This window comes from Mycobacterium sp. (assembly GCF_035499775.1).
Lineage (GTDB): Bacteria > Actinomycetota > Actinomycetes > Mycobacteriales > Mycobacteriaceae > Mycobacterium.
The window spans coordinates 1-45,088 of sequence record NZ_DATJYB010000391.1 but is presented as its reverse complement, the minus strand read 5'-3'; the positions used below and the strand labels follow the sequence as shown (position 1 = coordinate 45,088).

At 65.3% G+C, this 45,088-nt stretch carries 41 protein-coding genes and 1 pseudogene; 17 read left to right on the top strand and 25 right to left on the bottom strand.

The features are described 5' to 3' along the window. Nucleotides 1-206: 206 nt before the first annotated feature. The 3 genes from VML93_RS24270 to mdlC all read right to left on the bottom strand — a co-directional run bounded on the left by VML93_RS24270 (nt 207) and on the right by mdlC (nt 3,920). Nucleotides 207-1,721 carry an FAD-dependent monooxygenase gene (locus VML93_RS24270; RefSeq protein WP_325614824.1) on the bottom strand — a complete coding sequence of 505 codons (1,515 nt, stop codon included), beginning with the start codon at nt 1,719-1,721 and terminating at the stop codon, nt 207-209. 171 nt (nt 1,722-1,892) lie between these two features. Further along, a complete protein-coding gene (locus tag VML93_RS24265) occupies nt 1,893-2,288 on the bottom strand; it encodes a tautomerase family protein (RefSeq protein ID WP_325614822.1) in 396 nt (131 codons plus the stop codon). Between the two features lie 18 nt (nt 2,289-2,306). Next, entirely contained in the window at nt 2,307-3,920 is a 1,614-nt protein-coding gene (gene mdlC, locus VML93_RS24260) for a benzoylformate decarboxylase (protein ID WP_325614821.1), read from the bottom strand. 264 nt (nt 3,921-4,184) lie between these two features. Between mdlC and VML93_RS24255 the strand changes: the two genes are divergently transcribed. Further along, nucleotides 4,185-5,159 carry a quinone oxidoreductase gene (locus VML93_RS24255; RefSeq protein WP_325614820.1) on the top strand — a complete coding sequence of 325 codons (975 nt, stop codon included), beginning with the start codon at nt 4,185-4,187 and terminating at the stop codon, nt 5,157-5,159. Nucleotides 5,160-5,175: 16 nt separating this feature from the next. Here VML93_RS24255 and VML93_RS24250 read toward each other — a convergent pair whose 3' ends face one another. Then, on the bottom strand, nt 5,176-5,628 hold the full coding sequence (locus VML93_RS24250; RefSeq protein WP_325614819.1) for a MaoC family dehydratase: 453 nt from the start codon (nt 5,626-5,628) through the stop codon (nt 5,176-5,178). A 244-nt stretch (nt 5,629-5,872) separates the two neighbouring features. Continuing rightward, nucleotides 5,873-7,087 carry a helix-turn-helix domain-containing protein gene (locus VML93_RS24245; RefSeq protein WP_325614818.1) on the bottom strand — a complete coding sequence of 405 codons (1,215 nt, stop codon included), beginning with the start codon at nt 7,085-7,087 and terminating at the stop codon, nt 5,873-5,875. Nucleotides 7,088-7,259: 172 nt separating this feature from the next. Between VML93_RS24245 and VML93_RS24240 the strand changes: the two genes are divergently transcribed. Genes VML93_RS24240 through VML93_RS24230 form a run of 3 tightly spaced genes read left to right on the top strand, consistent with a single transcriptional unit; the run spans nt 7,260 to nt 10,099 of the window. Further along, nucleotides 7,260-8,714, top strand: coding sequence for a wax ester/triacylglycerol synthase family O-acyltransferase (locus VML93_RS24240; protein ID WP_325614817.1), 1,455 nt, complete (start codon nt 7,260-7,262; stop codon nt 8,712-8,714). Between the two features lie 50 nt (nt 8,715-8,764). After that, complete coding sequence (locus tag VML93_RS24235) at nt 8,765-9,658, top strand: SCO6745 family protein (RefSeq protein ID WP_325614816.1); 894 nt, start codon at nt 8,765-8,767, stop codon at nt 9,656-9,658. Nucleotides 9,659-9,670: 12 nt separating this feature from the next. Further along, nucleotides 9,671-10,099, top strand: a complete 429-nt coding sequence (locus tag VML93_RS24230; RefSeq protein WP_325614815.1) for a hypothetical protein — start codon at nt 9,671-9,673, stop codon at nt 10,097-10,099. Nucleotides 10,100-10,111: 12 nt separating this feature from the next. On the opposite strand, the gene VML93_RS24225 is transcribed toward VML93_RS24230, so the two are convergent. Together VML93_RS24225 and VML93_RS24220 are read right to left on the bottom strand one after the other, a co-directional pair. Continuing rightward, nucleotides 10,112-10,828, bottom strand: a complete 717-nt coding sequence (locus VML93_RS24225; protein ID WP_325614814.1) for a CoA pyrophosphatase — start codon at nt 10,826-10,828, stop codon at nt 10,112-10,114. 20 nt (nt 10,829-10,848) lie between these two features. Continuing rightward, nucleotides 10,849-12,247 (bottom strand): annotated as a pseudogene (locus tag VML93_RS24220) (DNA polymerase); the annotation flags it as partial. A gap of 189 nt (nt 12,248-12,436) precedes the next feature. Between VML93_RS24220 and VML93_RS24215 the strand changes: the two are divergent. Together VML93_RS24215 and VML93_RS24210 are read left to right on the top strand one after the other, a co-directional pair. Beyond that, a complete protein-coding gene (locus tag VML93_RS24215; protein WP_325614813.1) occupies nt 12,437-15,532 on the top strand; it encodes a hypothetical protein in 3,096 nt (1,031 codons plus the stop codon). Between the two features lie 59 nt (nt 15,533-15,591). Next, entirely contained in the window at nt 15,592-15,891 is a 300-nt protein-coding gene (locus VML93_RS24210) for a hypothetical protein (protein WP_325614812.1), read from the top strand. Nucleotides 15,892-15,910: 19 nt separating this feature from the next. Here VML93_RS24210 and VML93_RS24205 read toward each other — a convergent pair whose 3' ends face one another. The 3 genes from VML93_RS24205 to VML93_RS24195 all read right to left on the bottom strand — a co-directional run bounded on the left by VML93_RS24205 (nt 15,911) and on the right by VML93_RS24195 (nt 19,373). Further along, nucleotides 15,911-16,573: a DUF5995 family protein gene (locus VML93_RS24205; RefSeq protein ID WP_325614811.1), complete on the bottom strand. Its 663-nt coding sequence runs from the start codon at nt 16,571-16,573 to the stop codon at nt 15,911-15,913. 180 nt (nt 16,574-16,753) lie between these two features. Then, nucleotides 16,754-17,749 carry a peptidoglycan-binding domain-containing protein gene (locus VML93_RS24200; RefSeq protein ID WP_325614810.1) on the bottom strand — a complete coding sequence of 332 codons (996 nt, stop codon included), beginning with the start codon at nt 17,747-17,749 and terminating at the stop codon, nt 16,754-16,756. A 184-nt stretch (nt 17,750-17,933) separates the two neighbouring features. Beyond that, on the bottom strand, nt 17,934-19,373 hold the full coding sequence (locus VML93_RS24195) for a hypothetical protein (RefSeq protein WP_325614809.1): 1,440 nt from the start codon (nt 19,371-19,373) through the stop codon (nt 17,934-17,936). A 695-nt stretch (nt 19,374-20,068) separates the two neighbouring features. Here VML93_RS24195 and VML93_RS38695 point away from each other — a divergent pair. The 4 genes from VML93_RS38695 to VML93_RS24175 all read left to right on the top strand — a co-directional run bounded on the left by VML93_RS38695 (nt 20,069) and on the right by VML93_RS24175 (nt 22,843). Beyond that, a complete protein-coding gene (locus VML93_RS38695) occupies nt 20,069-20,287 on the top strand; it encodes a hypothetical protein (RefSeq protein ID WP_414686428.1) in 219 nt (72 codons plus the stop codon). Nucleotides 20,288-20,601: 314 nt separating this feature from the next. Continuing rightward, entirely contained in the window at nt 20,602-20,853 is a 252-nt protein-coding gene (locus tag VML93_RS24185) for a hypothetical protein (RefSeq protein WP_325614808.1), read from the top strand. A 338-nt stretch (nt 20,854-21,191) separates the two neighbouring features. Continuing rightward, nucleotides 21,192-21,590: a Zn-ribbon domain-containing OB-fold protein gene (locus tag VML93_RS24180; protein ID WP_325614807.1), complete on the top strand. Its 399-nt coding sequence runs from the start codon at nt 21,192-21,194 to the stop codon at nt 21,588-21,590. 41 nt (nt 21,591-21,631) lie between these two features. Beyond that, nucleotides 21,632-22,843 carry a thiolase family protein gene (locus tag VML93_RS24175; protein WP_325614806.1) on the top strand — a complete coding sequence of 404 codons (1,212 nt, stop codon included), beginning with the start codon at nt 21,632-21,634 and terminating at the stop codon, nt 22,841-22,843. A gap of 18 nt (nt 22,844-22,861) precedes the next feature. Here VML93_RS24175 and VML93_RS24170 read toward each other — a convergent pair whose 3' ends face one another. The 4 genes from VML93_RS24170 to VML93_RS24155 form a co-directional block, all read right to left on the bottom strand. Beyond that, nucleotides 22,862-23,749, bottom strand: a complete 888-nt coding sequence (locus tag VML93_RS24170; protein ID WP_325614805.1) for a fructose bisphosphate aldolase — start codon at nt 23,747-23,749, stop codon at nt 22,862-22,864. A 181-nt stretch (nt 23,750-23,930) separates the two neighbouring features. Continuing rightward, complete coding sequence (locus tag VML93_RS24165; protein ID WP_325614804.1) at nt 23,931-24,863, bottom strand: TIGR03564 family F420-dependent LLM class oxidoreductase; 933 nt, start codon at nt 24,861-24,863, stop codon at nt 23,931-23,933. Nucleotides 24,864-25,003: 140 nt separating this feature from the next. Next, a complete protein-coding gene (locus tag VML93_RS24160; protein ID WP_325614803.1) occupies nt 25,004-25,762 on the bottom strand; it encodes an SCO6745 family protein in 759 nt (252 codons plus the stop codon). Nucleotides 25,763-25,799: 37 nt separating this feature from the next. After that, entirely contained in the window at nt 25,800-27,269 is a 1,470-nt protein-coding gene (locus tag VML93_RS24155) for an amidase (RefSeq protein ID WP_325614802.1), read from the bottom strand. Between the two features lie 136 nt (nt 27,270-27,405). On the opposite strand from VML93_RS24155, the gene VML93_RS24150 reads away from it, so the two are divergent. Beyond that, nucleotides 27,406-27,573 carry a hypothetical protein gene (locus VML93_RS24150; protein ID WP_325614801.1) on the top strand — a complete coding sequence of 56 codons (168 nt, stop codon included), beginning with the start codon at nt 27,406-27,408 and terminating at the stop codon, nt 27,571-27,573. 49 nt (nt 27,574-27,622) lie between these two features. Here VML93_RS24150 and VML93_RS24145 read toward each other — a convergent pair whose 3' ends face one another. Further along, the gene (locus tag VML93_RS24145; RefSeq protein ID WP_325614800.1) at nt 27,623-29,020 is read right to left on the bottom strand and encodes a protein kinase domain-containing protein; all 1,398 of its coding nucleotides are present in this window, start codon (nt 29,018-29,020) and stop codon (nt 27,623-27,625) included. 566 nt (nt 29,021-29,586) lie between these two features. Between VML93_RS24145 and VML93_RS24140 the strand changes: the two genes are divergently transcribed. Further along, nucleotides 29,587-29,733: a hypothetical protein gene (locus VML93_RS24140; protein ID WP_325614799.1), complete on the top strand. Its 147-nt coding sequence runs from the start codon at nt 29,587-29,589 to the stop codon at nt 29,731-29,733. Nucleotides 29,734-30,010: 277 nt separating this feature from the next. On the opposite strand, the gene VML93_RS24135 is transcribed toward VML93_RS24140, so the two are convergent. From VML93_RS24135 to VML93_RS24105, 7 genes are read right to left on the bottom strand one after another with little or no spacing between them, the layout of a single operon-like run. Then, nucleotides 30,011-30,658: a CoA transferase subunit B gene (locus VML93_RS24135; protein ID WP_325614798.1), complete on the bottom strand. Its 648-nt coding sequence runs from the start codon at nt 30,656-30,658 to the stop codon at nt 30,011-30,013. Continuing rightward, entirely contained in the window at nt 30,655-31,446 is a 792-nt protein-coding gene (locus tag VML93_RS24130; protein ID WP_325614797.1) for a CoA transferase subunit A, read from the bottom strand. The genes VML93_RS24135 and VML93_RS24130 overlap by 4 nt, the downstream gene beginning before the upstream one ends. Continuing rightward, nucleotides 31,443-32,213, bottom strand: a complete 771-nt coding sequence (gene pcaD / locus VML93_RS24125; RefSeq protein ID WP_325614796.1) for a 3-oxoadipate enol-lactonase — start codon at nt 32,211-32,213, stop codon at nt 31,443-31,445. The genes VML93_RS24130 and pcaD overlap by 4 nt, the downstream gene beginning before the upstream one ends. A gap of 9 nt (nt 32,214-32,222) precedes the next feature. Beyond that, entirely contained in the window at nt 32,223-32,501 is a 279-nt protein-coding gene (catC, locus tag VML93_RS24120) for a muconolactone Delta-isomerase (RefSeq protein ID WP_325614795.1), read from the bottom strand. Next, nucleotides 32,501-33,355, bottom strand: coding sequence for a catechol 1,2-dioxygenase (catA, locus tag VML93_RS24115; protein WP_325614794.1), 855 nt, complete (start codon nt 33,353-33,355; stop codon nt 32,501-32,503). Before catA ends, catC begins: the two co-directional genes overlap by 1 nt. A gap of 45 nt (nt 33,356-33,400) precedes the next feature. After that, nucleotides 33,401-34,504, bottom strand: coding sequence for a mandelate racemase/muconate lactonizing enzyme family protein (locus VML93_RS24110; RefSeq protein ID WP_325614793.1), 1,104 nt, complete (start codon nt 34,502-34,504; stop codon nt 33,401-33,403). Next, entirely contained in the window at nt 34,501-35,412 is a 912-nt protein-coding gene (locus VML93_RS24105; protein ID WP_325614792.1) for a LysR family transcriptional regulator, read from the bottom strand. The genes VML93_RS24110 and VML93_RS24105 overlap by 4 nt, the downstream gene beginning before the upstream one ends. A 230-nt stretch (nt 35,413-35,642) precedes the next feature. Between VML93_RS24105 and benA the strand changes: the two genes are divergently transcribed. From benA to VML93_RS24080, 5 genes are read left to right on the top strand one after another with little or no spacing between them, the layout of a single operon-like run. Further along, the gene (benA, locus tag VML93_RS24100) at nt 35,643-37,013 is read left to right on the top strand and encodes a benzoate 1,2-dioxygenase large subunit (RefSeq protein WP_325614791.1); all 1,371 of its coding nucleotides are present in this window, start codon (nt 35,643-35,645) and stop codon (nt 37,011-37,013) included. A 2-nt stretch (nt 37,014-37,015) separates the two neighbouring features. Beyond that, entirely contained in the window at nt 37,016-37,531 is a 516-nt protein-coding gene (benB, locus tag VML93_RS24095; RefSeq protein WP_325614790.1) for a benzoate 1,2-dioxygenase small subunit, read from the top strand. A gap of 20 nt (nt 37,532-37,551) precedes the next feature. Beyond that, complete coding sequence (gene benC, locus VML93_RS24090; RefSeq protein WP_325614789.1) at nt 37,552-40,173, top strand: benzoate 1,2-dioxygenase electron transfer component BenC; 2,622 nt, start codon at nt 37,552-37,554, stop codon at nt 40,171-40,173. A 13-nt stretch (nt 40,174-40,186) separates the two neighbouring features. Next, entirely contained in the window at nt 40,187-40,588 is a 402-nt protein-coding gene (locus VML93_RS24085; RefSeq protein WP_325614788.1) for a YchJ family protein, read from the top strand. 2 nt (nt 40,589-40,590) lie between these two features. Further along, nucleotides 40,591-43,209 carry a helix-turn-helix transcriptional regulator gene (locus VML93_RS24080; protein ID WP_414686427.1) on the top strand — a complete coding sequence of 873 codons (2,619 nt, stop codon included), beginning with the start codon at nt 40,591-40,593 and terminating at the stop codon, nt 43,207-43,209. A 10-nt stretch (nt 43,210-43,219) separates the two neighbouring features. Here the strand turns inward: VML93_RS24080 and VML93_RS24075 are convergent, their stop codons facing one another. The 3 genes from VML93_RS24075 to VML93_RS24065 form a co-directional block, all read right to left on the bottom strand. Then, nucleotides 43,220-44,065, bottom strand: coding sequence for a TauD/TfdA family dioxygenase (locus VML93_RS24075; RefSeq protein ID WP_325614787.1), 846 nt, complete (start codon nt 44,063-44,065; stop codon nt 43,220-43,222). Nucleotides 44,066-44,097: 32 nt separating this feature from the next. Beyond that, complete coding sequence (locus VML93_RS24070; RefSeq protein ID WP_414686426.1) at nt 44,098-44,433, bottom strand: hypothetical protein; 336 nt, start codon at nt 44,431-44,433, stop codon at nt 44,098-44,100. Nucleotides 44,434-44,435: 2 nt separating this feature from the next. Continuing rightward, on the bottom strand, nt 44,436-45,088 hold a 653-nt coding region (locus VML93_RS24065), incomplete at its 5' end, for an RHO alpha subunit C-terminal catalytic domain-containing protein (RefSeq protein WP_325614785.1).

Here is a 45,088-nt window from a genome sequence, read left to right as displayed (position 1 = left end):
TGAGGTACCATAATTAGAGATCGACATGAATCACCGTGTGATTGACCGGGGCTCGGCCGGGCTTTGCTCTCCGCATCGTGGCCACAACGTATTTCGTCTCGACCGCCCGGAACAGGCCGGTGTGGGCTGAACAGCCGGTCGCACCGGTTTGGCCGATGACTTATCGAGTTCATGTCATATATGACATGCATATGTTTGATCGCGTTTCAGCTCACCATGTCGCAGCAGCCGGTCGACGGCCCGAACCAGTTGGTGAGGGCGTCAGCGAGCCCACGGTGGGAACCGTCTCCCACCCAGGCGACATATCCATCCGGCCGTATCAAGACGGCGGCGGGCGCCGTGACCGCGCCGAGTACCGGAAGATCCCAAGCGCCAACAAATTCCGCGTCGACCCGTCGAACGCGATCGGCCCATTCAGCGAGGTCGATACCGTCGGGCGCACCGAGGTTGACCAGCACCGGCCGGGCGTCGTGCAGCAGGGTGAATATTCGGCGCGGCCCGTCGGCGGTGAGCAGGTCAAGATCGGGCATGCGGCGCCCGACCAGCGGGTGTTCCTCCCCGAGTCCGTAATTGATGTCCAGGCCAGACATCATGGCGGCGAACCGTTTGCGCGGGTCGTCCATGCTGAGGAGTTCGGATACGACCTCACGCATTGCCTTGGTGCGGTCGTCGGCGCGAAGAAGGGCCATCTGCGCCATCGCGTTGCGCAGTACGCGCGCACCGACCGGGTACCGTTCGGCATGGTAGGTGTCGAGAAGGCTGTCGGGCGATATCTGTTTGACCACCTGCGCCAGCTTCCAGCCCAGATTCACCGCGTCCTGCATACCGGTGTTGAGGCCCTGCCCGCCGATCGGGTGATGCACATGCGCGGCGTCGCCGGCCAGCAGGACCCGGCGGTCGCGGTAGGACGCGGCCTGCCGTGCGGCATCGGTGAACCTGGAGATCCAAGTGGGACTGTGGATCCCGTAGTCGGTGCCAAATACGGCGATCACTGCGTCGCGCAGGTCCTGCAAGGTGGGCTCGACGCTGGGGCCGACGCGCTGCTCGGTCACCATGACGCGCATCGGACCCCCATCCTCGAGCATGCTGAGCGAATGGACGCCCAAGGTGTCGTGGCGGATGCCCCATTGCGGCGGCTCCGCCGCTGTCGCGTCCATCTCAACCTCGGCGAGCAGGTAGCTCGTGGTCGGATCCCACCCCGGGAAGTCGATGCCGGTCGCCTTGCGGACCACGCTGCGTCCTCCGTCGCACCCGACCAGATACTGCGCCCGCAGCGCCTGACCGTCGGTCAACTCGACGTCGACCCCGTCGTGGTCCTGAGCGATGGTCACCACCTCGCGCCCGCGATAGACCGGTACCGCCAACTCGGCGACCCAGCCCGCCATGATGCGCTCGATGTCGTTCTGCCACAGCGCAAGCCCGTAGGGGTGCCGGGTGGGAAAGTCACTTATGTCCAGGCGAATCTGGGAGAACCCGGCGACCTGCGCCGTCTGACCCTGCGACAGAAACCGTTCGGCGATGCCACGCTGATCGAGTACCTCGATCGTGCGTGCATGCAGGCCACCCGCCCGCGCGCCGATCAGGACCTGGCTGACCCGCCGTTCGACGATGGCGACGTCGACTCCTGCCAAGGCCAACTCGCCTGCCAACATCAGGCCCGTCGGGCCGCCTCCCACAACTAGCACCGCATGGCTCGATATCTGATCGACGTCTTCGCGCATCCTGTCCGCGGCCAACTCAGCACGCACTCGGCAACCCCCGCTTCAGTGAGTTCTGGCTCCGGCCAGCGATTGTGCGCCATGACCCCGGCCTTGCCGCAAGCCCCCAGGTCAGATATATGTTGAAAGTGACGGCGCAAATACCCTGAATTCGATGGCTGTGGCAGCCAGCACTCAGCTGCCGGCGATCCAGGCGGCTTCCTCGCCGGGCTCGGGCAGGACCCGCCCGCCTTCAATAGCGAAACTCGCCGGACTGGTCACAAAGACGACGAGTACCCGCTCAGCCGGGACGCCCGCAACTCGCGTTACGGCAGAGGCGATTTCGACAGCCAGACGGGTGACCTCGGTTTTCGGGTGACCCTCGCGTATCCAGCCGTTGACGAGGACCGGGTTGGCCGGCACGCCGTCGGTGTAGACACTGTCCGCAGGCAGTTCGTGGTAGACGACGTTGACGTAGGTGCTCGGCACGTGATTGATCTCCGAATGGATGCTCGCGATCTCACGCGCCAGCGCTTTCTTGTTGTCGACTGACAGCGTCGACTCGGTCGTTGTGCAGGTATAGACGGGCACGTCTGCTCCTTGAGGCGGTCAACCCAGATGCGCGGCCTGCACTTTAGTCGGCACAACGATCACGGTGGGCCCGTCGGACTTCAGCGCGGCATTGAATTCGTGCGCGAGCTTTTCGCAGCTGTCCACATTGACCGCGCGGCACCCGAAACCCGTTGCAATGGAGGCGATATCGAGGCCTGGCAAGTCCAGTGCCGGCACGCCGGGGGTCTTTTCCAGTAGCGCGAACGACTTCAGGATCGAGTATTCGCCGTTGCGCATCGCGACGAACACGATCGGTAGCCGGTGTTGGGCGGCAGTGTAGAGGGCCTGCACCGAGTATTGGAACGACCCGTCGCCGATGGTGGCAAGCACGTGGCGCTTGACGCCACGGGCGCGGTCTCCCAGGGCGACGCCCACCGCCGCGGGCAACCCCCAGCCGATGCCGCCGCTGGCCGTGGCGAAAAATGACCCCGGCCGGGTGCTGGGCAGGAATCGCAGTTGCTGGGCCATCGTCGACGTCGATTCGGTGACCAACGGCGAATCGGCTGGCGTGACGGTTCTCAACGTCTCCCACACCGCATCCGGCTCCAGCGGTGCCGACCCGGTCACGTCGACTGCGGAGGTGGGCGCCTGCCTAGCTGGTACCTCCCGGTCGCTGTGATCATCGACCATGCCCACGAGCTGCTCCAACGCCAGCAGCGTGTCCCCCAGCACGCTGTCGCCTACCGGCGCCGCACCAGCGAGTCCCGGATCGGCGGTGATCTGCAGCAGTTCGGTGCCCTCGGGCAGGTACTCACCAGCCACGTATGGGTAGTACCGGAAGACCTGCGCCCCGATCACCACAACCAAGTCATGACCACGCAGCACCTCGGTGACACCGGCGATGGTCATCGGCAGCTGTCCCTGGAACAGCCGGTGATCCTCGGGGAAGGATGCCCGGTCGGGCAGCGGGCCGCTATATACCGGCGCGCCAACCTTTTCGGCGAACGCCACGCCGGCGTCCCAGGCACCGGCGCGATCGACCTCGGGGCCGAAAACCAGCAGTGGCCGCTGCGCTGCACTGATGCGCTCGGCGAATCCGCACAGCCGCTCGGCATCCGGGCTGACCCGGTGACTCACTGTGCGGATCACGGCGGCACCCAGCGCGGGCTTCTCCCAGTCATCGAGCGGGATCGACACAAACACCGGGCCGGCCGGTGGCTGTAAAGCCACCGCGTAGGCACGCATGATCGCCGCCGGTACGTCCTCGGCGCGCTTGGGCTCATACGCCCACTTCACCCACGGCTGCGGAAAGACAGTTTCGTCCTTGTTGGTCAGATATGGCTCGCACAAAACCATTTCGCGGGTCTGCTGACCGGCCGTGACGATCAGCGGCGTGTTGCCCTTAGCCGCCGCCACCAGGTTGCCCATCGCGTTGCCCATCCCCGCAGCGGTGTGCACATTGACCAAGGCGGGCTTGCCGGTGGACTGGGCGAATCCGTCAGCCATGGCCACCACCGATGCCTCCTGCAATCCCAGGACATAAGTGAAGTCGTCTGGGAAGTTCTTCAAGAAGGTCTCCTCGGTGGAGCCCGGGTTGCCGAATACCGTCGTCAGACCGAGCCCACGAAGCAGATCGTAGGTCACCTCGTGCACGGTTCTCGCGTACGTCATAGTCCTGACCGTCCTTCCGCCGTCGTCTAGTTACCAGACTTGCCATCACGACTGAAGGTGTCGATGTCTCGGGTAACAACGCTGTCGGCCGCTCGCTGTCAACGCGGACAATCCCGTGAGTGTTGCCAGCTATTTCCCAGCGCTCAAACAGGATTCACTATCCAGCGGTCTGGCGTCCCCCGTTGTACCGCGTCCCATCGTGAACCCGCAGCCGTTGTCAGCGAGACCATCGACAGCGATCCCTACCCGTTGGAATGTTTGAAGATGCACGCGATAGAAGTCGAGCACACCGGCGGACCGGAAGTCCTTTCTTTCGTCGAGAAGCCGCAACCCTCCCCGGGCGCCGGTGAAGTGTTGATCAAGGCCGAGGCGATCGGCTTGAATTTCGTCGACACCTACTTCCGGGCGGGGCTGTATCCCCATCAGCTGCCGTTCGTCCTCGGGGAGGAAGTCGCCGGAACCGTTGCGGCCGTGGGCGAGGGCGTGACCGCACTGCGCCCGGGTGACCGGGTCGCGACCGCCGACGCGATCGGCGCCTACGCCGAGTACTGTGTGGCACCGGCCGATGTCGTTGCGCCGGTGCCGGATACGGTGACATCCGAGGTCGCCGCGGCCGCGATCCTCAAGGGCATGACCGCCCACCTGCTCATCAAGTCGGTGTATCCCGTGCAGCGCGGCGACAGCGTCCTGCTGCACGCCGGAGCCGGTGGGGTGAGCCTGATCCTGACGCAGTGGGCTACCAGCCTCGGCGCCCGGGTCATCACGACGGCCTCCACAGCACAAAAGGCGGAGCTGTCCCGCCAAGCCGGCGCCGTGGAAGTGCTCGACTACCCGACCGACCCTCAGCAGTTCGCGGCCGGGGTTCGACAGCTCACCGGGGGTGCGGGCGTCGCCGCTGTGTACGACGGCGTGGGTAAGTCGACGTTCGACGCCAGCCTCGCCGGCCTGGCGGTGCGCGGCATGCTGGTGCTGTTCGGCGCGGCGAGCGGGCCGGTGCCTCCGCTCGACCCGCGGCGGCTCAACGCCGCCGGCTCGGTGTATCTGACCCGGCCGTCTCGGCCCCATTTCATGCGCACACGCGACGAATTCACTTGGCGTACAGGAGAATTATTCGATGCCATCGCGGCGGGCACCATCACGGTGACGGTGCGTGGTCGTTACCCACTCAAGGACGCGCCCCAAGCGCACCGCGATCTGCAAGCGCGTAAGACCGTCGGCTCGGTCGTGCTGGTGCCGTAGTTCCGCTGCGCGCACGTTATGGGTACAGCACGATGACGTCGGCCACACAGGCTGGGCGGGGCCCGCCCGCTATCTCGTAGACGATGGTGAACACGGCTTCCACGCCCGACGTCTTCTGACGCGCACGCATCACCGTCACGGTGGCGCGTACCTGCGATCCGACTCGCAGCGGCGCGGGGAAGCGCACTTTGTCGATGCCGTAGTTCAGCGCAGCGGTCAGCTCTCGGATCTCCAGAACCTTCGAAATCACCACCGGTGCAAGTGACAAGGTGAGGTAGCCGTGCACGACGGTGCCCTTGAACGGGCCGTTGCTCGCCCGCGACGTGTCGGTGTGGATCCACTGATGATCCCCGGTGGCATCGGCGAACAAGTTCACCTGCTCCTGCGTGATCTCCATCCAGTCTGTGCTGCCAAGGGGCCGCCCGACGAGGCTGAGCAGATCGTCCGGCTGGTCGACTACGGTGTTCATCGAAGCCCTTTCACCGCGGCGTGGTTAACGCGGCAGTCGCTGATCGAGCGCAAGATTGGACACGTCTGCTCCGTTTCAACCGCTCCCTTGGTTGCGTCAATCGTCGCGCCGGTCCAACTCGTTGTCGTTGTAATAGGAAACAATGTCGAGTGTCCCGTGGTGTGCCGGGGCACACCTGCCCGATGAGTCGCACTGGCTACGCTACCGGGTGAGGAACGGCTAAACCTTTGTCAGGCAACCAGACTCAGCTGGCTGGTGTTTGGCGGCCCTGCTCCATGAGGCGACGGTGCACTTCGAAGGCGAGGCACAACTCCGCAACGTCACGCGGCTTGGACAACGAGCGTCCGGTGCGCTGCTCGATGCGGTGCAGCCGGTAGCGCACGGTATTGGGATGGCAGAACAACAAATCCCCTACGGTGCGCATCGACCCATCGTTGTCCACCCAGGCCTGAAATGTCTCGAACAGGACGTCACGCTCCTGGTCAGGAAGCCCGGCGAAGCAATCGATTGTCGGTTCGACGAGCTTGACGAGGACCTCCGGTGCGCTCACCGCCGCGCTGGTCAGTATCGAGCCGTCGAACAGCGCCACCAGCAACCCGGGATCCAGGCGGCCTCGCAGCGACACCCGGGCAAAGCGCAACGCCTGAGCGGTGTCGCGCAAGTCGTCGAAGCGTGCGCTCACCCCGACTCGCGCGGTGGCAACCCGGGAGACCAACGCCAGCGCATCACCGAAGTGCTTGTCATTCCTGATATGCACGATGCCTACGTGGAGGTCGGGAAGCATCCACCACGCCGAGAAGATGTCCAGGCTGCGCAGCTTCGACTCGATCTGCGGCAACCCTTGCCCACCCACCGGATCCACCTCGGCGGCGACCACGACGTACGGCCCGGCCGTGGGGAGCCGAAGGGAGTCGGCGGCTTCCCAAAGGCTGCATTCTTCGATGATTCGGCCATGTAGCAGGGCGTCGATCAGTTCGGCGCGCTGCGCCTCGTCGTTACGAAGGCGGCGAATCTGTTCGGCGCGATGCCCGACGGCCATCGCGTCGGTGTAGGCCTCTTGTGCGGCCCACACCTTGTCCGTCAAGTCACGATATGCACCGCCGTTGAGGCGAGGGTAGCCGGCCGATTCGGCTGCCACGGCATCCCATAGGCGCCGGAACCCCACGCGGTACGCCTCCATCACCGACGACAACGGCACCCCATCGCGGGCGCGCTGTACACCCAGCTCGGTGGCGGCCGTCGTGTCGAATGCGGCGTCGGCGGCGATGGCGGTGCAGATCGGTCGAAGATTGGCTGCACAGCCGGCGACGACCATGTCGAAAGGCAGTAGAATCGCCGTTCGGTAAAGCTGGACCTCGCGGCTGATCGACTCGGCAAGTATCACTGCAAGCTCGTCGGCGCGACGACCAACCGCCTCCGCCACCTCAGAGACCTGCTGTTGCACACAGTTGCTAGCCATGCGGTGCATAATAGGTGGCCACCGGAGACTCGGCTTGTTCCTGCGAAACGAAAATGTGCGTCAATCTTGTCGCAGGAACAATGACTGCCAGTGCCAGACACGCACCGCGGGCGCCCGCCTAAAATACGGCGCGTACCAATCGTGATGACCACATCGACGTCGAGGAGTCCCGATGGCTGAACCAGCGAAGCGGCTTGGCCCGCTCGACATGATGTTCCTCTACGGCGAGACGCCGAGCACCATGATGCATGTGGGCGGACTGATGCCGTTCACTCCGCCGCCGGACGCGCCGCCGGATTTCCTGCGCCAGCTGCTGGACGAGACCAAACTGGAAAAAGTCGTCCCACCCTGGAATCGCAAACTTGCCCATCCCACGCTGCTGTACAGGCCTGACCAGGCCTGGGTGGTCGACGATAATTTCGACCTCGACTACCACGTTCGACGCTCCGCGCTGGCCAGCCCCGGAGACGAACGGGAGCTCGGAATCCTGGTGTCCCGGTTGCACAGCAATGCGCTGGATTTGCGGCGCCCGCCGTGGGAGGTGCACTTCATCGAGGGGCTGGAGGGCGGCAGATTTGCGATGTACATCAAGATGCACCACGCGTTGGTGGACGGCTACACGGCCACGAAAATACTCCGGAAGAGCATGTCCACGGATCCGCACGACACCGACCACCCGTTGTTCTTCAATATCCGTGGTCCGGCAACCGGAAGCTCCCACAAAGCGGAGGACACAGAGAACTCAGAAGGCGGCGGCAACCTCCTCAGCAGTGCGGCGGGTGCGATCAGCGCGATAGGCAGCGCCATCGGGTTCGTCGCGGGTACCGGTCGTTCGGCATTCGACCTCACCCGGGCTGTGATCAACACGGAGTTGCGACCCGGCGACGAGCATCGTGACCTGGTGACCTCCTTCCAGGCGCCGCCGTGCATCCTCAATAACCGGATCAGCCGCAACCGGCGCTTCGCCACCCAGCACTACAAGGCCGAGCGGCTCAAAGCGATCGGCGCGAAGCAGGACGCGACGCTCAACGACGTGGCGTTGTCGATCATCGGCGGAGGTCTGCGGACCTTCCTGGCCGAACTCGGTGAACTGCCGGATAGATCGCTGATCGCCTTCGTGCCGGTCAACGTCCGGGCCAAAGACGACGAAGGCGGCGGTAACGCCGTCGGTGCGATGCTGGCACCGATGGGCACCGATATCGCCGACCCGATCGAGCGGTTAGACACCGTTGCGAGGTCCACTCGCGCGACCAAGAACGAACTCCGCAGGATGAGCCGAAACGCCATCATGGCCTACAGCGCAGCAATCATGGCGCCAAGCGGGTTCCAAGTGGTGAGCGCGCTGACCGGCGTGCGGCCGCCGTGGCCCTTTGCGTTCAATCTGTGCGTCAGCAATGTCCCGGGCCCCAAAGACGTGCTCTACCTTCGAGGCAGCCGCATGGAGGCCAACTACCCGGTGTCCATCCCGGCTCACGGCATGGCCCTCAACATCACGCTGCACAGCTACGCCGGTGACTTGGACTTCGGATTCGTCGGATGTCGCGATACTCTGCCGCACCTGCAGCGCCTCGCCGTCTACACCGGTGAAGCCCTCGACGAACTCGAGGCCGCGGCGTCGGCAGCGTAACGTTCCTTCGCGCCTTGGCCCTGGCAGCAACGGGTGGTTAACTGCGACCCGTGGGCAGAGAACCGAGGCTGGCGCGGCGCTTCTTTGATCGATTCGAGCCGGTGCACGCGGTGACGTACTTCGCGCCCGAGGCGCGGGCGGCGTTTGACGCACTGGGCTACCGAGGCTTCTGGATGAGCTACTTTGCGGCCCGGTCGGCGCCGTTGGGCATGGTCCCGCCGCAGGTCGTGACCGCGATCTTCTATAACTTCGCCCCGGAGCGGGTCGCCGAGGCCCTGCCCGCGGCGTGGCAGATCGCCGGTCCCGAACCCGCCCTGCGCGCGCGGCGGGAATCTGCGGTGGCGGCGCTGCGCCGATACGGGGTCGAGGACGACGAAAACATCCGTGTCGCAGCAGAATTGGCGGGAAAGGCGGCACGCGGTGCGCCGCTCGACGGACGGCCGCTGTTCGCCGCGAATCTGGCGCTGCCATGGCCGGACGATCGGGTCGCCGCGCTGTGGCATGCCACGACCCTGTTGCGCGAGCAGCGCGGCGACGCCCACGTGGCGCTGTTGGCCGCCGCCGGTGTTTCCGGCCGAGAGTCCAACGTGCTACATGCTGCGGCGCGCCGCGTGACACGTGAGTTTCTCGCGCGCGGCCGCGATTACGACGAGGCGTCGTGGCGTCACCACGAACAGCGGCTGGCCGAGCGGGGCCTGCTCGATGACGACGGATCGCTGACCGCTGCCGGCTGGGAGCTCAAGGACCACATCGAAACCACGACCGACGCGCTTGCCCTGTCGGCGCTCGACGCGCTCAGCGACGACGAGGTGGAGGCGCTTTTCCGGGCGCTCACCCCGATCACCCGGGCCGTAGTCGCCGGCGGCGATGTTCCCGCGGTCACCCCGATGGGTCTTGGCCGCGACGAATTACACAACGGCAGTGCACATTTGATCGAGAGTTAGCGGAGTTCAACCATGACGGTCCAGTGGGATTGGGCGGAGGCAGTCGACAGTGACTCCGTGGTCGGCTCAATAGCCTCGAGCGACAGCATCGCAGTTGCCGGGTCGGTCGCGACGGCAGGGAGCGTCGCCGTTGCCGGGTCGGCGGCGACTGCGGGCAGTGTGGCCGTGGCGGGCTCGGTTGCGACCGCGGGCAGCGTTGCGGTGGCCGGGTCTGCGGCGACCGCGGGCGGCGTCGCGGTGATCGGCAGTGCGTTCACTGCGCTGTGTGTGGTCGTCCGGGAATGCGTGGCATGCCTGGCATGTGTCGCCTGCACCCGGTGCGCGGCCTGCGTCGGGTGCGTGCGCTGCACCGACTGCGTGGGATGCGTCGGCTGCGTGAACTGCTCGGGATTGCGGAACGTCAAGGGCGCCAGAAACCTTCACGCGCAACCCGCCGCCTGAGCCGACAACAGGCTACTGCCAGGCGAATAACGGTTGCTCAAGCCCGTCGACCGGGTCGTGGCGGCCTTCCAGGCACAACCACCGCAGTTGCAGCAAGACAGCACCCGTCGGCGCGTGAATCAAGTCGTTTCCCAACGGGATTTGCACGACCGGCCGGGGGCTCTCCGGGATGGCGATGAATCGGGGCGAATCGGGGCGCTGCAGTTGGTGCAGGCCCACGCGATAGACCGCCACCACCTCGTCGGGCGCAGGTCGCGGGTCGAGTCGTCCGCCGCCCCAGATCACCACCGGTGTGATGACATAACCGGAGCGCGTCGGGTAGTCGTCCAGCAGGCCGAGCACGGCCGAGTCGGACAGCGCAACGCCGACCTCCTCGTCCAACTCCCGCAGTGCGGCCTCGACCACGGTTTCGCCCGGGTCTACCCGGCCACCGGGCAGCGCCCATTGCGCCGCATGCGAGGTGAGGCGAGATGCTCTGCGGCACAGCAGGAATGCGGCACCGCCGGAGACGTCGACCATGCGGCCGTCGAGTAGCTCCGGCATCGGCCGCCCGTCGATCCAGTCGTCCACCGGCGCCGGGTCCACCCTGTCCTCGCCGACCTCAGAGTCGACCAGCACCACCGCGACCGCGGCATGGCGCTTGCTCGGGTCGGTCACGGCGCGGCGATCGTGACCCGCCAAATGCGCGCGGATCTGCTCACGCAGCGCGTCGTCATACGTGATCGTCACCGTTCGACCATAGGCATCTGTCAGCTGACGACGCGCGCGGCGTCCCAGTTGGGGCCGCACCCGACCGAAACCTCGAGCGGCACATCGAGCGGATACGCGCCGCTCATGCGCTCGCAGGCGAGCGCCGCCAACGCCTCGCGCTCCGCGGCGGCCACCTCGAACACCAGCTCGTCATCCACCTGCAACAGGATGCGTGATTTCAGGCCGGCATCCTCGATCGCGTGGTTGACGTCGATCATCGCCACCTTGACGATGTCCGCTGCGCTGCCCCGGACGGACATCGAAAGGGCGGCACGTTCGGCGGCCTGGCGAACCTGACGGTCAGCGCTGTCCAACTCGGGCAGGTAACGCCGCCGGCCCAGCAGTGTGGCGGCGTATCCGAGCTTGCGGGCGTCGTCGACGACACCACGTAGCCGGGCGCTGCTGGACGATTCGATCGGGCCCGTTTCGCCGGACAGATGGGTCATCACCCGCGTCTCGAGCTGGCCGTAGCGCGCCGTCATCAGCTCGGCGTAGCCATCCCCCGGCACGAACACCTCGCGGATGCGGCGGCCCGTATCGAGGTGCAGGTTCGGGTCGGACGACCAGAGCCTGCCGGTGACCGCGCCGGTCTGGTGGAACGTGGTGTGGATGCGACCGTCGGAGCCGATCGAATTCAGCAGGATGCCGACGATGTCGTCAAGTCGGGTGGCGTCAGAGCGGATGCGGGTCAGCAATGCGCGGTCCGCAGCGATGCCGGCGGTCTCCATCCCGGAAAACACCCGCTGGACCGGGAGCTCCAGCCTGCTCAGCACCGACGAGGAGTCGATCCGCGCCAGCTCCTCGTCCAGCACGTCGGCCAGGTCGAGCACCGCGCACGCTCTCAGGATCAGCGATCGCACGGCCTGCTCGTCAGGCCCACCTGGCTGCGATGAAAATCGCTGCGTCTCAAGGGCTTCCGAGGGCAGCGCGCAACGCATGTGGCGTATCAACAATTCGTTGAGAGCCAAGGTCTGCTGCTCGGGACGCAACAAATGAGCCGCCAGCGCGGTATCCGAGGTGACACCTCGCAGCGACCAGCCCCAGCCGGCCAAAGCGCGCATCGCCGACTTCGCCTGATGCACCGCCTTGGGTGGGCCAGGGTCGGCAAGCCAAGACGCCAGCGCCGCCTCGTCGTCCGGCGCCATTGCGGCGATGTCGATGTAGCGGCCGTCCCCGTCGGCCGCCACGACAGCCAGAGCACTGGTGTGCAGTGCTTCGGAACCGCGCTCCGCATCCGCGCCGTCAACGGCCAGGCCGAACCGATTCCCCAGGCTGTGTTCGGCCAGCCAGGCGGCGAGCTCGCCGTCGCGCAGCGCGCGCCCGCGTACGTCGAAACCATCCGACACGCCCCTCATCCTTGGCCATGGTCTGCCAACCACGCCGACGGGGTGCCCGGAAGGCTGACGCAAATGACGACGAGAGCGCCGGAAGGATTCGAGTAGCGCAATACTCTAGTTGCACCGGCGTCCGCGGCGGAACCCTTAAAGAGTGCGGCAAGCACGGAAGTCGTTCACTCTACGAAGGGGTCGACATGGACGCCCCAGGATCACGGAGCCTGTGCACCACTGACCGGCCGGTGCCACCATCATGACCACAGCGCAGAACTCAGGCAGCCTCGTGCCAATACCGCGTCGATGGTCGTCCCTCATCACGCACGCCTGGGGCAAGGTTGCATCTCTCAGCATCCCGATCGCTGCGGGCGTGTACATGTTCGCCACGAATTGGACGCAGGCTGACCCGGAATACCTGTTCACGATCAGCTACACGGGACACCCCGACTATCTGAGGAAGGTACAAACACCTTCCGATCCAGCTGGTCTGCCGGCTGTTCTGATGTCTGGTCTGTCGCGCGCGCTCGGATACGACCGATGGGTGATGCTGGGTTATTTCCTGGTGTTGATTACCTGCGCCCTGGTCTTCACGAACCTGGCGTTCTCCAAGTCCGGCAAGAAGCTCAGCCATTTCATCCTTGCCGCAGCATTAATTGCCGTGGTCGCACACCTTCTCGAGGACGCGTTGATCTACTGGGTGATCGGCCGACCCGGGCGGCTCGGCGGTCTGCCGGATGCGTTCTGGATTAACGCGCCAGGCGCGATGGCCACCGTCAAATGGTGTGCACTGGTCGTGGCGGTTACGGCGATACCGGCAGCTGTCTTCTCCGTGATCCGGGTGATCCTGTCGCATCTGCGCCTGCAAAGGTACCGACGGCGATACCACGCCAACTGGTGGGACGCCGCGTTGTCACAGGCGGCGCCGGAGCCGGTCGAAGGCGACACCGAGGCGGCCTGGCGCCAGGCGTATTTTGTTCCCGACGCCTCACCACTGGTGCCCTTGAACGACCACCGCCAAGTGGGGTCCGTGCCGGCGCCCACGGCTCTGTGCCTATCCGGCGGCGGAGTTCGCTCTGCGTGTGTGGCGATGGGCGCGATGCAGAAGCTCGCCGGCCCGCGGGACAGCATTCCGGACGCGTGGCAGCAGGCACCGGTGCTTGACGACTTCGACTATGTGATCTCGGTGTCCGGCGGCGGTTTCAGCGCTGGGGCGCGGGTGCTTGGCGTCCAAAGCGACGCGACCCAAGACGGTGCAGCGGGCGGTGCGATCGCGCCGCTCTCTGAGCGCTTCAGCCCGGGTTCAGTCGAATTCGACTCCATACGTCGGCGCTGCGATTACATCGCTGATTCACCGTTCGCTCTCTTGCGGGCACTTGCCGAGGTGCTGAAGAACCTCCTGGCGTCAGCGCTCATTATCGCTTCGTCCGCAGTCATTCTCGGGTGGCTGCTGGGGATCTTCGTGACCTATTTTCCGTTTAGGGCCGTGGTTCCCCGTCGAGGTGGTGTGTCGCCCCTTAGCACCCATATCGAGTCGCTGCAGGCACGTCCGGTGGCGGTGCTGGCGGCCATCGCGATTCCCGTTGCGGCAGTGATAATTTGCGTCGTCGGCAGCCTGGGCTGCGAGTGGGCCTCCGCCTCGCGGGTGAGCACCAACGCGCGAGCCGCCTTCGGTTGGATGGGTCGGAGGGCCGGACTATTGGCCCTGCTGGTGTTCGTTCTCAGCTTTGCTGGGCCTGGACTGATGTGGCTGTGCCTACAGCGACCGGACAAGGGGCCTTTGGGGGCGATTGGCGGCACCGCGGCCGTGGTGGTCCTGCAATACGGGGCGACGCTGGTGTCGATGAGGTCGAAGAGCGACAGTTTTCTGAATCCATCTCGGTGGCTGAAAGTCGTGCCGTCGGGGGTGGTGCGTATCGGCCTCGTGCTGTTCACCCTGGCCGTGATGCTGATCGGATGGCTGCTGCTGCTCGGCATCGTCGCCGAGCATGTCTACAACGCGGAGGTCGACGAGCAGATCCGCAATCCCGGCCAACCACTGACTTCTGACATTCAGTGGCTATACCTGGCAGGGATCGCGCTGCTAGCGCTGCTGCTGAGTAGCTTCGACGTGACCTCGTTGAGCCTGCATCCGTTTTATCGGCAACGCCTCGCACACACATTCGCTGTGCGGCGCACCCGCGGGAAGGCCGCGGAATACAAGCCTAGCGAAGCGACTTGGCTCGACAAATACGGCAAAGCTCAGTCGGGTGGCCCGAAATTCGTGTTCGCCGCGGCCGCGGCCATCTCCGATGGCGACATCCGGCCTGCACCCGGCCTCAACGCCGTGTCGTTTGTCATGACCGCCGATTACATCGGGGGACCAGCCCTTGGCTGGCTCAAGACTGCGGAACTGCGCCGAGCGGCACCCGCACGCGTTGAACGCGACCTCACCGTACAGGCGGCGATGGCAGTCAGCGGAGCGGCGTTCGCCTCGGCGATGGGACGACAGACCAAAGGAATTCAGACGCTGCTGGCGCTGTCCGGGGCGCGCCTGGGAACCTGGCTTCCCAACCCCACTTTCGTGAGAAACGCTCAGCGCAACGCTGCGGACCCCTCTTTCCCCAAGGCACTCCCTTCGGTGCGTGGCGCCGGCTATTTCTACCGCGAACTGTTGGGTATCAATAAGTTTGACGCCCGACTTGTTCAAGTTACCGACGGTGGGCACTACGAAAACCTTGGTCTCGTCGAGGCCCTACGCCGGCGATGCCGATTGATCTACTGTATCGACGGCGGCGGCGACGCTCCCCCCCTGCTGTCCGGTCTCGCCGACGCAATTAGGCTCGCTGGATTCGAGCTCGGCGTCGAGATCACAATGGAGAACGGCGGGCCGTTCGGCGTCGAGAATCTCGCACCGGGATCCGGCGAACAGTTCGCCGATTCTCATGCGTTTAGCGGCCTCAACACCCGCATCACCAAAGGTGCTGTGGCCAGAGGGAAAATAAGGTATCCCAAGGCAGCTGGAATCGAGGACGAAGAGGCCAGAACCGGATGGCTCATCATCGCCAAGGCTGTGTTGTGGCGCGAGTTGCCCGATTGGGTTTTGACCTACGCCGCGGAAAAGGGCGGCGCAGAGTTTCCGCACGACAACACATCGGACCAGTGGTTTTCCGAAGGCCAGTTCGCCGCCTACACGGAGCTCGGCCGCAGTATCGCGGTGAGTGCCATGCAGGTCCCTGGTGACGGCAGCCTCCCCCAGCGCGAAACCTCGGTGCAGAAGCCGACTTCGAATGGTCACTCACCCGCCGAGCCGCCGACACCGGCACCAGACTTAGCCGAAAGCGTTGTGCCGGATGCGATCCCGCTTTCGGCATAAATGCGCACCGAGACGAAACGTATGAAAAAGCCGACTACACCGACGAAGGAGTCCCGCTGATGATTACCTGCCAGACGACCAGTCTTGCCCGTCACGTTCGTGTGCGTCGGCTCGTTGGCGCCACTCTTTTCAGCGCGGCGCTCGCGCTGGTGGTCAGCCCGTTCGCGCACCCCGTAGTCGCGCGGGCCGACTACGACCCGAGCTTCTACGACTTCTGCATCAAGAACCTTGGTCAGGGTGTTGATTACTGCTGCGCCCACGCCGGCGGGATCGTAAAAGGTGGGAAGTGCGTGGATCCGGTTACCGGAAACGTCTTCTCGCGGACGTCGACGTCGGCGGTGAGGTCGTCGCGTGGTTGATGCGCGCAGACAGGAGCGACTACCGGGTCACCGGGGTGAGCAGCAGGCTAGAGCCCATTCCTACAGTGCTGTCGAGTGTTTCGACGAATCCATCGAACAGTAGGTTGACCCGTCGTAGTTCCCACAATGTTTTTGCGGTCAGCCACGCGGCGTCACGAGCCTTCTCGATGTCCCACGAACAGATGATGTGTGCGAGGGGTTCAAGGTGGTTATCGATGGACTTTTCGACCGTCGTCAGGAATGACCGCCGGATTTCCGCTTCGACGCCGGCCAGCACCTTGTTGACTGCGTCGTAGTCTTCGCGCACGCCTGGGTCGTCAGGGGTGCATCCTCGCGCGGTGCATGTGGCGACAACAGCAAGCGGCAGATCACTTTCGATGTGCGCGTTCATCCCGGCCAGCGCGAATTGAATCGGCATTACCTTTCTGTTCGCGCGGGCATTGAACAGGGGTGCCCAGGCCTTCGGCTTGTCGCTAGCGGCGTCGTATGCGTTGAACCAGTAGTCGGCGAAGCGGACATCCAAATCGGCGACGAATGCCGCGTCGCGAAAAAAGCCGCCCTTGGTCAGGCGCTCCTGCATCGCTTCGGTCACCCGCAGGTATATGCCGTTGAACACGCTGGCACCATCGCTCGCCGGCAGCTCTGAGGCGATGTCTCGCATGCGTGTGACGACTTCGGGCACTGTGGTTGGACTCATAGCTGCGCGATCGCCACCAACGCCGGCACGTCGGTGCGTCCGGTCTGTGCGTACGGTGTGCCGCGCTGGGGCGAGCTGTGCATCATCCGAGCTGTATTCTGTGATAACAGAATTCGACTTTGGCGCCATCCCGATCTGTGTCCTATCCTGCAATCGCTTGATCAATCAGCTGCGCAGTCGGTTTCGCATCCAATCGACGCCGCCGCCGATGTCATACGGGGAGTAGTGGGGATTGGGGGTGTCGCCAAGAAACGCGACGCCACTGACGATGGCCCTGACGATTCCCAAGATCTCACTGACCGGTTCCCCGAACAGATCGGCGATCTGTGCGGCGAGGGAGAACGGGTTGGAGAATACGTCGGAGCGCGCCACCGCCTGGTACACGGCGGCCTTTATCTCGCTTGCTTTGTCGTCGCCGTTCTCGGCGAAGATGTCGCCCTCGCGGTATACGTCAACCCAGGAGTCGGGCTTGTCCGGGAAGCCGGGCAGCCCGAACCGCCGGCGCGGGTCGAGCCCCTGGGTTCCTTTTTGGGTGATCCAAGGCCGCGCCCAGTCCGCGATGCTGTCAGTCTGGCGGCCCGGGTTGCCGTAAGCCAGAACACCTTTGAGCTCCGGAGTTCGCCAGGCGAGCGGCTTTCCGGGTGCCAGGTAATCGAAGTAGAAGTCGCAGATGACGATCCCGCCTTGGGAGAACCCACCCAGCGACCAGGGCGTTCCCTTGGGGAATGGGACGAGGTTGTCCATCACCTCGGAGCCGATCAGGCGGGCCAACTCGTTGACACCGCTGGCATTATCGAACGGAATCGGGCCGTTGTTGTAGCCGATCGGCTGGTGGTGGCAGAGCCCTTCGGCTTCGAGCTGGGTGCCGGTGTCGGCGACGGGCCCGGCAAACATGTTCGAAGTATGCCCTTCGACAGTGAACATGATGGGCCGCAGGTCAGGCGCTGGTGGCGCGTAACCGGCGCGGGATGCCGTCGTGGCGTCAAACTCTCCCGTCTGCGGAAGGCCGAGGCGCCGCTGCATTTCCTTGACCGCGGCGACTTCGTCGTCGCCGTAGTAGCCGTCTTCGGTCGGCGCATACGCGCGGTATTCGCGCTCGAACCATGCCTGCCAATATTCGATTTCCGGGCCGTGTGACCCAGGCTTGTATGGGAGTGGCATTTCGGTGAATCTCCTTAGGACGCTTGCGGTTTTGTGGGTGGTGGCATCGCGTTCAAGCCACACGAGCGCGCCAGTGGGGGTCAGCGCCCCCGGCGGCCAGTATTCTTGCGACTCGTTGTCGGCCAGTTGAATATCCCGAATTATCTTGGTTCATTGGGCATCTCGCATGCCTTGATCGGATGGGTCACATCTTGTCATGAAGATCGGACACCATCTGGAACAACGTCCTGCCGTTGTGGGTCATGGCCAGCACCTTCGACAGGGTGGTGATCTGGTCGAGCACCGAGCGGGTGGTGTTGGGCTTCTCGTCGAAGGATTCGGTGTCGGGGAACAGCAGGTCCACCTTGCGGTAGTCGGCCCCGTCGGGGCCGATCAGCGGCGAGCCGTCGGTGTTGGTCCCGTTGAGGATGTTCATGATGTCTTGGATCTGGACCGTCATGATCACTTGCGGCTTTGTCGGCGTTTGTGGTTTTGCTGCCGCTTCCGGTGTCGCCGGCGCGGTGCTGATACCGCAGGCTGCGGCAAAATCAGTGGGGGACACTCCGTCTGCGACGTTCATGTCGCAGTTGCCGAACGGGGCACAACCCATCGGCAGACCTTGGTTGGCGCCGGCGGAACCGTCGGTGTACTGGTGGGCGATTTGCCCGGGCAGCAGCGGGTTGGAGCCGTACCCCGCTGCGATCACGCGTAATCCGTTGGGCCGCGTTGGCCACATGCTGTTGAAGTCGCCCTGGTTGGCGTAGCCGATGACGCGCGCGGGGTTGCCGGCGTACTGAGCAAGGTTCTTGTAGAGGGCGTTGACCCAATCGGAGCCGTCACCGGCGGGGTTGCCGCCGCTTTCCACGTCTAGCATGAGTACGACTTTGGGGTGCAGACCGCCGTTGGCGTCGATCATCTGTCGCACCGTGTTGGCGTTGTCTTGCCAATTCGGCCGCGCGTAGGTGTACACGATGCCGCAGGCCAACCGGCCGGTATCCAGCGCGTTGCGCATCCAAGCATAGTTTTGCGCGAAGTTGTGATCCTGATAGGTGCCATCGCTAACTCTGATGGACAAGAGTTTGTACGGGTATGAATTGTCAACGGGGACTTGGAATTCGGATACGTCGGCGAAGAAGCTATCCACATGACCCAGCGTCAGGGGTGTGCCGTCTTCGACAATGGGCCCGGCGACGTACCAGTGATCGTTCCAGTAGCTGCTGTCGGACGGGATGGCCTTGGGCGTGGTGCAGCAGCCGTAGGTGCCTGACGATTCCATGAAAACCCCGTCGACGACACAGTTCATGTGCGAGTGGGGTCCGCCGTCGCCCTCGTGGTGCAGGTTGATCACCACCGGCGCATCCGCGGGAATCTCGCCCAGGGAGGCCACGTGCACCAAATCGAAGGAGCCGACCGACTGTTGGCCGAAGGGCTTGTAGCGGTAGGACTCGGTGGACAGTCCTTCCCGGCCCCACTCCATGTCTTTGCCGTTGAATACCGCCGATAACACGTCCGTCACCAGACCGGAACAGTCACAGCCGACGGTGCGATCGTCGGAATCCCAGGTGCCGCCATAGACGTAGTCGTCGCCGACGCGGTCGAAGAATATGCGCTTGGCGAACTCAACGTCGCCGCGGGTGATGGTCACTGGTCGCTCCGTCCGTGAGGTGGTTGGGATCCGATCCTTACACGCGCAGGGCTCGCGGCAATGAGTAGTCGAGTACTCGAATGTGGTTGCGCTACTACGTACTCGGTCAGCCGGCTCCGGTCTCGAGGTCGAGGATGATGCACTCAATCCTTCAGCACCCAACGGTCACCACGGCTTTATGCGCCCCCAACTTTGTCGATTTTGCGGATGCGGGAGTTGTGCGTCGAAATGTCGGAATCGGATGTGGCTGGGGCGCCGCCGTGGCGCGAGGTGAGTTTGTCGAATCGGTCGACGGTTTCACGCACCCACACGACCGTTGCGTGACGTCGATCCGATACACGGATTAGTGTTGACACGTAGCCGGTTTCGATTGGCTCGCTTGACTAGGCCCGGGGCTTTCAACGGTAATTCGATTGCTGCCGTGTGCCATTCATGAAGAAAGGCGCTCTGCATGGGATCGTCGGGATTGCAAGGACCTTTTCCCGTATTGATCGGAGCGCCAATCCGGTGGCTGCGGCGGCGCCGCTGGCGATCCCGCTGCGACTCGGCAACGCCGGCTCCAATACCGCCGCCGACCACAAAACCGTCCTCCCCCTCCGACGAGCACGTCCACGGGCCGTGGCAACCGGGCGGGACCATGAGCACCTCGACACGTCGGGTTCTCGCCGCAGGAGGGCCGGCCGAACTGGCGGATCGTGCGCGAGGCACACGATCTTGCCGTCCTCGTGTTCGCCAACCGCGACGAAACGAATGCTCTGCGTGAGAAGAGCGCTGATGCGCTTGCGCCACTAGGCGCTTACGGTGCGTCCAAGGGTCCCGCGGCCATCGAGTCGCTAGCCGGGCGGCATGAACGCGGCATTCTCTGCCACGAGGAATTCGCCGCGAAGAGGGCCGAACGGCTCAGCCGGCTCTGAGCCGCTACCCCGTCTGGGGCACTGTCCGTGGCCGGCGTCAGCAGTCCAGTGAACAACGACATTCACATCGCGCACAAAAGTACCGCAGCGTTTGTCTTTGACTTCGACATGAAATGGCCCTGCTTCCTCGATCCTGTGCTGCCGATCCGTTTAAGTGGAATCATGACCGGTCGGAAACCGATTGCGGGACAACGAGAAGGCTTGCCCGCCGACCGAAATGTAGGTCGCCAACAAGGCGTAGGAGACACCCGACTTCTGCGGTCTTGACATCTCTCGCGAGATCCGCCGAATCGAACGTTCAAAGGAGAACCGAAATGTCGATCGCACATCCGATCGCGAAAATGCTTTTCAGCGCCGCTGTTGTTCTCGGCTCCGTTGCTGTGGGAGCAGGACTCGCCGGCGCCGACCCAGGCGCGTCCGACACCCCGAATCCGTTCGGTGCCCTCAGTTGCAGCTGCCAAGAGACAGATCTGACCGGCAGCGTGCCCGTCGCGGATGAGATTGATCGGGGAGTCATTGCCGGGACACACGGCATGGCCGGCTGGTTGCCACCCGTCCCGGAGTAGGGCTTCCACACTTGGTTGACCTTGGCGGCGCGACACCTTAGCCGTCGACCGTGGGGGATACCCACGCATCTTGAAATCATCGATATCACCCACCTCCGGTGCGTCGCGAGATCGGGCACAAGTCGTGCGGCGCGAGCACATCGCTGCCCGGACTGACCGGTCGTTTCGAGGACGTGTAGATTATCTAACTTGATAGTCGATGATCACGCCCCTACCAGGTGGTTTGTCAGATTCGCAGCGAAACGGCGGCCCGCTCTGTGTCGCGTTCGCGGCGGAGCCTGGAACCGTCCGGTGGCGCGCTGAGTCCGGCGGTCGGCCGGCACGAGACGGAGGTTCGTATGGCTGGGCAGATCCCATTGGTCGACTATCTGGTCCTCGATGATGGCGAACCGCACCTGATCGCGCAGGAATGCACCAACTGCGGCGCCCGGTTCTTCGACCGGCGCAACGCTTGCGCCAGCTGCTTCGCGACCGACTTCAAGACCGTCCCGGTCGCGACCGAAGGCACGGTGCGGACGTTCACGATCGTCACCTTCGCCGCCCCGGGCATCCCCACCCCGTTCGTGGCATCGGTCATCGACTGCGACGGCACCCAGGTGCGCGCCAACCTGGTCAACGTGGAGCCCACTCCCGAGCAGGTTCGCGACGGGATGAAAGTGCGGCTGGCCACCTACCCGATCGGCGCCGACTCCGAGGGCACCGAGGCGATCGGTTTCGGCTTCGAGCCCGCCGGCTGACCAGACCACCATCGATCCCCAGGCCCGAGAAGGAGCAGACGATGAGCGCCAGCGACGAAATTTGGATCCTCGGGATCCGGATGACCAAGTTCGGCAAGCACCCGGATCTGGACACCGTTGACCTGGCCGCCCAGGCCGCGACCGACGCGCTCGCCGACGCCGGCCTGACCATGGCGGACGTCGGCGTCATTGCCGCCGGGAACCTGATGGCCGCCAACGCCGGGATCGGTCAGCAGCTGCAGAAACAGATCGGCCAGACCGGCATCCCGGTCTACAACGTGGCCAACGCCTGCGCCACCGGGGCCACCGCGCTGCGGACCGCCATCATGGCCGTCAAAGCCGGCGAGGTGAAGTACGGCTTGGCCGTCGGCGTGGAGAAGCTGTCCGGTGCCGGACTGCTGGGCGCGGGCGGGGCGAAAAAGAAGGACGCCGACGTCTGGGCCCCGAAGGGCCGTTACGGCGCGGTCGCTCCGGTCGACGGCCGGATCGGCACCGAGGCCATGCCCGGGGTGTTCGCCCAGATCGGTACCGAGTACGGCCACAAGTACGGCGGCACCAGCTTCGAGCTGTTCGCAAAGATCAGCGAGAAGAACCACGCTCACTCGACGCTCAATCCGCTGGCGGCCTACCAGAAGAGGTTCACCCTCGAGCAGATCATGAACGACGTCATGATCGCCTACCCGAACACGCGCGCGATGTGCTCGGCCAACTGCGACGGTGCTGCCGCCGCGATCGTGTGCAACGGCGAAACGTTGAAGTCGCTGTCGCTGCAGCAGCGCCGGCGCGCGGTGAAGGTGTCGGCTTCGGTGCTGACCACCGACCCCTACGAAGAGGGCTGCCAGGTTCTGCCCAACGTCAACACGCTGACCCGCAACGCCGCCAACACCGCCTACGAGCAGGCCGGCGTCGCCCCGGCCGACCTGGACCTGGTCGAGTTGCACGACTGCTTCGCCACCGCCGAGTTGGTGCACTACGACAATCTGATGCTGTGCGAGCAGGGCGGCGCCGCCGACTTCTTCAACTCAGGCGCCTCCTGGCGCGACGGCTCGACCCCGGTGAACGTCTCCGGCGGGCTGCAATCCAAGGGCCACCCCATCGCGGCCACCGGCATCGCCAACATCTGGGAAATCTGCCACCACCTTCGCGGCGAGGCCGGCGACCGTCAGATCGAGAACGCCAAGGTGGGCCTGGCCCACGTGATCGGCCTGGGCTCGGCCTGCGGCGTCCACATCCTGGAAAAGGCGGCGGTTTAGCGGCGATCGCGAGCGCGGCTACGTCAGCGACGCCGCATAGATCTGCTCGATATTCGAGCTGAGCTTCTGGTCGAATTCCGAATCGGTCTGGTTGACGGTTAAGCCCTCTGTCAGGGCACGCGAAAAGCTCGCGATCAGGCCGTGGTTGCGGGACAGGATCGCGCAACTCTCCGCGAGGCTGTAGCCGCCGGACAATGCGACGACACGCAGAACCCGGGGGTGGTGGATGAGCGGCACATACAGGTCGTCTTCGTCGGGCAATGTCAGCTTGAGCATGACCTGCCGGCTCTCGGGGAGTTCGTCGAGTTTTCTGGTCAGCGCCGCCACCAACAGGCGGTCCGCCTTCGCCTTGTCGGGGCTTTTGATGCTGACCTCGGGCTCGATGATCGGCATGAGTCCGTGCTCGGTGATTTTGCGTGCGTAGGCGAACTGCTGGTCGACGACCGCCTCGATCCCGTCCTCAGTGGGCTCTTGAATGAACGAGCGCATCTTGGTGCCGAAAATCCCTTTGCTCACGGCCCGCTCTAGCAGGGGTTCGAGCTTCGTGATGGGCTTCATCAGCTGGACACCATTTTCGGCGTCGGTGAGACCCTGGTCGACTTTGACGATCGGCACGATGCGCTTCTGCTTCCACAGAAAAGCGGCGGTGTCCTCGCCGTTGATGGTTCGGTCCATCGTCTGCTCGAACAGGATGGTCGCCAGTATTTGGTCGCCGGAAAAGCTCGGACTCAACATGAGGCGCTCGCGCATCTCATGGATGAGGTCGAACATCTTCTCGTCGTTGTCGTATGCGTCCTCTGGAATCCCATAAAGCTTCAGGGCCTTCGGGCTACTCCCACCGCTTTGATCCAGCGCGGCGATAAAGCCGCGCCGCGACGCCATCACGTCGCGCTGCTCTTCGTTCACTGCGATCCTTCCGTCGTACCTGCCACCTCGCTGGCCGCTTGCGCGCGGATCCCGGTTCTTGAGATTTGCGCCCCACCGTCCAGCATCCCGCACGACCACCCGATGGGCCAGCAACCGCGGCGACAGGGCTACTCGATAACCCGGTGGCTAGCGAATTCGCCCTCGGCCCAAGCGAATCCGGTTAGGAACTCAAAGCGCGAGACTTCCACGCCCGCAGGCACGCTCGGGTGCGCTGCCCTCCTTCGGGCGACGGGTCGAACGGGATGCAGACGAACTCGTCCACACCCGCATCGCGAAGCTCGTCGAGCTGCTGCCACACGGTGGTCTCGGCACCGATCAACGCGGCGTCTTCCGGGCCGGCATAGCCCTCCCTGTCGAGCATCGCGCGGTAGGACGGCAGGTGGCCGTACATCGCGAATTGTTTAGCGGCCAGCGACCGGATGGCGTCGACGTCGTCCGTCACGCTCACCGGCAGCGCGGCGGCGACCGCAACCGACCCTTCCGGGCGTCCCGCCTCCGCGGCCGCACCGCGCAGCGTGGGTCCGACGTGTTCCCGCAGCGTCTTTGGACCCGTCATCCAGGTGATCGTGCCCGCGGTACGCCGGCCAGCGACCCGCAGCATCTGCGGTCCGAGCGCCGCGACGTATACCTGGGGGGTCGGTGCGTTGGGAATCTGCAGCCCGCCCCTGGTCGTGACGAGCTCGCCGGGGGCGTCGACCTGCTCCCCGGCGAGCAGGGGCAGCAAACCGTCGAGATACTCGGACAGCCGCTTCACCGACCTATCCCAGGAGATGCCCCACATCCCTTCGGTCACTGCTCGGTGCGTCACTCCGATGCCGAGCGTGAACCGTCCGTCGCCAATGATGTTGAGCGTCAACGCTCGTTGCGCGAGCAGCGTCGGGTGCTGGTTCTGGATGGGCACCACGCCACTGGCCACTTCGATGTCAGGAACTTCGCGCAACGCCGCAGCGAGAACGGTGAGCAAATCGACGTCATAGGGCATCTGGGTTACCCACAGCCTCGCGAAGCCCTCGTCGCGCGCGTCGGTCATCTCGCGGATGCAGGATTCGACTGGCGATTGGTTGTTGAGGCCGGTTATCAGGCTGATTTGCATGGACTGACCTTTCGGCGTGATGTGCATGAAGCCTAAGACACGGCGATCAACGTCAAACCGGTGCGGTACGCGATGCCCCCTAGGTGCTTGTACTACAACCGGATTCGCGCGATGCAGTCTCTTCGATCGCGGGTTGAAGGTCAGTTCGGGACGTTGGCCCGCAGCGACACCAGCGCACCGGCGCTCAATCGGGCGAGTTCGTCTGCCTCGTCAGTGTCGAGGGCGGCGGCGAAGATCTCGGTCATTCGGCGGTTTGTCGCGTCTTCGACCTCGACGTAGCGGTCCTTCTTTTCGGCGCCGTCCGCGAACGGCTCGGGCCAACCGAACATCGTGGTGTACTCACGGCCCTTGTTGAGCATGTGCGCCTCGACCGGGCAGATACCGGAATTGGTGAGGACGTTGAAATGCACACCTGCCCGCAGCTCCCGCAGGACGAACATCACCTGTAGCGCCCGCGCGGGCGCATCGTCGGCCAGCGGCATGGTGCGCCAGCCCGCGTACAGCGGCAGGCCCGCGCCCGGCGTCGCCGCGATGATCTTCTCCCCCAGCGCGGCCAGGCGGTCCAGCCCTTCGGCACCGGCCAGGTACTTGCGGGCGAAGCCGGCGGTTTGCTCCCAGTAGCGTTCGGCTGCACCTGCCGCTCCGCGCACCGCGATGCCTTCCTCCCACAGTGCGCGAAGAGAGTTCGGCTCGAACACCACGAACACCGAGCTGACCGTGTCCCCGGTCGCGTCGCCCAGCACACCGCCGCGGCCCGCGACATATCCCGCGAGAGGGTTCTGGTAACCCGCCGCGATGCTCTCGGCCATGGTCTCCGGGTGCAGCATGAACACCGACACCGCTTGCTGGATGGGCGCGCCCGCGGCGCGGACGGCGTCGGACATATCGGTATCGCTCATCGCAGATCTCCTTCGCGGATCAGTCGTTCATATCAGGTCAGATCGGGGCCACGCGGTCGGCCCAGGGAAGCGCCTGCTCTAGCTGCCCTGCCAAGCGGATCAGTAGCGACTCGCCACCCAGCGGCGCGACGAACTGCAAGCCGAGCGGCAACGCGTCGGCCGTCCAGTGCAGCGGAAGCGAGATCGCCGGCCGGCCGGTGAGATTCGCCAGCTGGGTGTACGGCACCCAGCCGAGGTTCTTGTGCACCATGTCGTCGACGATCTTGGTGTATCGCAGAAGGCGGGCGGTGCGCGTCTTGATCAGCGCGTCGGATGCGCGCTGCAGCGCGATCGGTAGGTCGAACTCGCCGATCTTGGGAGGCGGGGTCGCCAACGTGGGGGTCAGCAGCAGGTCGTAGGACTCGAAGAACGTGGTCAGCCGACGGGTGTGCTCATGGCGCCGCTGGACGGCGTCCACGTAGTCGACGCTGCTGGTCGCGCGGCCAAGGGCGGCCATGATCAGGGTGTCGCGCTCGAACGACTCGTTGCCCGCGCCGGTCAAGCGCTTGGCCTCGTCAACCTCCCAGGCCATGTAGACAAACCAGGTGAGCAGGAAGTCCCGGGCAAGCATGGCGTCGTCGTACGGCTCCTGCGGTAGCTCTTCGACGTGGTGACCGAGATCGTTCAGCACACGTACCGCTGCCTCGGCGGCAGCGAAGGCTTCGGGGTGCGGCTTGGGGGTGATCGCCGACGGCACCCGCACGCCGATCCGCAGTGTCCTGGGATCCTCGCCCACGCACGACGCGAACGGTGCGGCAGGCAGGCCCGGCACATACGGGCCCAAAGGTTCTCCGCCGCAGATGATGTCGAGCATGGCAGCGGTGTCGCGCACCGATCGAGACACGACGCCCTGCGCCGCAGCGCCGTGCATGAATTCGCCGGTCCCCGGACCGAAGGGCGTCAGCCCGCGGCCTGGCTTCAGGCCGACCAGCCCGCAGCAGGCCGCCGGGATGCGCGTCGATCCGCCGCCGTCGTTCGCGCCCGCGCACGGCACGATCCCCGCCGCGACCGCGGCTGCCGATCCACCTGAGGACCCACCGGGCGTCCGCTGCAGGTCCCACGGATTGCGTGCCGGCCCCCACGCCAACGGCTCGGAGATCGCCTTGGCCCCGAACTCCGGCAGGTTGGTCTTGCCGAAGATCACCAGGCCGGCGTCGATCCAACGCCGCACGACCGTCGCGTGCTCGGCAACGGGCGTCGACATCAGCGACCGAGATCCTTGCGAGCTGGGCAGCCCGGCGTAGTCCTGCGCTATGTCCTTGATCAGGAATGGAACACCGGCGAACGGACCGGTGAGCTGGTCGGTCGGCGAGGCGGGGACGTCGCGCACGATCGCGTTGATCCGCGGGTTCACCGCGGCGGCACGCTCTCGCGCCAGCGTGAGCAACTCTGCCGCCGTCACTTCCTTGTCGGCGACCAGTTTCGCCAGCCCGGTGGCGTCGTATTTCCGGTACTCGTCGAAGTTCATGGTCTGACCGTAAGACCCGCTGCGATTGCTGGTCGCACCGCACGGCAGTAGCCAACATGGCTCTGTCGGGTTTCGAAGGCCGTGATCCGGGAGATCCTGACAGGAGGCATTTGCAGACACCCCAGGGAGGTCTCGCGTGGATCAGCCATCGGACAGCAACCCAGCGCCGGTGCCGAAGGACGCCAGGGAGCCGACTGAAGCGCAGCGTGAAGAGGAAGAGGAGCTGGAGCACCAGGACGTCGACCCGGACGGACCCGGTTTGCACCAGTCTCGTCGCCAGATCCCCGATGAGAGCACGCGGTAGCAGCCCGTGACATCGCCGGTGTCCTGGATCGTTGATCGCGATGCTGATGTCAGATCGCGTCCTGCAGCGCCCCGGCCAGCTCAGCAGCAGAGGTGACGGTAATGGGCTGGTCGATCAGGGCCTCGTCGATCACGGCGGCCAGGCGGGTGGGAAGCTCCGGATTGCGCTCGCGGATGGGGACAGCCTTGGTGTCCAAAATGATCCGGATCGGGTCTTCGTGTTTCGGGAAGTCGCGCGGATAGCGGCCGGTGAGCATCCAATACAGCGTCGCGGCCATCGACCAAACGTCCACCTCGGGTTTGGCGTACTTGTAGGAAACCACCTGCGGGCGCGCCATAAACGGCACCGTGCCGGAAATGGTGCCGCTCATCGTCATCCCGGACAAGCCTGCCTTGTCGAACGCCTTGGACAGCCCGAAATCGGCCAGTTTGGCGACGACATCATTTCCCTTGTGCGCCAACAAAATGTTGGAGGGTTTGATGTCACGATGCACCAGCCCAACCGACCCGTTGGGCAACGCCGCGTTGTGGGCATACTGCAATCCGTCGAGAGCCTGCAGTACGAGCTGCACCGCCCGGTCGGGCGGCAGCGGACCCTGTCGCTCGACTAAATCGTCGACGCTGCCCTGGGCGCAGTACTCGCTGGTGAAAAACCATGCCGCCCCGACTCTTCCGGCGTCCCGGAAGCCCACCACGTGCGGATGGTCCAGCGCTTGGATGTTATCGATCTCGCGCTCGAACAGCGTCCGGGCGCGCTCCTTGACGGCCACCTTGGCCAGCAGCATCTTGAGCGCGACCAGGTCGCCGGTGCCGTGCCGGCGCGCCAAATACACCACCCCCTGCCCGCCGTCACCGAGCTGTTTGACCAGCTCGTATCCCTCGATCGCGGGCAGCTCGACCTGGCCGGCGACCAACCGGCGCAACAGCGCCTCAATCGCTGCACCCCGGTCGGCCTGACACTGCGCACACACCGCCTCACCGCCGGTACGGTGTGGGTCCTCGGCGACCGGCCCACCGCACACCGAACACCCCCGCGGCGTCGCGTCAGGCGCGGGCGCCGGTGCGGTGATTCCGACTTGAAGTACGGTGTTGCCCAACTTGATTCGATCGCCATCGACCAAGTCCCGCTCCGGAAAGACTCGCCGCGCCCCCTGCTCGGGGGTCTCATCGGGGTCTCGGCTGCCGATCTTCTCCCCGTTGACGTGGGTACCGTTCAGGCTGCCGAAATCCCGCACCCGAATATCCGGCGGGTTGATATCGAACAGGCAGTGGTGCCGCGACACGAGCTGCCTTGAGCCCGGCTCCTCGATGCGCGGATCACAATCGTCGGCACGCCCCACCAGCGCAGTCGTGCGCTCGTCATAGCGGTACCGGGTGCCACTGTTCGGACCCTCGACCACCGACAACGACACCCTCGGCCCGTCGGGCTGATCCCTGACACCGGTCATGGCATCACTCCTATCCGGGCTAGCGGCTGTTTCGCTGACCGCGTCGCCGACGACGAACTCTCGCGCGAGCCGACTAGGTGCCCTGCCGACGGCGTCGCGCCGTTGACGCTGTCTGCCCTGGTCGGCCTCACGGCAGATCCGCCCTCCGGCTAGGCAGCAAACGGAGCCTGAACCGTGAGCCCGAGGATAAAGGGGCGCCGACGTGACGAAGGGCAAAGTGGTGCAAACGCACAGAAACTTGGCAGCAGTCAGTCGGCGCCTCGGCGGGCTTGACGGTTAACTGCACACCTCCTCCCAACGTTCGTCACCGCTCGGTCGCACAAACGACGATCGGCCCGCCGGCTCAGGAAAACCTCAGGACGACCGACAGGCAGATCGCTGTCGCGGGGAGGTTCCGGCCGCTGCTTGCGGGGAGGTGAAGACAGCCAAGCGCGTTGAGTTGGGTGCCGACGCTGTAATCGATTATCTCGCAGGTTATTTCGTGACCGACATGCTGCCGACTACATCAGAAACTCTGCTGACCCAGCGATGGGAACAGCGCTACGCCGACAAGGTGGTCGGCTTCGATGAACTGCGGTCTGTGCGGACTACCTGCCGCCGCCACCACCCAGGATCGACAGCCGGCCGCCGCCACCACCGGGGGCGGAGAGCCTGCCGCCGCCGCCACCGAGGACTGCGAGCCTGCCGCCGCCTCCACCGTCGAGGGCGTCTGACCAAGAGGTGAATTCGCGCATCCGACGGTTCGACATGGGTCTCCTCCAAACAGAACGGTCACCTGTCCCCTCCCGACGAGGGCGACACAGTGTTACAGAGTCACGCTACCCGAGCCGACCTTTCACATAAAGGGCAATTTGTGCGGAGCATGGTGGAACGGATCGCCGAATCCCTAAACGGTAGAGCATGTTTGAAGCGCTCGTAGTTGTCCGCCTGGTGACTGGAAGGCAACGGAAACGCTAATAGCGGGTTAGCAGAAATCAACGGCCCCGCGCGCTAGACAACGGCCGGGGTGCGGTCGATGACGGGCGCGGCGGTCTTGGCCAGCACGTCGTCGTAACCAACACCGGGGGCCAGCTCCACGACCTGAAATGCGTCACCGGTGACGTCGAATACTCCCAGGTCGGTGATGACCCGACTGACCACGGCCTTTCCGGTGAGCGGTAGATCGCAGGTCGACACCAGTTTGGCCGTACCGGATTTCGCGACGTGGTCCATCAAGACGATGACGCGCCTGGCTCCGTTGACCAGATCCATGGCCCCACCCATGCCTTTGACCATGGAGCCAGGCACCATCCAGTTGGCCAGGTCACCGGTGACCGCTACCTGCATGCCGCCCAGCACCGCGACGTCAACATGGCCGCCGCGGATCATCGCAAAGCTGGTCGCCGAGTCGAAGTAGGACGCCCCTGCCACCACCGAAACGGTCTGCTTGCCGGCGTTGATCAGGTCCGGGTCCACCTCGTCGTCGTAGGGGAAAGGGCCGACGCCGAGGATGCCGTTTTCGGAATGCAGTGTGACGTCAGAGTCCTCGGGAAGGCAGTCCGGGATGAGCGTGGGCAGCCCGATACCTAGGTTGACGTAGTCGCCGTCGTTCAGCTCCTGCGCTGCGCGCGCGGCCATTTCGTCACGGGTCCAGCTCATCGCAGTGCCTCCTGTGTCGGCGCCGGCCGTGTCCGGGTGGTGCGCTTCTCAATGGCTTTGCGGGCGGCCTGTTCCGGGGTGAGGGCAACGATGCGCTGCACGAATATTCCGGGGAGGTGGACTTCGTCGGGGTGCAACTCGCCGACCTCGACCACCCGCTCGGCCTCGACGATCGTGGTCCGTCCGGCCATGGCGGCGGGCGGGTTGAAATTGCGGGCTGCAGCGTGGAACACGCAGTTGCCCGCCTTGTCGGCCACTGCGGCCCGCACCAACGCGTAGTCGGTGACGATCGACTCCTCGAGCAGCATTTCGCGACCGCCGAACACCCGCACCTCTTTCGGTGGCGAGCTGACGGCGACGCTGCCGTCGGGGTGGTACCGCCACGGCAGACCCCCGTCGGCGACCGCGGTGCCAACGCCGGTCGGGGTGAAGAACGCGCCGATACCGCTGCCTCCGGCCCGCAGCCGCTCGGCGAGCGTGCCTTGGGGTGTCAGCTCCACGGTCACCTCTCCGGACAGGTACTGCCGGGCGAATTCCTTGTTGTCGCCGACGTAGGAGGCGATCACGCGGCTGATGCGGCGCGCCTCCAACAACAGGCCCAGCCCGCCGCCGTCGACACCGCAGTTGTTGCTGACGATGGTCAGGTCCTCGGCACCCTGGTCCAGCAGCGCGTCGATGAGGAACCAGGGGATGCCTGCGATGCCGAACCCGCCGACCGCCAGGCTGGCGCCGCTGGGAATGTCGGCGACGGCGTCGGCGGCCGAGCCGGATACTTTGTCGAGGGTCATGAGTCCTCCAGGTGTGCGATGACGGCGGGCGTGACGGTTGCGGGTCGCTCCGCGTTGGCCAGGTGTGCGGCCTGCTCGACGACCAACAGCCGCGAGTCGGGGATGCCGGCGACGATTTCTTTGAGCAGGGCGGGCGGAGTGGCCGGGTCGTCGGCGCCGGCGATCGCCAGAGTCGGCGCACCGATGCTCGAAAGTTCCTGCCGCAAATCCATTTTCGCGATGACTTCGCAGCATCCGGCGTAGCCTTGCGCCGACGTGCCAGTCACCATGCGCTCATGCGTCGTCCGAATGTCGGGATGGGCGCTCAGATACCCCGGCGTGAACCAGCGCGCAACGACCGATTCGGCCACCGCCCCAGACCCTTTGGTGCGGACCATATCTGCGCGCTCTAGCCAGTTTTCAGCGGGCGGCAGCTGCGCGGCGGTGCACAGCAGGACCATCCGGTCGACGCGCTCGGGGTTGCGCGCGGCCAACCGCATGGCGGTCATCCCGCCCAGCGACAGCCCGACGACGTGAGCGTGCGCGACGTCAAGGCGGTCGAGCAGTGCCACGACGTCGTCGGTCAGGTCGTCGATCGAGTAACTGCCGTCGGGGACCGGCGAATCGCCGTGTCCCCTGGTGTCGTACCGCACCACCCGGAAGCGCTCGTCGAGCGCCTCGAGCTGGTTATCCCACATCCGGTGGGTGGCGCCCAGCGAGTTGGACAGCACCACCACGGGGCCGTCGGGGCGGCCGGTGACGATTGCGTGCACCTCACACGCGCTCATGGAATCACCTCAGTGGATGTCGGAGGGATGGGTCGCCAGCGGCGTGACATGGACATCCATGTACCGGAACAGCGGCAACCCGGAGATGATTTGGTGGAGTTCGTCATTGGAGTCAACGTCGAAAACCGAGAAGTTGGCGTATTCGCCGACGATGCGCCAGATGTGGGGCCATTTGCCGGCCCGCTGCAGCTCTTGTGAATACGCCTTTTCCTTGGCGACGAGTTCGGCCTGCTGGTGGGCATCGAGGTCCGGGGGCAGGTGGACGTCCATGCGTACATGAAACAACATCAGGCCGGCACCGGATCCAACACGAAGCTGTAGGTGATCTTCTGGGTGCCGTCGCCCCGGTCCTGCGGGTCGAGCAGCAGTTCCGGCTTGACAGCACTGGCGATGTCGTCACCGTTGTGGGGGTCACCCGGGAAATAGAGCTGGGCCGTGAGCAATTCGTGCTCCGGAGCGGACACTTTCACGTGCAAGTGCGCGGGCCTCCACGCATGCCAGCCGGCGGCGGCGATCAGCTTGCCGCACGCGCCGTCGGTCGGGATCTGGTACGGCGCCGGCCGAATTGTGGTGATACTGAACTTCCCGTCGGGTCCGGTCGTGAAGGTGCCGCGCAAGTTCCACTCGGGCAACCCGGGCGCGAATTGCGAGTAGAAGCCGTCGGAGTCGGCGTGCCACAGTTCGACCTTGCCCGCCAAAGGCTTTCCGTCGGTCGAGGTGATCTTCCCCTCCCATACCAGCGGTGTGCCCGCCTCGTCGTCGCGCATCGGGATGACCCCGGCGGCGCCACGCTCGGGCGCGTCCGGCACGTAGTACGGGCCCTCGATGCTGCCCTTGTTGCCCTCCCGATGATCGGTGGCGACGTCTTCCACCACGTGCTCGACCCACACGTCCAGGAACAGGGGCCACTCACCGTCCTCGCCGACTTTGATCAACCATGCCTTGAGGGCGTTGTACTCGTCGTAGTTGACTCGGTGCCGCCGAATGGTCTCGTGGACCGCTGCCAGCACCTCGCGGGCCAGCGCGTCGACCCGTTCCGGCGGCGTGTCCTTGACCACCTCAAAGGGCGACTTGTCGGTGTGGAACCGCTGGGTTGCCGAAGCGCCCGAGGCGGCGGCCGAGGCCTGCTCGACAGTGGTCATTGTTCTCTCCCTACTCCTTTGCGGGCTGTGAATGCTTGCGGCTGTTCAGATATCGGTGCGATAGCGGGCGAGCTTGCCGGGGTCGATGTCGACGCCCAGGCCGACCCCGGCAGGCACGTGCAGCACGCCGTCGCGGATCCGCAGCGGCTGTGCCAGCAGGTCGTCAGACATGTCCAGGTAGTTGGACAGCTCCCCGGCCCGCCGCGACGTGAGCCGATAGGCCGCACCGAAGGTGACCGCGCATGCGGTACCGAGCTGGCCGTCGATCTGGTTGCCCATCACCACCTCGAGCCCGAGGCCCTCGGCGAGGTGGTGCACCCGCTGCGACCCGGTGAACCCGGTGCGGGCCGTCTTGATGCTGATCGCGCTCGCCGCGCCGCCCAGCACCGCGCGAGTGACATCGGCGGGTGTGGGGACCGACTCGTCGGCGATGAAGGGCACATCCAGTTTCTCCACCAGCCAACGCCGGCCCAGCACATCGTCGGCCGGGCACAACTCCTCGGCGAACAACAAATCGAGGTCCGCCATCTCCTTCATCGCGCGCAGTGCTTCCGATGCGCTCCACCCGCGGTTGGCGTCGATATAGAGTTCTATCGCATCGCCGAACCGCTCGCGCAGTGCCCGCACCACGGCGGTGTCCAACGTCACCGGGCGCCGCCCGACCTTGACCTTGAATGTCGAAATTCCATACAGCTCAAGCATCTTCTCGGCCTCGGTCACCATCGCGGCGGGCTCGTCGAAGCCGAGCATGTGCGAGACCCGCATCCGGTCGGTGTATCCGCCGAGCAGCTCGCAGACCGGTAGTTCCAGCGTGCGGCCCAACGCATCCCAGATCGCCATATCGATGGCGGCCTTGGCGGTGGGATTTCCGACGGTGAGCGCCAGCCGCGCGTGCACGACTTCGCGTTCGGTCAGGGTGAGGCCGACGATCTGCCCGCTGAAGACCCCGTTGATCACGGCGAGGATGCCGGCCTGCGTCTCCCCGTAGGTGAATGGCCTCGGTGGGGCCTCGGCTATCCCGACGACACCATCGTCGGTGTGCACCCGCACCAGCACGTGTTCGGCAACGTGCACCTCACCGGAGGCAAACTTCAACGGTTTGGCATAGGGGATGACAAATGGGATTGCCTCGACGGCAGTGATTTTCATGATTTTCGAGGTCCTTCCTGGACCGGGTCGCGGACCAGCCCGGAGCCCAGTAACTCCACGGCTACCGGGACGACGGGGTTGTCATTGCCGGCGCGCCAGGCCAATGCGAGTTCGATGGTCCCCGCATCGAGCAGATCGCGGAAAACCAGGCCGGCCAGCGGAAGTGAGCGCACGGATTCGGGCACCACCGCGACGCCCAGACCCGCGGCGACCAAAGCCAACAGCACCGCGGTGCCGGGTGCGGAGTGCTCGCGTCGCGGTACAAAACCCGCCCGACGGCAGCTGCGCATCACCGCGTCGTTGACAGCGGAATCACGGCTGGCGTAGCAGACGAACGGCTCGCTGCGCAGGTCGCTCATCGAGACCACCGGCTCGACGGCCAGCCGGTGGTCGACGGACACGGCAAGCACCAAGGCCTCGACGTCCAGGGTCCGCAGTTCGATGTCGTCGCCCACCGCGGGTGGGCGTAGAACGCCCAGATCCAGCGCGCCGCTGCGCAACCCGTCACATTGGCTGGGCGTAAGGATGTCGGCCTGGATGTCCAGCGCGACTCCGGGTAATTCGCGCTTGACCATCCGCGCGATGCGGGGCAGATGCGAGAAGGCCGCGGTGCCGGCCAGTCCCAGTCGCAGCAGGCCACTGCGGCCGGCGGCGATCCGGCGCACCCCCTGCTCGGCCTCGTCGACTCCGGCCAAGATCCGGGTCGCCTCCGCACGCAGGAATTCGCCGGCGGCGGTCAGCGACACCTGCCTGGTGGTGCGCTTGAACAGCGGCACATCCAACTCGGCTTCGAGCTGGCGGATCGCATAGGACAACGCCGACTGCGCGACGCGCAGCTGCTCGGCGGCCTGGCCGAAGTGGCAGGTGTCGGCCACCGCGGCGAAGTAGCGGAGGTGCCGTAGATCCATGTCGAGAAGCTCCAGCTCGGGCTCACTAAGGGTGAGGCGTTACCCATCGACGGTAAGTCCGACGATCGATAAAGACAAAGACTTATTTGGTAACTATTGATCTATTTTTACGATTAATAGTCGCCGAGGTCAGGACTAGCAATATGCCTAGTGTGACTGCTCCCACCGGGTGCCAGAGTTCAGGTAAGCGCACCTCAATGCCGCTGCAGTGCCCGAACCTGGAGGAAGCAATGACCGCTTCAGTCACCAATCGCAGCCACCTGGCCGAGGTCTTGGCCAACGCGGTGGTAGATGACCCCCAAGCCGGCGTCTATCGGGCCAACCGACGGATCTTCACCGACGAGGAGATCTTCGAACTCGAGATGAAGCACATCTTCGAGGGCAACTGGATCTACCTGGCCCATGAAAGCCAACTGCCCAGCCCCGGCGACTACTTCACCACCTACATCGGGCGCCAACCCGTCGTGATCACCCGTGACAAAGACGGCCAACTCCACTGCCTGATCAACGCGTGCGCACATCGCGGAGCGATGATCTGCCGCCGCAAAACCGACAACCGAACCACGCTGACCTGCCCGTTCCACGGCTGGACGTTCCGCAACGACGGCACTCTGCTGAAGGTCAAGGACCCCGAGGGTGCGGGCTACCCGGACACATTCAACGTTGCCGGCTCGCACAACATGACCAAGGTCGCGCGCTTCGACAGCTACCGCGGTTTCCTGTTCGGCAGTCTGAATCCCGACGTGCTGCCGCTGGCGGAGCATCTCGGCGACGCAACCGCGCTGATCGACATGCTCGTCGACCAATCTCCTGAGGGCCTCGAGGTGGTCCGGGGCTCATCGACCTACACCTACGACGGCAACTGGAAGGTGCAGGCCGAGAACGGCGCCGACGGCTATCACGTCACCGCCACGCACTGGAACTATGCGGCCACCACAAGCCGGCGTGGCACCGGGGAATCCAGCAACGACACCAAAGCGCTGGACGCCGGGGGTTGGGGAAAATCCGGCGGCGGCTACTGGTCGTTCCCGCACGGGCACCTGTGCCTGTGGACGTGGGCGCCCAACCCACAGGACCGTCCACTGTGGGCCAAGCTCGACGAGCTCAAGCGGCGATTCGGCGAATCCAAGGCCGAGTTCATGGTCAAAGGATCGCGCAACCTCTGCCTGTACCCGAATCTCTATCTGATGGACCAATTTTCGACGCAAATCCGGCACTTTCGGCCGATCGCGCCGGACCAGACCGAAGTCACGATCTACTGCATCGCGCCAAAGGGCGAAAGCGCTCAGGCCCGGGCGCTGCGGATACGGCAGTACGAGGACTTCTTCAACGCGTCGGGCATGGCGACGCCCGACGACCTCGAGGAGTTCCGGTCCTGCCAGCTGACGTTCCGGGCCGGCGCCGCGCCGTGGAACGACATGAGTCGTGGCGCGCAGCACTGGCTTTCGGGACCTGACCCGTTGGCTGCGGCGCTGGGTATGAGCGGGGTCGTGTCCGCCGGAGTCAAGAACGAAGACGAGGGGCTCTATCCGGTCCAACACGGCTACTGGCTGCAAACGATGAAAGCCGCCCTTCACGACGAGAGCTCCGAGGAGAACTAGCCATGACCACTACCGAAAAAGCTCCGAGGGTCATCACCCAGAACGCCATCGAGCAGTTCCTGTACCGCGAGGCGCGCTATCTCGACGACCGCGAATTCGAGAAGTGGCTGGAATGCTACGCCGACGACGTGGTCTATTGGATGCCGTCGTGGACCGATGACGATCGCCTGGTCGAGGACCCACAGCGCGACATCTCGCTGATCTACTACGCGAACAAAGGCGGTCTGGAGGACAGGGTGTTCCGCATCCGCACGGAGCGCTCGTCGGCCACCTCGCTGCCCGAGCCGCGCACCAGCCACAACATCTCCAACGTTGAGGTCATCGAGCGCTACGGCGATCTCGTCGACGTCCGATTCAACTGGCACACCATGTATTTCCGCTACAAGACCGTCGACCCCTACTACGGGACATCGTTCTACACCATTGACTTCTCCGGCGATCAGCCGCTGATCCGCCGAAAGACCGTCGTGCTCAAGAACGACTACATCCACCACGTCGTGGACATTTACCACATCTAGTACCGAATCTAGGAACAGCCATGACCGCCCTGACGGATACTCAAAGCTATTCGGTGGCACTGGCATTCGAGGATGGTGTCACCCGCTTCATCACCTGCCGGCAGGGTCAGACCGTCGCAGACGCCGCGTACTGCCAGCGCATCAACATCCCCCTGGACTGCCGCGATGGCGCGTGCGGAACCTGCAAAGCGCTCTGCGAATCGGGCCGATACGACGGCGGCTCCTACATCAGTGACGCGCTCTGCGACGACGAGGCCGCCGAGGGCTACGTGCTTCCGTGCAGCATGAAACCACGATCGGATCTGGTGTTGCAGATCGCCAGCACCTCCGACGTCGCCAAGACCCGCGCGGCCAGCTACACCGGCACCCTGGTCCAGTTGGATCGAGTCTCCCCCACCACCATCCGCTTCGCCGTCGAGGTCTCGAACCGCTCCGAATTGGCCTTTCTGCCCGGCCAATACGTGAACATCGCGGTGCCCGGAACCGACTTGACACGGTCGTACTCGTTCGCGAATGCCCCGCACGAGGACCGGCTGACCTTCCTGGTCAAGCTGACGCCGGGTGGCGTCATGTCGGAGTACTTGGACCGCAGGGCTGCCGTCGGCGACGCCATCACGTTCACCGGGCCGCACGGGTCATTCTTCCTGCGTGAGGCCGCGCACCCGGTGCTGATGGTGGCCGGCGGTACCGGGCTGGCACCGATGCTGGCCATGCTGCGCAAGATGTGCGCGGACGGCAGCCAACGCGAGGTCCACCTGATCTATGGCGTGAAAACCGACGACGACGTGGTGGCGCTTGACCAGATCGCGGAGATCGCCTCGGCACTAACGGGATTCACGTGGGAGTACTGCGTCTCGGATCCAGCCACCCGCGCTACCAACCAGGGGCGGGTGATGACCCTGATCCGGCCCGCACAACTCCACGACGGTGACGTCGCCATCTACCTTTGCGGACCGCCGGCGATGGTGGAATCGGTGCGCAGCCACGTCAGGGACTTCGGTGTCCAACCGACCGGCTTCTACTACGAAAAGTTCGCGCTCGCCCACACCGCACCCTCGGTCGGCGCGGCCGTGGACGACCTGTTGCCCAACTCGGACGCGCGGGCAGTCGGTGGCCAGGTCATGTTGGCGGACAAGGAACTTGGCCCGTGGCCGGGACCCGTGCAGCTAAGCGAGCGCGGCGACGTCGCCCGGCGGGTGGCCGGTCAACTCATGGCCCCCAGCACTGGGGGCGGGGGCGCGTCAACGCCGCTCGACACGGCCGGCGGCACGCCCCCGGCCACCGGCGCACGCTCGATCGCCGGCCAGATGTTGTTCACCACCCCGGAACCCACCGAGCCGGCCCCACCCCCGGCGGCCCCAGTGGCCTCGGTCACGGAGGACGGTTATCAGATCGGCGAGGAGCACCCCGAGGTGCACGAATCCGATGCTCTCTTCGAAGCCCGTCAGGCGCTGGAACTGGGTGCCCTGGAACTGACGCTGGGCCGACTGTCCAGCCGACAGCTCGCCGGTTACCGCCTGCTTGCCGAGTCGACGCTGCCGTACGTGGCCGGTGACCGGTTCGTCGACGCCGCGCAGTACACCGAGACCAACGCGGCCTTCCACGACTATCTGTTCACGCTGACCGGTAACGACCACCTGCTTGCGGCTTACCAGGCGCTGGGCGTCAAGGGCCGGATGAGCGAGGCGCTGCGCAACGCCACCTGGTGTCACCCACTGTGCGCGCAAGACCACATGGACATCGTGACCGCGTTCGAGGCCGGCGACCGCGATGCCGCGCGGGCGTTGATCGTCGCGCACGCCGACCGGTCCAAGCAGACGATGCGGCGAGCGATGGCCGACGGCCGGGCCGCGCGGCGCCCCAGGTTCATCACGCCCGCACGGTTCGACGGCAAGGTCGTGATTGTCACCGGGGCCGCACAAGGCATCGGCGAGCAGACCGCGCGGCGGATCGCCGCAGAGGGCGGCACGCTGGTGCTCGCCGACCGCAGCGAACTTGTCGAGCGTCTGGCCTCAGAACTGGCCCCGGCACTGGCGGTCGTCACCGACCTCGAGCGCTACGACGGCGCCGAATCGATGGTGCGGCGGGCGCTTTCGGAGTTCGGCCGAATCGACGTGCTGATCAACAACGTCGGCGGGGCGATCAACTTCAAGCCGTTCACCGAGTTCACCGACGCCGAGATCCGCGCCGAGCTCGACCGGTCGCTGTCGACCACGCTGTATGCCTGCCGCGCCGTGTTGCCGCCCATGGTCAGCGTCGGGACCGGCGTCATCGTCAACGTCTCCTCGGCGGCAACCCGCGGCATCAACCGGATCCCGTACTCGGCGGCCAAGGGCGGTATCAACGCGATCACCGCGTCGCTGGCCCTCGAGTACGCCGACGCCGGAATCCGGGTGGTCGCCACCGCCCCTGGCGGTACCGAGGCTCCACCGCGTCGCGTCTCCCGTGGAACCCCGGAGCCCGCCAACGACACCGAGCGCGCCTGGTTCCAGGCGCACGTCGACCAGACCATCGGTTCCTCGCTACTCAGGCGCTACGGCACGCTGGACGAGCAGGCCGCGGCGATCTGCTTCCTGGCCTCCGACGAGGCGTCCTACATCACCGGTTCGGTGCTGCCCGTCGCCGGCGGCGATCTGGGCTGAGACAATGTCCGTCATGGCCCGCACGGTACGCGACGACGGACCCTGTCCCTGCGGATCAGGTGACGGCTACGCCGATTGCTGCCGGCCGCTGCATCGCGGCGAACGTGGAGCCCAAACAGCACTGGCGCTGATGCGTTCGCGCTTCAGCGCCTTCGCGCTCGGTGATGCCGGTTACTTGCTCACGACCTGGCATCCCAGCACGCGTCCGCGACAACTCGATTTGGACAACGGCATTACCTGGCGCCGGCTTCAGATCGTTGACACCGTCGCCGGCACTGAAGACGACGCCACCGGGGTGGTCGACTTTCGCGCCCAGTACGAGCAACGCGGCAGCCGCCACATCATGCGCGAATGCAGCAGATTCACCCGGGACAAGGGGCGGTGGCTGTATCTCGACGGCGACGTGAAGGACTGACGGTGCCCGGGTTCGTCGGGCGTGATCGCGAATTGGGCCGGATCGCTGAGCTTCTCGCCGATGTCGAGCACGGTGCGCGCATCATCGCGGTTACCGGCGACAGCGGCGTCGGCAAAACCGCGTTGTTGCGCACATTGGCCGCCGCGCATCCGTCGCGGTGGGCGCAGGCCGCGGAATGGGAAACGGACATGATCGGCGGCGTGCTGGCGCAGCTGCTGCGAACCGGTGGGCCGGCCGACCCCGCCGAGGCCGCGCAATTCCTGTTCGATCGACTTGAAGCCGTCGGGCCGCAGCTGCTGATCGTGGACGATGCGCAAGACGCCGATGTGCCGTCACTGCAGGCTCTTTCAACCATGAGCCGACACCACCGCGAAGCAACTGTGCTCGTCGTGCTCGGCGTCTCGTCGATCGAGGACTTGCCCGTCCGCGTCGCGTCCACCGAAATCCGGCTGGCAGGACTACCTGCCCAGGCCGTCGCCGAGTTGGCTCACCAGCAAGACGTCAGCCTGCACCCGACGATGGTCGACGCGCTCGCGCGACACACCGGAGGCAACCCGCGCAACATCCTGGCACTGCTCAGACAGCTACCACCCGCCGCGTGGGCTCGGCCCGATACTGTGCTGCCCGCCCCCACGCACGTCGTCGACGCGGTACGTGCCGCGCTGAGCCAGTGTGGACGCGATGCGCGTTCCCTGGTCGAGGCGCTCGCGGTGCTCGGCGAGAACGCCTCCCTACTCGACGTCGCGACGCTGGCCGGACTCGACGATCCGCTCGGCGCCATCGACGGCGCGACAACAGCCGGACTACTTTCGCAGACAGCGAGTTTCGACCCAACGCTGCGCGGCCCGATGACCGCTGCAGCGGTGATAGAACTCATGGGGGCACGGGCTGCCGCCGACGCCCACCGCCGGGCCGCCGAACTTGTCGCCGACCCCGCGCAACGGTTGCGGCACCGGGTGGCTGCGGCACCCGTGCCAGACGAGTCGCTCGCCGACGACCTCGATGCGCTGGCACGCGAGCACGGCGCGAACGGCGCCTGGGCGCAGGCGGCGGCGCTGTTCCGCGACGCCGGCCGGCTGACACCAGATCCGCTGGTCCGCGACGAGCGCCTCACCCGGGCAGTGGACGCTCTTGTCGCCGCGGGCGACTGCGGCACAGCGGCCGCAATGGTGCCAGCGGTCGAGAGCCTGCGCGAAACACCGCTCCGGAATGCGGTTTTGGCATATCTGGCGATCTTGCGCGGCAGGTGCACCGAAGCCGAGGTCCGGCTGTCCCGCGCGTGGGAGATCGTCAACCCTGAGCGCTTCCCCGACACCGCCGCTCTCATCGCCCAACGTTATGTGCTGCACTCGTTGGTGCGCTGCCAAGGCAGTGAACTGGTCGGCTGGGCCGAAGCCGCTCTCGGCCTCGCCGCCCGCGATTCCCCATCCGGTATCGAAGCCGCCGCGATCCGCGGGCTCGGGCTGCTCGCCGCCGGACATCCCAAACGCGCCTCGGCGGCCTACGACGACCTTGCGGCCCGAGTACGGCACGGCGCCCAGGCTCAGCGCGTGACGATGGGCCGCGGCTGGGTGCAGCTGATCCGCGATGACATCGACGGTGCCCGGTCCAGCCTGGAAAGTGCAGTGGCCACAGCTAATCTCGGTGGATCGACGCGGATCACGCTGTGGTCCCTGGGCTGGTTGGCCCGCGTCCAATTCGTCTCCGGTGAATGGGATCAGGCATTGCGGAGCGTCGAGACAGGCCGTGCTCTGGCAGCCGCGAGCGACATCGTCCTCGTGACGCCGCTGCTGGAATGGACCGCCGCACAGGTCCACGCGCTGCGCGGGAACTGGGACGCAGCCGAGGCCGCGGTCCAGTCCGCCGACAAGGTTACTCAAGACTACGAGATCATGAAGATACCAACACTTCTGGCGCGTGCTCAGATCGCGGAGGCAGCGGCCGATTACCCAAAGGTGCACCGCTGCATGCAACCGTTGATCCGGATGGCACCTGGCACGTCACTGACCGAGCCCGGTTACTGGCCCTGGCCGGATGTGCTGGCCAACGCATTGGTGGTCGACGGCCGTCTCGAGGAAGCCGACGCCTTCCTGCGGCCGCACGAGGATCGAGCCCGCGCGCGCAAGCATCGCTCAGCGCTGGCCCGACTCGGTTATGCACGTGGCCGCCTGCTCGGGGCGCAAGGCGAATTACGGTCGGCACGAGACAAGTTCGAAGACTCGCTCGCTCAACTCGACGGACTGCCGTTGCGCTACGACCTCGCGCGGGTCAATTTCGCCTATGGTCAGACACTGCGGCGCGCCGGCAAACGCCGGGATGCCGACGCGATCATCAACACCGCCCGCGATCTGTACCTCTCCCTGGGCGCGCACACCTATGTGGCGCGCTGCGATCGTGAACTCAAAGCCGGCGGACTGCACACCGCACGTGGTTCACGGGACAGCATCGTGCTGACGCCCCAGGAAGAAGCGGTGACGACGCTGGTGACCCAAGGACTTTCGAACCGCGAGGTGGCCGCCGAGCTGTACGTGTCCCCGAAGACCGTCCAGTACCACTTGACCCGGGTGTACGCGAAGCTCGGTGTGCGCTCGCGCGCCGAGCTGGCTGCGCTGCGGCGCTGAGAGTTGGTGTCTACCGGATCGGCTCGTCACCGAGCACGGTGGTGCGCAGCATTTCGCGCGGCGAGCTGGGGTCGTAGGGCGCCGCTCGGTGCAGGACCCCGCGGTTGTCCCAGATGACGGTGTCACCGACCGACCAGGTGTGGCTGTACACCTTGTCGCGCGCGGTGGCGCGGTCGAGGAGTTCACCCAGCAGGGACCGCCCCTGCTCGAGGTCCATGCCGACCACGTAGTCAGCCGAAGCGCCCAACACCAGCGACTTGCGGCCAGTCTGGTGCGTCCACACCAGGGGGTGCTCGTGGGTGCGCCGAGATCGCCAGCGCGCCAACTCCTCTGGGCTGGGGTTCGGGGTAACACGACGTTGCGAAGCCTCCAGCGAGTGCACGACGCGCAACGAGCCCAAGCGGTCTCTTTCTTCGGCGGTGAGCTCCTCGTAGGCGGCGTACGAGTTGGCGAATTCGGTTTCACCGCCCCATTCGGCGACGTGTACGGCCGACAGAATGGTGGCCTTTTGCGGGCATTCGTTTCCCAAGGGTGTGCAGCCATCGATGTGCCAGTCAAATGTCGCCTTCAGGTAGGTCGCCGAGGAGTTCTTCGACGGGTCCAGGGAGATGGGGTAGATGCCGGCGACGGAATGGTGACCATCGGAGGAGTGGTCTACCTCGCCGAGGCGGCGACAGAAGGCCACCTGCGCTTCGGGGTCGAGCCGCAGCCCGCGAAACACGAGGACCCCGTTGTCCTCCAACGCATCCAGGATGGCTTCGCTCAAGGCGTCGTCTGATGCGAGGCGGTTCGGATTCAGGCCGGCGACCTCGGCGCCGACGGACTCGGTGAGCTTGGTGACGGTGAGCAGACCCATGGTCCGTCCTTTCTGGGCGTTGGTGACCGCGATCAGGGCACTGGTTCGCCGGTGCGGATCATGACGGCGTCGGCGGCGCTGACCGGTACTGGCTGGTGCATGATTTCGACCGCCATGGCGACCATGATCAGCGAATAGATCATGTGCAACAGGTTCAGCGCGTCGTCGGGCAGGCAGTCGAGGGCGAACTTGTCGCAGTATCCGATGGCCTCTTCCAAGCGCGGGAAGAACGCGTCGTAGAACTCTTGCATCGCGGGCATGGTGCTGTTCACCCGAGCGTTCCAGCGCTCGGTTTCGGTTGCCAAGCACCAGGTTTGGGCGTACTTCTCCAATTCGGCGAAAGCGCTGGGCAGTAGGGCATCCGACATCGTCACACTCCTGTCACGGCCGATTCACGGCGGCCGGCCTGATATTCACCGACCCAGTCGACGACCACCTTGTGCAGGTGCCGTACCAGGATTTCCTGGTCGCTGAGGGGGAAGTCATCGACGATGCCGTACTCGAGCGCGGCCTGCGTACCGCCGAGCATGCCGGCGTCTTGTAACGCGAATTCCTTGAGCACCACGGCGGCAACTTCGTGCTCGACGCGCTCTCGCACACTACGGGCGGGGTGAAAGTACGTGTAGGCCTCGAAGCGGTGGGTGTTGTGCGAGGTGGGCCAGTACCGGTAGAGCAGATACCATCCGCCGTAGATCAGGATCTCGACGTTGGGGAAGACCTGGAAGTTGCTGATCCCCCACGGTTCGATGCCGCCAGGATTGAGGCCGGCCGGCAGCTCACCGATGTCCGGGGTGCGCCACGGGCCGACCAGCCCGCTTTGGGTGGCGCGTTCGATCGGATACATGTACTCGGGCGCCAGCAGCCAACGACGCCTCCCGGCGGTGGACACCAGCCGATGCGGACCGTCGAGTTGGAAGTGCCCGCAAGTGAATCCGGCGTTGGGGTCACGCACCTCGGCCGGTACCTGTTGCGGATGCAGCGACGGCACGTGGTAGTACTCCTGGAACGCGTCGGCGAAGATCT

Excerpts from the sequence above, each read along its gene's own strand:
- VML93_RS24270 (WP_325614824.1), bottom strand. The coding sequence starts at position 1,721 with ATGCGCGAAGACGTCGATCAGATATCGAGCCATGCGGTGCTAGTTGTG.
- mdlC (WP_325614821.1), bottom strand. The coding sequence starts at position 3,920 with ATGACGTACGCGAGAACCGTGCACGAGGTGACCTACGATCTGCTTCGT.
- VML93_RS24255 (WP_325614820.1), top strand. The coding sequence starts at position 4,185 with ATGCACGCGATAGAAGTCGAGCACACCGGCGGACCGGAAGTCCTTTCT.
- VML93_RS24250 (WP_325614819.1), bottom strand. The coding sequence starts at position 5,628 with ATGAACACCGTAGTCGACCAGCCGGACGATCTGCTCAGCCTCGTCGGG.
- VML93_RS24245 (WP_325614818.1), bottom strand. The coding sequence starts at position 7,087 with ATGGCTAGCAACTGTGTGCAACAGCAGGTCTCTGAGGTGGCGGAGGCG.
- VML93_RS24240 (WP_325614817.1), top strand. The coding sequence starts at position 7,260 with ATGGCTGAACCAGCGAAGCGGCTTGGCCCGCTCGACATGATGTTCCTC.
- VML93_RS24230 (WP_325614815.1), top strand. The coding sequence starts at position 9,671 with ATGACGGTCCAGTGGGATTGGGCGGAGGCAGTCGACAGTGACTCCGTG.
- VML93_RS24215 (WP_325614813.1), top strand. The coding sequence starts at position 12,437 with ATGACCACAGCGCAGAACTCAGGCAGCCTCGTGCCAATACCGCGTCGA.
- VML93_RS24210 (WP_325614812.1), top strand. The coding sequence starts at position 15,592 with ATGATTACCTGCCAGACGACCAGTCTTGCCCGTCACGTTCGTGTGCGT.
- VML93_RS24200 (WP_325614810.1), bottom strand. The coding sequence starts at position 17,749 with ATGCCACTCCCATACAAGCCTGGGTCACACGGCCCGGAAATCGAATAT.
- VML93_RS24185 (WP_325614808.1), top strand. The coding sequence starts at position 20,602 with ATGTCGATCGCACATCCGATCGCGAAAATGCTTTTCAGCGCCGCTGTT.
- VML93_RS24180 (WP_325614807.1), top strand. The coding sequence starts at position 21,192 with ATGGCTGGGCAGATCCCATTGGTCGACTATCTGGTCCTCGATGATGGC.
- VML93_RS24175 (WP_325614806.1), top strand. The coding sequence starts at position 21,632 with ATGAGCGCCAGCGACGAAATTTGGATCCTCGGGATCCGGATGACCAAG.
- VML93_RS24165 (WP_325614804.1), bottom strand. The coding sequence starts at position 24,863 with ATGCAAATCAGCCTGATAACCGGCCTCAACAACCAATCGCCAGTCGAA.
- VML93_RS24160 (WP_325614803.1), bottom strand. The coding sequence starts at position 25,762 with ATGAGCGATACCGATATGTCCGACGCCGTCCGCGCCGCGGGCGCGCCC.
- VML93_RS24155 (WP_325614802.1), bottom strand. The coding sequence starts at position 27,269 with ATGAACTTCGACGAGTACCGGAAATACGACGCCACCGGGCTGGCGAAA.
- VML93_RS24145 (WP_325614800.1), bottom strand. The coding sequence starts at position 29,020 with ATGACCGGTGTCAGGGATCAGCCCGACGGGCCGAGGGTGTCGTTGTCG.
- VML93_RS24140 (WP_325614799.1), top strand. The coding sequence starts at position 29,587 with ATGAACTGCGGTCTGTGCGGACTACCTGCCGCCGCCACCACCCAGGAT.
- VML93_RS24135 (WP_325614798.1), bottom strand. The coding sequence starts at position 30,658 with ATGAGCTGGACCCGTGACGAAATGGCCGCGCGCGCAGCGCAGGAGCTG.
- VML93_RS24130 (WP_325614797.1), bottom strand. The coding sequence starts at position 31,446 with ATGACCCTCGACAAAGTATCCGGCTCGGCCGCCGACGCCGTCGCCGAC.
- pcaD (WP_325614796.1), bottom strand. The coding sequence starts at position 32,213 with ATGAGCGCGTGTGAGGTGCACGCAATCGTCACCGGCCGCCCCGACGGC.
- catC (WP_325614795.1), bottom strand. The coding sequence starts at position 32,501 with ATGTTGTTTCATGTACGCATGGACGTCCACCTGCCCCCGGACCTCGAT.
- catA (WP_325614794.1), bottom strand. The coding sequence starts at position 33,355 with ATGACCACTGTCGAGCAGGCCTCGGCCGCCGCCTCGGGCGCTTCGGCA.
- VML93_RS24110 (WP_325614793.1), bottom strand. The coding sequence starts at position 34,504 with ATGAAAATCACTGCCGTCGAGGCAATCCCATTTGTCATCCCCTATGCC.
- VML93_RS24105 (WP_325614792.1), bottom strand. The coding sequence starts at position 35,412 with ATGGATCTACGGCACCTCCGCTACTTCGCCGCGGTGGCCGACACCTGC.
- benA (WP_325614791.1), top strand. The coding sequence starts at position 35,643 with ATGACCGCTTCAGTCACCAATCGCAGCCACCTGGCCGAGGTCTTGGCC.
- benB (WP_325614790.1), top strand. The coding sequence starts at position 37,016 with ATGACCACTACCGAAAAAGCTCCGAGGGTCATCACCCAGAACGCCATC.
- benC (WP_325614789.1), top strand. The coding sequence starts at position 37,552 with ATGACCGCCCTGACGGATACTCAAAGCTATTCGGTGGCACTGGCATTC.
- VML93_RS24085 (WP_325614788.1), top strand. The coding sequence starts at position 40,187 with ATGGCCCGCACGGTACGCGACGACGGACCCTGTCCCTGCGGATCAGGT.
- VML93_RS24075 (WP_325614787.1), bottom strand. The coding sequence starts at position 44,065 with ATGGGTCTGCTCACCGTCACCAAGCTCACCGAGTCCGTCGGCGCCGAG.
- VML93_RS24070 (WP_414686426.1), bottom strand. The coding sequence starts at position 44,433 with ATGTCGGATGCCCTACTGCCCAGCGCTTTCGCCGAATTGGAGAAGTAC.